59 protein-coding genes, 1 tRNA gene and 3 pseudogenes (2 of these 63 running past the window's edge) are annotated in these 55,521 nt (G+C 45.2%); 33 read left to right on the top strand and 30 right to left on the bottom strand.

Going from position 1 to position 55,521, the window contains the following annotated elements; translation table 11 throughout:
* Both QUB04_RS05860 and QUB04_RS05855 read right to left on the bottom strand, forming a co-directional pair.
* Positions 1–1,712, bottom strand: the 5' portion of a protein-coding gene (locus QUB04_RS05860; RefSeq protein WP_333282111.1) for a cellulose-binding protein. The gene continues 76 nt to the left of window position 1, outside the view; only the first 1,712 of its 1,788 coding nucleotides appear in the window; its start codon is at positions 1,710–1,712; its stop codon lies beyond the left edge, outside the window.
* A 171-nt stretch (positions 1,713–1,883) separates the two neighbouring features.
* The gene (locus QUB04_RS05855) at positions 1,884–2,384 is read right to left on the bottom strand and encodes a DNA-binding response regulator (protein WP_333282108.1); all 501 of its coding nucleotides are present in this window, start codon (positions 2,382–2,384) and stop codon (positions 1,884–1,886) included.
* Positions 2,385–2,799: 415 nt separating this feature from the next.
* Between QUB04_RS05855 and QUB04_RS05850 the strand changes: the two genes are divergently transcribed.
* Positions 2,800–4,638: a hypothetical protein gene (locus QUB04_RS05850; protein ID WP_333282105.1), complete on the top strand. Its 1,839-nt coding sequence runs from the start codon at positions 2,800–2,802 to the stop codon at positions 4,636–4,638.
* Between the two features lie 245 nt (positions 4,639–4,883).
* Here the strand turns inward: QUB04_RS05850 and QUB04_RS05845 are convergent, their stop codons facing one another.
* Together QUB04_RS05845 and QUB04_RS32485 are read right to left on the bottom strand one after the other, a co-directional pair.
* Entirely contained in the window at positions 4,884–5,255 is a 372-nt protein-coding gene (locus tag QUB04_RS05845; RefSeq protein ID WP_333105893.1) for a XisI protein, read from the bottom strand.
* Positions 5,256–5,467: 212 nt separating this feature from the next.
* Positions 5,468–5,779: pseudogene (locus QUB04_RS32485) on the bottom strand (element excision factor XisH family protein).
* Between QUB04_RS32485 and QUB04_RS05840 the strand changes: the two are divergent.
* From QUB04_RS05840 to QUB04_RS05825, 4 genes are all read left to right on the top strand, one after another.
* Positions 5,767–6,033 (top strand): hypothetical protein, encoded by a 267-nt coding sequence (locus QUB04_RS05840; protein WP_333282102.1) that lies wholly within the window; start codon positions 5,767–5,769, stop codon positions 6,031–6,033. The pseudogene QUB04_RS32485 and the gene QUB04_RS05840 overlap by 13 nt on opposite strands.
* Before the next feature lie 36 nt (positions 6,034–6,069).
* The gene (locus QUB04_RS05835) at positions 6,070–6,408 is read left to right on the top strand and encodes a hypothetical protein (RefSeq protein ID WP_333282099.1); all 339 of its coding nucleotides are present in this window, start codon (positions 6,070–6,072) and stop codon (positions 6,406–6,408) included.
* Entirely contained in the window at positions 6,405–6,794 is a 390-nt protein-coding gene (locus QUB04_RS05830) for a type II toxin-antitoxin system VapC family toxin (protein WP_333282096.1), read from the top strand. The genes QUB04_RS05835 and QUB04_RS05830 overlap by 4 nt, the downstream gene beginning before the upstream one ends.
* 284 nt (positions 6,795–7,078) lie before the next feature.
* On the top strand, positions 7,079–7,354 hold the full coding sequence (locus tag QUB04_RS05825; protein WP_333282093.1) for a hypothetical protein: 276 nt from the start codon (positions 7,079–7,081) through the stop codon (positions 7,352–7,354).
* A gap of 219 nt (positions 7,355–7,573) precedes the next feature.
* On the opposite strand, the gene vapC is transcribed toward QUB04_RS05825, so the two are convergent.
* The 4 genes from vapC to QUB04_RS05805 form a co-directional block, all read right to left on the bottom strand.
* Positions 7,574–7,972 (bottom strand): type II toxin-antitoxin system VapC family toxin, encoded by a 399-nt coding sequence (gene vapC / locus QUB04_RS05820; protein WP_333282090.1) that lies wholly within the window; start codon positions 7,970–7,972, stop codon positions 7,574–7,576.
* Complete coding sequence (locus QUB04_RS05815) at positions 7,969–8,169, bottom strand: type II toxin-antitoxin system VapB family antitoxin (protein WP_333144406.1); 201 nt, start codon at positions 8,167–8,169, stop codon at positions 7,969–7,971. The genes vapC and QUB04_RS05815 overlap by 4 nt, the downstream gene beginning before the upstream one ends.
* Before the next feature lie 381 nt (positions 8,170–8,550).
* A complete protein-coding gene (locus QUB04_RS05810) occupies positions 8,551–8,886 on the bottom strand; it encodes a DUF5615 family PIN-like protein (protein ID WP_193971742.1) in 336 nt (111 codons plus the stop codon).
* On the bottom strand, positions 8,879–9,199 hold the full coding sequence (locus QUB04_RS05805) for a DUF433 domain-containing protein (protein WP_333106278.1): 321 nt from the start codon (positions 9,197–9,199) through the stop codon (positions 8,879–8,881). The genes QUB04_RS05810 and QUB04_RS05805 overlap by 8 nt, the downstream gene beginning before the upstream one ends.
* A 189-nt stretch (positions 9,200–9,388) precedes the next feature.
* On the opposite strand from QUB04_RS05805, the gene QUB04_RS05800 reads away from it, so the two are divergent.
* The 3 genes and pseudogenes from QUB04_RS05800 to QUB04_RS05790 all read left to right on the top strand — a co-directional run bounded on the left by QUB04_RS05800 (position 9,389) and on the right by QUB04_RS05790 (position 10,220).
* On the top strand, positions 9,389–9,628 hold the full coding sequence (locus QUB04_RS05800) for a DUF433 domain-containing protein (RefSeq protein WP_333282087.1): 240 nt from the start codon (positions 9,389–9,391) through the stop codon (positions 9,626–9,628).
* Positions 9,629–9,694: 66 nt separating this feature from the next.
* Positions 9,695–9,937 (top strand): annotated as a pseudogene (locus QUB04_RS05795) (BrnT family toxin); the annotation flags it as partial.
* The gene (locus QUB04_RS05790) at positions 9,924–10,220 is read left to right on the top strand and encodes a hypothetical protein (RefSeq protein ID WP_333144403.1); all 297 of its coding nucleotides are present in this window, start codon (positions 9,924–9,926) and stop codon (positions 10,218–10,220) included. The pseudogene QUB04_RS05795 and the gene QUB04_RS05790, both read left to right, overlap by 14 nt.
* Positions 10,221–10,315: 95 nt before the next feature.
* On the opposite strand, the gene QUB04_RS05785 is transcribed toward QUB04_RS05790, so the two are convergent.
* Positions 10,316–10,579, bottom strand: a complete 264-nt coding sequence (locus tag QUB04_RS05785; protein ID WP_333158127.1) for a DUF4926 domain-containing protein — start codon at positions 10,577–10,579, stop codon at positions 10,316–10,318.
* 159 nt (positions 10,580–10,738) lie between these two features.
* The gene (gene argB / locus QUB04_RS05780; RefSeq protein ID WP_333282084.1) at positions 10,739–11,650 is read right to left on the bottom strand and encodes an acetylglutamate kinase; all 912 of its coding nucleotides are present in this window, start codon (positions 11,648–11,650) and stop codon (positions 10,739–10,741) included.
* Between the two features lie 246 nt (positions 11,651–11,896).
* On the opposite strand from argB, the gene QUB04_RS05775 reads away from it, so the two are divergent.
* Positions 11,897–12,688, top strand: a complete 792-nt coding sequence (locus tag QUB04_RS05775) for an HAD family hydrolase (RefSeq protein ID WP_333282081.1) — start codon at positions 11,897–11,899, stop codon at positions 12,686–12,688.
* Positions 12,689–12,873: 185 nt separating this feature from the next.
* On the opposite strand, the gene mreD is transcribed toward QUB04_RS05775, so the two are convergent.
* From mreD to QUB04_RS05760, 3 genes are all read right to left on the bottom strand, one after another.
* Positions 12,874–13,440, bottom strand: coding sequence for a rod shape-determining protein MreD (mreD, locus tag QUB04_RS05770; RefSeq protein WP_333144396.1), 567 nt, complete (start codon positions 13,438–13,440; stop codon positions 12,874–12,876).
* A complete protein-coding gene (mreC, locus tag QUB04_RS05765; RefSeq protein WP_333282078.1) occupies positions 13,437–14,243 on the bottom strand; it encodes a rod shape-determining protein MreC in 807 nt (268 codons plus the stop codon). Before mreC ends, mreD begins: the two co-directional genes overlap by 4 nt.
* An 87-nt stretch (positions 14,244–14,330) precedes the next feature.
* Positions 14,331–15,338, bottom strand: a complete 1,008-nt coding sequence (locus QUB04_RS05760; RefSeq protein ID WP_006632285.1) for a rod shape-determining protein — start codon at positions 15,336–15,338, stop codon at positions 14,331–14,333.
* A 330-nt stretch (positions 15,339–15,668) separates the two neighbouring features.
* Here QUB04_RS05760 and QUB04_RS05755 point away from each other — a divergent pair, with 330 nt between their 5' ends.
* From QUB04_RS05755 to QUB04_RS05745, 3 genes are all read left to right on the top strand, one after another.
* Positions 15,669–16,028 carry a single-stranded DNA-binding protein gene (locus tag QUB04_RS05755; RefSeq protein WP_333282074.1) on the top strand — a complete coding sequence of 120 codons (360 nt, stop codon included), beginning with the start codon at positions 15,669–15,671 and terminating at the stop codon, positions 16,026–16,028.
* A gap of 47 nt (positions 16,029–16,075) precedes the next feature.
* Positions 16,076–16,597 (top strand): tetratricopeptide repeat protein, encoded by a 522-nt coding sequence (locus tag QUB04_RS05750; protein ID WP_333059932.1) that lies wholly within the window; start codon positions 16,076–16,078, stop codon positions 16,595–16,597.
* A 77-nt stretch (positions 16,598–16,674) separates the two neighbouring features.
* On the top strand, positions 16,675–17,280 hold the full coding sequence (locus tag QUB04_RS05745) for a hypothetical protein (protein WP_333282071.1): 606 nt from the start codon (positions 16,675–16,677) through the stop codon (positions 17,278–17,280).
* Between the two features lie 20 nt (positions 17,281–17,300).
* On the opposite strand, the gene QUB04_RS05740 is transcribed toward QUB04_RS05745, so the two are convergent.
* Entirely contained in the window at positions 17,301–18,593 is a 1,293-nt protein-coding gene (locus QUB04_RS05740; RefSeq protein WP_333282068.1) for a transposase, read from the bottom strand.
* A 287-nt stretch (positions 18,594–18,880) separates the two neighbouring features.
* On the opposite strand from QUB04_RS05740, the gene QUB04_RS05735 reads away from it, so the two are divergent.
* The 5 genes from QUB04_RS05735 to QUB04_RS05715 all read left to right on the top strand — a co-directional run bounded on the left by QUB04_RS05735 (position 18,881) and on the right by QUB04_RS05715 (position 24,971).
* Positions 18,881–20,185, top strand: coding sequence for a metallopeptidase TldD-related protein (locus QUB04_RS05735; protein WP_333282064.1), 1,305 nt, complete (start codon positions 18,881–18,883; stop codon positions 20,183–20,185).
* Positions 20,186–20,573: 388 nt separating this feature from the next.
* Positions 20,574–21,398 carry a DUF3153 domain-containing protein gene (locus tag QUB04_RS05730; RefSeq protein WP_333282061.1) on the top strand — a complete coding sequence of 275 codons (825 nt, stop codon included), beginning with the start codon at positions 20,574–20,576 and terminating at the stop codon, positions 21,396–21,398.
* Between the two features lie 372 nt (positions 21,399–21,770).
* Positions 21,771–22,160 (top strand): LapA family protein, encoded by a 390-nt coding sequence (locus QUB04_RS05725; RefSeq protein ID WP_333282058.1) that lies wholly within the window; start codon positions 21,771–21,773, stop codon positions 22,158–22,160.
* Positions 22,161–22,240: 80 nt separating this feature from the next.
* The gene (locus QUB04_RS05720; protein WP_333282056.1) at positions 22,241–23,056 is read left to right on the top strand and encodes a ScpA family protein; all 816 of its coding nucleotides are present in this window, start codon (positions 22,241–22,243) and stop codon (positions 23,054–23,056) included.
* A 751-nt stretch (positions 23,057–23,807) separates the two neighbouring features.
* On the top strand, positions 23,808–24,971 hold the full coding sequence (locus QUB04_RS05715; protein ID WP_333282053.1) for an NDP-sugar synthase: 1,164 nt from the start codon (positions 23,808–23,810) through the stop codon (positions 24,969–24,971).
* 253 nt (positions 24,972–25,224) lie between these two features.
* On the opposite strand, the gene speA is transcribed toward QUB04_RS05715, so the two are convergent.
* Complete coding sequence (gene speA, locus QUB04_RS05710; RefSeq protein WP_333282050.1) at positions 25,225–27,234, bottom strand: biosynthetic arginine decarboxylase; 2,010 nt, start codon at positions 27,232–27,234, stop codon at positions 25,225–25,227.
* A 324-nt stretch (positions 27,235–27,558) separates the two neighbouring features.
* Entirely contained in the window at positions 27,559–28,713 is a 1,155-nt protein-coding gene (locus QUB04_RS05705) for a helix-turn-helix domain-containing protein (RefSeq protein WP_333282047.1), read from the bottom strand.
* A gap of 82 nt (positions 28,714–28,795) precedes the next feature.
* Here QUB04_RS05705 and QUB04_RS05700 point away from each other — a divergent pair, with 82 nt between their 5' ends.
* A complete protein-coding gene (locus QUB04_RS05700) occupies positions 28,796–28,918 on the top strand; it encodes a hypothetical protein (RefSeq protein ID WP_333282044.1) in 123 nt (40 codons plus the stop codon).
* A gap of 193 nt (positions 28,919–29,111) precedes the next feature.
* Here the strand turns inward: QUB04_RS05700 and QUB04_RS05695 are convergent, their stop codons facing one another.
* Positions 29,112–29,702 carry a DUF3611 family protein gene (locus QUB04_RS05695; protein WP_333282041.1) on the bottom strand — a complete coding sequence of 197 codons (591 nt, stop codon included), beginning with the start codon at positions 29,700–29,702 and terminating at the stop codon, positions 29,112–29,114.
* A gap of 167 nt (positions 29,703–29,869) precedes the next feature.
* Between QUB04_RS05695 and QUB04_RS05690 the strand changes: the two genes are divergently transcribed.
* Positions 29,870–30,040: a hypothetical protein gene (locus tag QUB04_RS05690; RefSeq protein ID WP_172186391.1), complete on the top strand. Its 171-nt coding sequence runs from the start codon at positions 29,870–29,872 to the stop codon at positions 30,038–30,040.
* Positions 30,041–30,803: 763 nt separating this feature from the next.
* A complete protein-coding gene (locus QUB04_RS05685) occupies positions 30,804–31,097 on the top strand; it encodes a hypothetical protein (protein WP_006632298.1) in 294 nt (97 codons plus the stop codon).
* A gap of 49 nt (positions 31,098–31,146) precedes the next feature.
* Here QUB04_RS05685 and tnpA read toward each other — a convergent pair whose 3' ends face one another.
* Complete coding sequence (gene tnpA / locus QUB04_RS05680; protein ID WP_445301035.1) at positions 31,147–31,491, bottom strand: IS200/IS605 family transposase; 345 nt, start codon at positions 31,489–31,491, stop codon at positions 31,147–31,149.
* 110 nt (positions 31,492–31,601) lie between these two features.
* Here tnpA and QUB04_RS05675 point away from each other — a divergent pair, with 110 nt between their 5' ends.
* From QUB04_RS05675 to QUB04_RS05665, 3 genes are all read left to right on the top strand, one after another.
* Positions 31,602–32,789, top strand: coding sequence for a transposase (locus tag QUB04_RS05675; RefSeq protein WP_333282038.1), 1,188 nt, complete (start codon positions 31,602–31,604; stop codon positions 32,787–32,789).
* A gap of 92 nt (positions 32,790–32,881) precedes the next feature.
* Positions 32,882–33,310: a heavy metal-responsive transcriptional regulator gene (locus QUB04_RS05670; RefSeq protein WP_333282035.1), complete on the top strand. Its 429-nt coding sequence runs from the start codon at positions 32,882–32,884 to the stop codon at positions 33,308–33,310.
* Entirely contained in the window at positions 33,307–33,471 is a 165-nt protein-coding gene (locus QUB04_RS05665; RefSeq protein WP_333282032.1) for a hypothetical protein, read from the top strand. Before QUB04_RS05670 ends, QUB04_RS05665 begins: the two co-directional genes overlap by 4 nt.
* A 408-nt stretch (positions 33,472–33,879) precedes the next feature.
* Here the strand turns inward: QUB04_RS05665 and QUB04_RS05660 are convergent, their stop codons facing one another.
* Positions 33,880–34,803 (bottom strand): fused MFS/spermidine synthase, encoded by a 924-nt coding sequence (locus QUB04_RS05660; RefSeq protein WP_333282029.1) that lies wholly within the window; start codon positions 34,801–34,803, stop codon positions 33,880–33,882.
* Between the two features lie 184 nt (positions 34,804–34,987).
* Between QUB04_RS05660 and QUB04_RS32480 the strand changes: the two genes are divergently transcribed.
* Positions 34,988–35,209 (top strand): transposase family protein, encoded by a 222-nt coding sequence (locus tag QUB04_RS32480; RefSeq protein WP_445301034.1) that lies wholly within the window; start codon positions 34,988–34,990, stop codon positions 35,207–35,209.
* A complete protein-coding gene (locus tag QUB04_RS05655) occupies positions 35,161–35,406 on the top strand; it encodes a hypothetical protein (protein WP_333282026.1) in 246 nt (81 codons plus the stop codon). Before QUB04_RS32480 ends, QUB04_RS05655 begins: the two co-directional genes overlap by 49 nt.
* 244 nt (positions 35,407–35,650) lie before the next feature.
* On the opposite strand, the gene QUB04_RS05650 is transcribed toward QUB04_RS05655, so the two are convergent.
* From QUB04_RS05650 to QUB04_RS05635, 4 genes are all read right to left on the bottom strand, one after another.
* Positions 35,651–37,285: a hypothetical protein gene (locus tag QUB04_RS05650; RefSeq protein WP_333282023.1), complete on the bottom strand. Its 1,635-nt coding sequence runs from the start codon at positions 37,283–37,285 to the stop codon at positions 35,651–35,653.
* A gap of 69 nt (positions 37,286–37,354) precedes the next feature.
* A complete protein-coding gene (locus tag QUB04_RS05645) occupies positions 37,355–37,741 on the bottom strand; it encodes a hypothetical protein (RefSeq protein ID WP_228049967.1) in 387 nt (128 codons plus the stop codon).
* 11 nt (positions 37,742–37,752) lie between these two features.
* On the bottom strand, positions 37,753–38,715 hold the full coding sequence (locus QUB04_RS05640; RefSeq protein ID WP_333282018.1) for a hypothetical protein: 963 nt from the start codon (positions 38,713–38,715) through the stop codon (positions 37,753–37,755).
* 26 nt (positions 38,716–38,741) lie between these two features.
* Entirely contained in the window at positions 38,742–39,941 is a 1,200-nt protein-coding gene (locus QUB04_RS05635) for a hypothetical protein (RefSeq protein ID WP_333282016.1), read from the bottom strand.
* 217 nt (positions 39,942–40,158) lie between these two features.
* Here QUB04_RS05635 and QUB04_RS05630 point away from each other — a divergent pair, with 217 nt between their 5' ends.
* The 3 genes from QUB04_RS05630 to QUB04_RS05620 all read left to right on the top strand — a co-directional run bounded on the left by QUB04_RS05630 (position 40,159) and on the right by QUB04_RS05620 (position 43,406).
* Positions 40,159–41,577, top strand: coding sequence for an ATP-binding protein (locus QUB04_RS05630; RefSeq protein ID WP_333282013.1), 1,419 nt, complete (start codon positions 40,159–40,161; stop codon positions 41,575–41,577).
* Positions 41,574–42,359, top strand: a complete 786-nt coding sequence (xth, locus tag QUB04_RS05625) for an exodeoxyribonuclease III (RefSeq protein ID WP_333282009.1) — start codon at positions 41,574–41,576, stop codon at positions 42,357–42,359. The genes QUB04_RS05630 and xth overlap by 4 nt, the downstream gene beginning before the upstream one ends.
* Positions 42,360–42,530: 171 nt before the next feature.
* Positions 42,531–43,406, top strand: a complete 876-nt coding sequence (locus tag QUB04_RS05620) for an SDR family oxidoreductase (protein ID WP_333282006.1) — start codon at positions 42,531–42,533, stop codon at positions 43,404–43,406.
* A gap of 318 nt (positions 43,407–43,724) precedes the next feature.
* On the opposite strand, the gene QUB04_RS05615 is transcribed toward QUB04_RS05620, so the two are convergent.
* Entirely contained in the window at positions 43,725–44,846 is a 1,122-nt protein-coding gene (locus tag QUB04_RS05615) for an EAL domain-containing protein (RefSeq protein WP_333282003.1), read from the bottom strand.
* Between the two features lie 621 nt (positions 44,847–45,467).
* A tRNA-Pro gene (locus QUB04_RS05610) sits at positions 45,468–45,541 on the bottom strand.
* Positions 45,542–45,632: 91 nt separating this feature from the next.
* On the opposite strand from QUB04_RS05610, the pseudogene lipA reads away from it, so the two are divergent.
* From lipA to sigC, 3 genes and pseudogenes are all read left to right on the top strand, one after another.
* A pseudogene (gene lipA, locus QUB04_RS05605) lies at positions 45,633–46,508 on the top strand (lipoyl synthase); the annotation flags it as partial.
* A 331-nt stretch (positions 46,509–46,839) separates the two neighbouring features.
* The gene (locus tag QUB04_RS05600) at positions 46,840–47,028 is read left to right on the top strand and encodes a hypothetical protein (protein WP_333281999.1); all 189 of its coding nucleotides are present in this window, start codon (positions 46,840–46,842) and stop codon (positions 47,026–47,028) included.
* A gap of 507 nt (positions 47,029–47,535) precedes the next feature.
* Positions 47,536–48,801 carry an RNA polymerase sigma factor SigC gene (gene sigC / locus QUB04_RS05595; RefSeq protein ID WP_333281996.1) on the top strand — a complete coding sequence of 422 codons (1,266 nt, stop codon included), beginning with the start codon at positions 47,536–47,538 and terminating at the stop codon, positions 48,799–48,801.
* 332 nt (positions 48,802–49,133) lie between these two features.
* Here the strand turns inward: sigC and QUB04_RS05590 are convergent, their stop codons facing one another.
* Entirely contained in the window at positions 49,134–50,348 is a 1,215-nt protein-coding gene (locus QUB04_RS05590) for a transposase (RefSeq protein WP_333281993.1), read from the bottom strand.
* A gap of 282 nt (positions 50,349–50,630) precedes the next feature.
* On the opposite strand from QUB04_RS05590, the gene QUB04_RS05585 reads away from it, so the two are divergent.
* Positions 50,631–51,158: a transcriptional repressor gene (locus tag QUB04_RS05585; RefSeq protein ID WP_333144703.1), complete on the top strand. Its 528-nt coding sequence runs from the start codon at positions 50,631–50,633 to the stop codon at positions 51,156–51,158.
* A 177-nt stretch (positions 51,159–51,335) separates the two neighbouring features.
* Here the strand turns inward: QUB04_RS05585 and QUB04_RS05580 are convergent, their stop codons facing one another.
* The 3 genes from QUB04_RS05580 to QUB04_RS05570 form a co-directional block, all read right to left on the bottom strand.
* Entirely contained in the window at positions 51,336–52,916 is a 1,581-nt protein-coding gene (locus QUB04_RS05580; protein ID WP_333281990.1) for a peptidoglycan-binding protein, read from the bottom strand.
* A gap of 530 nt (positions 52,917–53,446) precedes the next feature.
* A complete protein-coding gene (locus tag QUB04_RS05575) occupies positions 53,447–53,623 on the bottom strand; it encodes a hypothetical protein (protein ID WP_293253839.1) in 177 nt (58 codons plus the stop codon).
* A 458-nt stretch (positions 53,624–54,081) separates the two neighbouring features.
* Entirely contained in the window at positions 54,082–54,543 is a 462-nt protein-coding gene (locus QUB04_RS05570; RefSeq protein WP_333134138.1) for an SH3 domain-containing protein, read from the bottom strand.
* Here QUB04_RS05570 and QUB04_RS05565 point away from each other — a divergent pair.
* Complete coding sequence (locus tag QUB04_RS05565) at positions 54,536–54,676, top strand: hypothetical protein (protein WP_333281986.1); 141 nt, start codon at positions 54,536–54,538, stop codon at positions 54,674–54,676. The two genes, QUB04_RS05570 and QUB04_RS05565, sit on opposite strands and share 8 nt — an antisense overlap.
* A gap of 98 nt (positions 54,677–54,774) precedes the next feature.
* Here the strand turns inward: QUB04_RS05565 and QUB04_RS05560 are convergent, their stop codons facing one another.
* A protein-coding gene (locus QUB04_RS05560) for an AAA family ATPase (RefSeq protein ID WP_333281983.1) crosses the window boundary here: on the bottom strand, positions 54,775–55,521 show its 3' end. Its footprint extends 762 nt past the window's final position; 747 of the gene's 1,509 nt are visible here — the last part of the coding sequence; its start codon lies off the right edge, out of view; its stop codon occupies positions 54,775–54,777.

Below are 55,521 nucleotides of genomic sequence, written 5' to 3'. Positions count from 1 at the left end.
GAACCCTTTTGTTCCACATACTCCAAAGCCCCCCAACTTCCCCACTTACTAAATGAACCCACATCCACAAAGTGCATGAAAAGACTGCCTCCAACTTGTTTCCAACTATTCAGTAATTGGGTGTAGAGCTCATACATTTCTGGCCGCCTATTTAATTCCATAAAAAACTTAGTCAGCTTTTCGTTATTCTCAACTCCTTCAATACCTACAATATGTTGGCCGCCCTCGTAAACAAATAACTTGAGACCTTTTTTTTGAGCCACATCTAAGAAATACTTAAAGTCATTCTCAACATCGGGCAAACTATCTTTGAAGCCCGGAAGTAACCCGCCCTCTTTTAATTGCTTAAAAGCTTTGCCAAACCCGCCATCTGCGTCATTCAACCAAGACTCTACTGTGCTGACATTTTCTTTCCCGCCCAAGTTTCCGCTAAAATATCCAGCTATGGCTACGGCATCAAGGCCGTGTTGATAACAAGGTTTATTGCCCTCAGCTACCCAATAGGAACACTCTAAAGAATAAGTTTCTAACTCTCTCCAGGCTCTTTGAGTTCCTAACACGCAGACAACTCGATTCTTTTGATCCCCAAAAACGCCTTTCCAGATATCGCACATTTGAGCAGTACGCATTCCGTGCCATTGCATAAAAGCATCGCCTTTATCCCCCCACTTCGCTTTACCTTGTTTCAAAGCATAAGTCGCTTGTGGAAATGACCAATTCCAAACCTCATTAGAATACTCTACATTAACTTTCAGCTTGGGATCTAAACTATCTTTGGCCATTTTAGCAAAGTTAGTCATATATTCATCCGTAGCCTGATGTGGCATATTAAACCAGGGTTCTGCTTGGAGTTTGTTAGCTAAATTCACCATAACTTCTATGGGAACATTTCCTCTGTAAGCATAGGATACGCTCTGTGGTTTAGGTCGGTTTGACCATTCTTTTTGTTCAGAACCATTTGTTCCCATCCAGTCCATAAAACGCAAGACTCTAAATTTTTTAATCTTGTCTATAAACAGCGGATTAAATATTTCACCACTTTGAAAAAGCTGTTCATCTTGGGAGCGAACCACTTTAATATTGCGGATATAGTTCCCTGTTTTCTTGGGATCGGTAGCAGTAATTATAATCATTATGCCTCCCCCTTGTGTGGCATCCACATTAATGATATCCCTCCCGGGTTTCGACGCAGCCTCATCTTTTTTGGCATCAAAGCTATATTCGATCGCACCTTCACCCTCATAAGTAACAATATATTGCCCTGAAGGATAGCGATTGGGGATTTCCCTAAGTAATAGCGTACTTACCCTAGTATATTTAGGAGAATCTTCGGGAGATGGCAGAGACTTCACCCACCCATTTTCATCAAGATTTAAAAGATTATACTCCTCTGTATCCCATTCACCTTTACAGTTTGGTTGTCCGCTGACGCATTGAGTTATCCATTGTCTAGAAGATTTGAAAGCATCTAAAAAGGGTAATTGTGTGGAGTAGTCAGCAATACCACTAAGCCCAACTCCTAAAGAAGAGCGAGAATTTGACGTATTTTGTACATCTGCACGCACCGCTACTGTGTTATCTACTTGCCGTACTGGTGTGGGAGCAATATTAGTTGTTAAAGCCCAACATCCGGGAATGAAAATGACAAAAATTAATAAACCAAGGACAAAACCCAGAGCTTTATTTTTCGATCGAATACTTAATCGAGACATAAATTTGATTAATTTGATTGTTTTAGGTAAAATCGGAGCGGGTTAGGGCGTTTTTATTTTGATATTTTATCAAAAATTTCCTTCTAAAACTATCAGCTATAAGATTATTAACATTTTTGCCTCTCTGTGGAGGGGCGAGATCCCTTTCTGTCCCCAAGTGCGATCGCACATCTAATCTTTTTTATCCAAGTCTTCTTTTTTTGCAGTTTCTGAAGTTGAGGGGATTGAAACCCGGATGTTAATATCAATTGTGCCTGTATTAGAATCAAAACCTATATTAACTATTTTTACTAATGCTTCTGTAGGTACAGAATTATTTATTTTAAATTCAGGAGAGGACTGAGTTTTATATCCGGCTTCCTGTAGCCGATCGCAAATATTGCGCCAATTTCCTACAGGTTCGTTAGGTACATCTGCGAGTTTTTTAACATATTGGTATAAAGTTTTACATAAATAAACCTCTGCACTTTTGGAACTCTGAAACAGTTGGCGGGCGATTTCGGCGGGACTGCAACCGGAAAGCAATCCTCGCAGGTAAAGTTTTTCTGTTTCTGTTAGTCCCCTGCGCGATCGAGGAGAGATTTGCCGTTTAGCTTCTGCAAAAGCTTGGTACAGTCTTTCTAAGTCCCAGTGTTTGGCGGCTTCGGCAAATAAGTCTTCCTTTGAGGCCATTTTCGGGTGTGGTGAGATGTGGCTAACGATAGCATAACGGAAATTGCTAGCGTTTGTTAGTTGCTTGGTAGCGGTAGCTAGTGTAGTATTATACTAAGACTAAAGAGATAAGTGTAAATACTTAGATGGACGGGGAGGCGCGATCGCTTCAACTAACGTCAAAGCTAGTATTTGCAAAAGTCAGAGGGCGCTAAGTAAAGTTTTGTAACAAAAAAGCAGTATTTTGCATAAAACTTGCGGACTCAGCCTGATAGATAAATAGAGCTTGAGAAGTACCGCTACTGTTGCGGTTCATCGGGGCTAAGGATTCATTAGGGCGATCGGCCGATCGGCTTTTACAACAAACAGTTTATTTAATCCAAGCAAACACAGGGCAAGTCTATGTACTTGTCTCTAATCAACACGGGAGAATAACGTGTCTAATTTTTTCACGCCTGAATTTAATAACGAAAGTGCGATCGCTCCTTGGAATGCCAGCCTAGAACCGACTAAGGCAATTATCCCGCAGCTAGATGCTAACCGCGTCCTAACCGGGGGTGTTGGTGAGGAAGTTAATCTCCCGACTTTAATGCCTGAAGCCTATGACAATATCATTTTGCCTGACGATTTGCTAACCCGGATAGCTAGTGCAGTGAGCACGGACTCCAACAGCAGTTTACCGGATAGCTCTGTCGATTTGGTAACAGGTCAGGCGATGTCAGAGGTTTATGGGGATTTGAGTAAGTTTGCGGCCGATCCAGATTTCGCAGCTAAGCTGAATGTGGCTTTTGGGGAAAACTGGGATGCTGCGGCTGCGAAAGCCTTAGCTGAAGGATGGTTTCAGGGAGATTTTAGTGATATCCCGCCGGTGAAGGTTGTCTCGTCTGCTGAGATTGGCGGGGCGAATGGGGCTTTTGCTGCGACGACGGATACGATTTATTTATCGAAGGAATTTTTGGCGGGGAATGCGGGGAATCCGGCGGCGGTTGCGGATGTGTTGTTGGAAGAAATCGGGCATTCTGTTGATTCGCGGTTGAATGTTACGGATTCACCGGGAGATGAGGGCGCGATTTTTGCGGCGGTTGTTCAGGGGAAGGAGTTGAGTGAGGGTGAGCTTCAGGGGTTGAAGAGTGAGGACGATAGTGGGACTGTTGCGATCGACGGATATCAATATCTAGTAGAGAAGCAGTTGAGTTCATTTCCTGTCCAAGGTAGTATTGGCTATTTTTACAACAGAAATCCAGCTATAGCTAGTCAGTTGGGTAGAGCTACGGGTAATGAATTCCAATTTTCTTCTGGTAAATGGCGACAAAACTTCCAAGGCGGTGCAATATTTCACTCAGCAAATGGTACTTTCTCAGTTCGCGGTAGCCTGGGCAATTATTACCTGAATACTTTAGGAGGTCAAAATAGTCAGTTAGGCTTGCCTACCAGTGAAGAATTTCAAGTTCCTAATGGATGGCGACAAAACTTTCAAGGTGGGGCAATTTTCCACTCAGGTGCCGGTAGCTATATGGCTCGTGGCAGCCTGGGAAATTATTACTTGAATAATTTGGGAGGTCAAAATAGTCAGCTAGGTTTACCTACCAGCAATGAATTTCAAGTTCCTAATGGATGGCGACAAAACTTTGAGCGGGGTTATGTTAACTGGTGGAATACTGGTAATGGGACGTTTACACTGAATAATTCACCATCATTGGTAAGCAGCACACAACAAGCAAACTCATTTTTTAAACTTCAATACTGGAACCCAACCTATAACTCTTCTGGACCGTATAGCAGTACAAACTGTGGCCCGGCTAGTTTAGCGATGATTCGTCAAATGTTTGGCAGGGAGCAGGCGAATATCAGTGACGAAACTAGCATTGACTACGCACGTTATCTGATGTTTGGTTATTCTAATGGGACTCGTCAAGGAGTCCCTGTTCTCAATCAAGACACAGTGTGGACATCGTTTGACAATGTGAAAAACGGCATCAGAAACTCTGGTGGTACACCAGAAGAGTTAACCGGATGGGATAATTTAGATCGGTCTCTAGCTGCTGGAAAGCCGGTCATTAATTATGGTACTTTAACTTCTGCTTGGCGTGGGCAGTTTCCCTCAAGAGTCGGAAGTGGTTGGGGGGGTCATTGGAATGCTATTCTCGGCAAAACTTCCGATGGAAAATACATCGTTGCCGATCCGATGCACGAGGGAGGTACAGTTGCAATGACAAAAACTCAATTAAGTGTTTTTAATGCCAACCCGCAATTCATTGCTTTTGCTCGGAGGTAGAAAAAAATCACTCAATTTGCTATAGCTTAACAACGACGGGCAACTGGCAGAGTGCAGCCGATCGTTCTTTATTTGGAATTAAAGAGCGCTCGCCCTTATTTTCCCAAAGCGCGCTCGCCCTTTTCCCCAAATAACTAAAAGGGCGCTCGCCCTTTTTTCCCAAAGTGCGATCGCCCTTTTTTCCCAAAGTGCGATCGGCCTTTTCCCCAAATAACTAAAAGGGCGATCGCTCTTCCCCTGCAAATTTAACCCACTTGCAATAATTCTTGAGACTGTATGGAATTTGGTACGCCATAAGCTGTATAAGCTCTTACTTCTGGCGGTTGAAGTCCTAAAACAATTAACTTAGGGGGAATGCCCGCTGCTACTAATTCTTCAGCGATCGAGCGATCGGTATTATTGGCTTGAATCCAAACTTGACCGTCGATAATATCCATGTGTATAACACAATCGTGAATTCTTCTCCCCTGAAACCATCCCATTGATAGTAACATATACCGATCGTTTTCTAAATCGAAAATTACTTGACTTTGTACCTCAATTTCAGAACCAAAAAACCCTGAGTATTCATTGAGAATCCCTTTAACAATCTGGCGGCAATCTACTAGGGTATCCATTTAACAATCTCCTCTATTTGTGGATTAAAAACAATCAACTTCAAATGATTATCGACCAATAAAAGATCGGCAAACTTATCTTCAATAAAAAGCAATACGGTTCCGTTAAGCTCGATCCCCCCTAGCCCCCCTTAAAAAGGGGGGGACAAGAAATTACTCAAAGTCCCCCTTCTTAAGGGGGATTTAGAAGGATCTCCGAGGAATAAATAGTTTTAACTGAACCGTATTGCAATAAAAAGCTCCTCAAAAGACATCGCAGGTATGGCAAGATAGAGCGTTCTTTCCGGTTCAGTTTGTTCTAAAATTTTCTGATAAAGAATGTATTGTCCCAAAGCCTTCTCTAAATCTAAAATTTTAGAGTCACTGATAAAACTTTTAACTTCAACAGCTATCTTAGACTGATTATTTTCAGCGCCAATCAGTTTTTATGCTCCGATATCTACAAATAGTTTTCGCTTAGCCCATTTCAATAACAACGGGTCATGAGTAACTTTCCAGCCAGCTTTAACAAGTGCCTGTTTCACAACTGGATGATAGTAATCTTTGGCTGACACTCTTGCTCCTTTTTAACGCTTTCGGACGATGCTTTAAGTATAGCAAAGAAATTACCGACATTACTACCAATGACCCGAAAGATGAATCTTTAGCTTGCGTAAGCCAGTTTGTCGGCATCTATGAGGACTTTTCAATGCTCGATCGCCCTTTTTTCCCAAAGTGCGATCGCCATATAATTTCAGCATGGCAACAACTGTCAAATTCAACAGAGCGATCGGTATAATTAAAAAATCAACATCAAATACAGTCAATTAATGCCATGATTGCTAATTTGCCCATCAAGCTGCCTCACTTACCCAACAGCTTGCCCAGCGAAGGTTCTGTCCGCATTGAGTTGGTCAACGGACTCTTAATATTTAGCGCTTCTATTCAAACCCAGGAACGAATTCAAACTTTAACAGCTCAACAACAAGCATCAAATCTCACTCCCGAAGAACAAACAGAATTGGATGGATATCGAGAATTCATTAGCTATCTAAATTTGGTAAATGAAACCATGAAAAATACTTTTCTATATCCTTTGCGAGGCACTGTCAGTGGCTATAATGAGCCGTTTGAACCTGCGGTTTCATTGGAAGATTGGGAAGTGTTACAATGATTGTACTAGATACTCATATATGGGTTTGGTGGGTTGACGATAACACACGACTGACTCAGAAAGATCGGGACTGGATACAACAATATCAATCTCAAGGTTTAGGAATCAGCATCATTTCTTGTTGGGAGGTTGCTAAATTAGTAGAAATGGGAAGACTTACTTTGTCCGTTACAGTTGATGAGTGGTTAAAACAAGCTTTGGCTTATCCCGGAGTGCAGCTACTCGAACTCACCATTCCCATCATTGTCGAGTCAACTAAACTCACAGGTTTTCACCGCGATCCAGCAGATCAAATCATTGTGGCAACTGCGAGGATTTGCGGGTGTCCCTTACTAACTGCTGATGCAAAAATTCTGGCATATCCTGATGTACAGACTCTTCAGTGACCGGTAAAAAATGCCTTCGCCCCGGCCGCAAACCCTGGTTTCGCTGCTACTTTCAGTGAGGGAAAATACATGAAAATTCGAGAATCTCAAGGTAATAACGTCTGGAACCATTCTGAGGGTTGGTGCTGCGAGCCTCTTGACCCCATACCGCCCCAGGGCTGTTTCATTCTCAGAAAAACCAGGGTTTTGTAGGGGCGGTGCCCCCGTGCCCGCCCAGCCGATAGACGAGCGGGTAGGGGTTTCAGATATCGGGGCAACCACGGGGGGATTGCCCCTACAAGAGAATGAAACAGCCCCCCATACCGCCCGGTCATATTGCCCTAGCCGTTGAAGCGATAAATATTAATCTTGTAGACTGGGATATCGAAGAAATTGGCGAAAAAGCAGGTTTTGATATTCAGTACAAATACACGGGAGTGAATGACCCGAAAGATTCATCTTTAGCTTGCGTAAGTCAGTTTGTGGGTATCTATGAAGACTTCTCAAAGCTCGATCGGCCTCTCGAAGCTTTGATTGTGGCCGGCATCCCTTGTCATCTATTTAATAGGACTTACCCATGAGGCCCAGAAACCGGGTTTTTTATCAAAATACTTCGTTGTAGGCTGCAGATTCGGTAAAAAACCCGGTTTCTTTAGTCGGAGTGCATCAGTCCTGTCTGATAATGTTTTGGGCGTAGCGCAATTGTTTCTTTTTCCGAAAGTGCGATCGCCCCTCGGACATCTCAAATCCCAAAGTGCGATCGGCATCTCTAAGTTAAGATATAAACTGAGAAATTACCCTCATAGCAATACAACAGGAATGTGCGATCGGAAATTCTCAAAATCTTTATCAGTAGTGAAAATGCTGTAGCCCCGACGATGAGCAACGGCACATAACAGAAAATCAGTATTTGAACCCTGAACGCCATTACTGCGACAGGTATTGAAAAACTCTGCGGCTAACTCATAATCTTCAGTTGTTAGCTCTAAATCAGGAAAAGCACGAAGATACTCTCGCAATCGAGCAAACTGTTCCTTGTAGCGTACCCCAGAAAGCACCTCCTGACGAATGGCCCCCAGTAAAACCACTCGTCCATCTGCAATCAAATCACGCAGTACATTAACAATAGCGATCGCATCATTTGTTGTGTTACGCCGCAAAGCCAGCGACCAAACCGAACTATCAACAAGAACATTCATGTTGTTTGTCGCTGTTGCTTGTAGTTATAATCTTCCTCGTATTCAATAGTACCAAACAATTCTAATATTTTTAATTGTTTGCGACGTTGGATGTACTCGCGTAAAGCTGCTTCGATTAATGTAGTAGGTGTTTGATGGTTACTCAAATCAAGGGCTTCTTGAAGAAGAGTTTTGTCAATTTCGAGCGTAGTTACCATGTATTTTCCTCGTGCAAGTAGGGTATCACGTAATTGCCACCGAACAAGGCTGTAATTTTAGTGTAGCACTGAAACTCTATCAATGGGCGATCGCTTTCTGCATTGAGTTCAGGCGAGAATGAAAAGCCTGTTTAGCTTGCGTAAGTCAGGCAAGTCTTTATGAGGACTCGTCAAAGCTCGATCGCGATTTGGAAGTTTTGATTGCAGCCGGCATCCCGCCTCATTTATTTAAAATACTGACTGACAACCATGACATCGATTTGAAGCCTGTAACGCAATACCTCAAAGCAGTCTCATAATGTCTTGGGCGTAGCGCAATTGTTGCTTTTTCAAAGGGCGATCGCCCTTATTGTCCGAAAGTGCGATCGCCTTACAATGATGTCAAATATATTCAATCCTCCCGATCATTTCTTCAGGCGCATACACTTCATAAATTAAAATCAAACTACGGATAATCTCGCCCACAGAACGAGAATTAGGAGGACAATAGACAATCCCCGGATAATCTGTGGTATCGCTTGCCATAATTAAAAAATCGTCATCGTGAGTTACTATCACGCGCTGCTGTTCCCGAATAAATGCCAGGTGTGACTCATCGCTTTTAGTACGCAATCCTGCATCAACTGTTGTTGTAACATCTATCCCGTAACGACGCAAACCGCGCGCAATGTTAGAGTCAATATGTTCGTCTAAATGAAAACGAATTTGCTCACTCACCTCTAATTGCCCTCAATTTTTCTTGTAACGGAGATGGTGGACTATTGCGCTTTAATTCTTCCACAATAGCTCGACTTTCAGCCGTGCGACGATCAATTTCTTCTCGATGATCGTAATAGTAGGTCATTGCAGCATGAACTGAGGCAAGTGGTAAGTCATACTTGCCGGCGATTTCTTCTACAGAAATTCCCATTTTCAGATACATTTCGGCGATGTGTGCTACAGCAATTCGATGGCCCGCAATGCGTGGCTTACCACCAAGTACGCCAGGTGTAATTTCGATATGTTCTGTGATGACTGATTCCTTAGACATCTTAGTTAAAGGCTCTTAATCAGTAATGTTTAACCTCTTTCATATTAACACCAACAAATTCAGCGCGCTCGCCTTTTCCTCTTTCTCATCAATCGGTTCTGCGCTCGCCCCTCTCTTATCCCCAATCTCCAAGGGCGATCGCCATCCCTAAGTTAAAATATAACTTATCAGATTCAGAAAGGACAAGTTATGCCCGTAAACTGGAGAGAACATATCGTTAGTACCCCCGACGTACTGCGAGGTAAACCAAGAATCAAAGCCACTAGAATTCCCGTTAGTCTGATTTTAGGTTATTTAGCATCAAATAATACTGTCGAACAAATTATCGACGAGTTTCCCGATCTACTCAAAGAACAGATAGATGCTTGTCTTGATTATGCTCGCGATTTGTCAGATTTTGAAAAAGTGCGATCGCTCTTATTTAAATAATGTTAATATCAAAGCATGGATAGTGTGTACAGACTGTAAGGCGTTGAGTTTGAATGGGACACAAACAAATTCCAGATTAACCTAGAAAAGCATGGCGTTAGCTTTGAAGAAGCCGCAGAAGTTTTCTTCGATCCATTCTATCAGGAGGGAGATGCAACGGCTAATGACGAACAGCGTAACTTTATCCTGGGTTACTCCCGCACTCAACGCCTATTACTGGTTGTTTATGTAGAACGCAGCTTGCGAATACGCATCATTTCTTCCCGTCCTGCTACCCGCACTGAAAGGAAATTATATGAACAATTCTGAAGAAGAAATAAAATTGCAATTGCGACCTCGTACAGCGGAAAGAGTCTCGCTAAACATTCCAATAGATACTTTAGCATCACTTCAGAAAATAGCGGCAAATCGAGATATGTCTGTAGAAGCATTGCTTAAGTTTTATATAGGGCAAGGTTTACGGGAAGACTTAGCTAAAGTCTTTTCAGAACGCTTGCTGGACAAAACAGCTCAGGTTTTGGCTAGACACCTTGAGTCAGCCGAAGAAATATCAACTATTATTCGAGAAATTCAAGCTGAAACTGCACGTTAAATGATGGCGCGATTTAAGTACCAAACTAAAAGGCGATCGCCCTTTCCTTCCCAAAGTGCGATCGCCCTTATCTAACTTCTATTCTCCTCACATTACTAAGCAACTGCAAGTTCATATTGCAGAACTAAAATTTCATCAGCTTTCAACATAGCCATAGCATATTCACTTCCTTGACTATCAGCAAACTCCACTAAATACTGACATTCCTTTTCCGTATCATACACTTCAATAATAGTTCCCACAAGTCCAACTGGCAAACTAGAAATAGATGCGTATTCGGGTTCCACTAGCGCTAATCGCGTATTTGAAATCGGCTTGAGAATCGCAACAGAATCCAAAACTCTAAAGTGTTTGATCATAGTTTAACAAAAGCTGAAATCCAACAACGGTTAGAATTAGTTGAAATCATTCCCCAGAAGTACCTTCTCAAGGTTTTTAGGGGCAGGTTTAGTTAGGATATACGCAATCGCAGCGAGTTTACCCATTTCACGCACCCGCCCCACGCTAGGATATAGGCCTTACTTAGGCCTTAAGTTCGCGCTGCTAAACTCAGAAGCCACAATCATCGACCCAATCCCCGCATCCGTAAATATTTCTTGCAGCAAAGCGTGAGGAATTCGACCGTCAATAATGTGAGCACCCTTCACACCCTGAGCCAAACTCCGCACACAACAATTAACTTTCGGAATCATCCCCCCAGACACGACTCCCGACTCAACCAACTGTCTCGCTTCTTGAATATCTAACTTAGCAATCAGACTATCCGGCTTGTGATAATCCTCCAAAATTCCCGCCGTATCAGTCATCAAAATCAACTTTTCTGCTCCCAAACCAGCCGCAATTTCCCCAGCCACTGTGTCAGCATTAATGTTGTAAGATTGACCGTTTTCATCGGCTGCCACGCTCGACACCACCGGAATATAACCGCTGTTCACCAAAGACTCCAAAATCTGGATTTTCACGCCGCTGACTTCACCCACAAACCCAATTCCTTCCCGGCCATCTGGACGAGCTTGAATCAGATTGGCATCTTTGCCACACAATCCCACTGCTTTGCCGCCAGCTTGGTTGATTAACGAAACAATTTCCTTATTTACTTTACCCACCAAAACCATTTCTACAACTTCCATTGTCGCCGCATCAGTCACCCGCAAACCATCCTTAAATTGCGGCTCAATTCCCAATTTTTCGAGCCAAATATTAATTTCCGGGCCGCCGCCGTGAACCACAACCGGACGCATCCCCACGCAAGCTAGCAGCACAATATCCCGAACCACCTTGTCTTTGAGAGTGCTATCTTTCATCGCCGCACCGCCATATTTGACCACAATGGTGCGACCGGCAAAGTGTTGAATGTAAGGCAGTGCTTCGGACAGCACCTCTACTCGATTAGTGTCCGAATTCCTAACAAAATCGCTTTGTTTGAGCATGGGTAAATTACAAAAGACTAAAAACTTAATTCTAAACTTTAATGGCTAAAGCATATATCAACAGCCACAAAAATCACTTTTTCCCTTGAATTTATCCACGCGCAGGCCCGATCGCCTTTATCGAACCCCATCCTCAAAAAAATCATAGGTTTTTTTAATAAAAGCATTATAATTTATGTATTATAACTTATACATTTTTTGCTAGAGTCAAGAAATGTATAACTCCCTAGATTTACTTAACGTTTTATGTTAACTGCTGTCGCGCAAGACTCCGAAAACCTTCAGTACAAGCTACCATCAGAGGCTGAGTCGTCCCCCCGGATGACGGTATTTTGCGATTTAGACGGGCCCATAGTCGATGTGTCCGATCGCTACTATGCCACCTATCAACAGGGATTGGCCGATACTCAAGCAGCTTATCTGGATCGGGGAATCAACCTCAACCTTCAAATACTCAGCAAACAGCAATTTTGGCAGATGAAGCAAAACCGCGTGCCCGATGCTGAAATAGCCAAAAGTTCCGGCTTGTCGGGAGAAGAAATTAACGCTTTTCTAGGATGCGTGAGTCGGATTGTCAATCAGCCAGACTTGTTGCACTTAGATCGCATCCAGCCGGGAGTGCAATGGGCGATCGGACTTCTGCACTCCCGCGGCGTGCGGCTGATTTTAGTCACCCTGCGGCCGAGAAATCAAGCCGTTCAACTGTTACAAAATTACGGTTTAGCCAGACTGTTTACCAGCATTCGCGGCAGTCAGATGGCGGATGCCGCCTATCACAACTATACAGCCTTAAAAACTGAATTGTTGGCTGAAGTTGCAGAAGAATTTGAGTCATCGCTGGGTTCGGCTTGGATGATCGGAGATACAGAAGCAGACATCCTCGCGGGCAAAGCATTGGGAATACCTACAATTGCCGTTACCTGCGGAATTCGCAGCCGCTATCAACTGCAAAAGCACCAGCCTAATTTCATTCTCAGCGATTTGATTATTGCCGTTCATCACTTATTAGGTTCCGGACAACAAGTAATAGTAGAATGACTACAGTTAACTGTTGACTGTTGACTGTTGACTGTTGACTGTTAACTGTTGACTGTTAACGAATGACTGTTGACTGTTAACTGTTGACTGTTGACTGTTGACTGTTAACTGTTAACGAATGACTGATGACTAATGACTAATGACTAATGACTAATGACTAATGACTAATGACTAATGACTAATGACTAAGATTTTTCTAAATTCCTGGTCATTTCCCACAAGCGATTGAGCGGAAAATAAATCACCGGAGCCCAAAGACTGCTAAGAATAGCAGAACACAAAGCCACTCGCTGGTGATAGCTCCAAATTTCCAGTAAAGCCCGATCGCCCATAGCAAAAAATTGCAGCCCCATCACCGTTTCCGCTACCACCGCCATCCCAAACACAATTAACGCGATCGGAATCGGATCTCTCTCAACAATATCTACCGGAATCGACCAGGTTTTCTGCAAAACAACTGTTAAGACTCCTACAACTACTAGACTCACAGCGTGGCTGGGATGAGGAGCCGTCATCGCATCTTGAAGAAACCCCAAAACCAAGCCCATGCTAGCAGCTCCCCAAACTGTACGTTTCCGCTTAATACTCCAAGCTACCAACCAAATTAACAGCCAGTTTGGTCCAATTCCCAGCAATTCCATTCCCGGCATCCGAGTGGGCAATATCAGTATGCACAGCATCACGGATAGAAATGTAACTGCGAAGTTGAGAAATTGGCGCGATCGCGAAGACATCCGAGATAAAGCTTTCATTGTTGCTGTGCTCCCTCAGATGCTGCTGAAGATTGACTCGGCGAATCCTTCGATTCGGCTTGCTTAGAGTGCGGGTAAACCACCGCCCACTCCAGAGCATTCATCGGTGCAGAGAACTCAACCACAGCTTCGGGAGCCGGAGTTTTATTCATATCCACCGAAACCACTTTTCCCACAGGCAAACCAGGAGGGAACAACTGACTGTAAGAAGAAGTTGAAACCATATCCCCAGGCTTGACATTGGGAACATTATCAAAAAACTCCATCACAGCCTGATTTCCGCCTTTCCCGCGCATAAAACCCATCTGGCGACTGCGGGTAATTCCCACACCCAATTGACTCGTAGCGTCGCTGACTAACAGCACCAAGCTAGTATTAGGAGTAACGCTGACAACTCTGCCTACCAAACCGCCGGGGCCCATCACAGTAAAATCTGTTTTGATGCCATCGTTACTGCCGCGCCCCAAGGTTACTTGCTGCCACCAGTGGCCCGCACTGCGGCCGACAATAGGAGCCACAATCCCTGCTGGTTTCTTAGCCGAAACGTAACCTAAAAGCTCTTTTAGCTTCTGATTTTGAGTTTCTAATTCTAATAGTTGCGCTTGCAATTCTTGAGTGCGCGCCGAGATGAGTTCCTCTTGCCCAGAGCCGTTGGCGTGAAACGGACGAGTCACCCAATTGTAAACTTCAAATACTGCCCCACCTTGTGTTTGCCGAACTCCCCAAGCGGCAGTTACAGCTAAACCTAAAAGAGCTATTGGCAGTCGCAGATCCCACCACTTTCGGAATGTATTTTTTAGCATAATTTCACTAATCTAAGATTGTTAAGTCAGGATTTTAGATTTGAGATTGCAGCCGTATTTCTAAATCCACAATCCCAAATTTGTTAACTACATATTACGCGACGACTGCCCGCTGAAAACCCGTTCCAACTGTTTGTTTTCCAATACCCTACCAGTTCCCAAAACCACGCAGCAGAGCGGATCGGCTGCCACGTGAGTGACAATTCCTGTTTCGTGACTGATCAGAGTATCTAAACCTTTCATCAGCGCGCCACCACCAGCCAGCATAATTCCCCTGTCAATAATATCTGCTGCTAATTCCGGCGGGGTGCGTTCCAAAGTACGCTTGACAGCTTCCACAATTACTGAAAGCGGTTCCGACATACTTTCGCGAATTTCTGGGCCTTTGATAGTAACAGTTCGCGGCAAACCCGACAGTAAGTGCAAGCCCCGCACTTCCATCATTACATCGTCATCCTCTGGAGTTGGATATGCAGAACCCACCTGAATCTTAATTTCTTCAGCAGTGCGTTCGCCGATGACCAAATTGTGAACTTTTTTCATGTATTGGACGATCGCCTCATTGAGCTCGTCGCCGGCTACCCGCACAGACTCACTGATCACCGTACCTTGCAAACTCAAAACCGCAACTTCCGTCGTACCTCCGCCTATATCTATAATCATATTGCCAGTCGCCTCAGCAACAGGCAGTCCAGCCCCGATCGCCGCAGCGATGGGTTCATCAATTAACCGTACTTCTCTAGCACCGGCCTGAGTCGCCGCCTCAATGACAGCACGCCTCTCGACTCCGGTGACACCGCTGGGGATGCCAATAATGATCCGTGGCGAAACTAAGCTTCGGCCTTCGTGAACCCTGCGGATAAAAGTCTTCAGCATCAGTTCCGCCGTATCGAAGTCTGCAATTACCCCGTCGCGAAGCGGGCGCAGTGCTATGACGTTCCCTGGCGTGCGGCCGAGCATTTTTTTGGCTTCTTCTCCAACAGCCAGCGGTATTTTTAAGTCTTGGTCGATCGCCACTACAGAAGGTTCCTGCAGAACAATACCTTTGCCCGATACATAAACGAGCGTGTTAGCAGTACCGAGGTCGATACCCATATCTCTAGATAACGAAAATCGATTGAGAAGACCCACTGATTCGTACCCCCCCCAAAAACTAAAATACTATTGTGTGCAATAATGTTGTTACAAAAGTGTAACCGAGGTGGATTCTATTACGTTTTTCATCCTGAGTCTAGTCAGAAATGTACATTGTCGAGCTCAGGTTGAGCGCAGACTCGCCAATCATCCACTATCAATATGTTCTGCTAACTGGGTGTACAATCAGGATGAAGCCTCACAAGCGCTGTTCCAAGTTCAGTTTGGAGGCTAATGCCCGTGTGGACTGTTTAACTACATCACCGATCGACCACATTCCCAAAAAAGTTTATGAGTCTTAATGTTGTGACTTTAGTAGGCCGCGTCGGCGGCGACCCGGACGTGAAGTATTTTGAGTCGGGTACAGTTAAGTGTAATTTGACGCTGGCAGTGAACCGCAGAAGTAAGAACAACGATCAACCAGACTGGTTCAATCTGGAAATCTGGGGCAAAACAGCGCAGATTGCTGCTGACTACGTTCGCAAAGGCTCTCTAATTGGCGTAACAGGCTCTTTGAAGTTCGATCGCTGGCAAGACCGCAATACCGGTTCAAATCGCTCGAAGCCGGTAATTAAGGTAGACCAGTTAGACTTGCTGGGTTCCAAACGCGACAACGAGTCGGGTATGTCGCAACACAACAGCGAATTCTAGCGTTTGGGGAATTTGGGAAGTAATATTTGTGAATTGGGTGGGTGCTCGTGACTTCAGAAAAGTTAGAAATTGTTCAAACTGAGTACCAAGCTGGGCAAGTAGCTTTTGAGAGTGGCCGGTATGCTCAAGCTGTGCAGAGTTTAGAAACAGCTACCGGTTTAGTCGATCGAAATTCCCGGTTGGGCGGTGAGGTGCAGATGTGGTTAGTGACAGCCTACGAAGCCTCTGGCAACACAGAAAGGGCGATCGAGCTTTGCCGCAAGCTCACCCGCCATCCCCGCCAAGAAACCCGCCAGCAAGCAAAGCGCTTGCTGTTCATTCTCGAAGCTCCCAAACTCACTATCCCTCCTGAATGGATGGTGAAAATCCCTGATTTGGCAGCTTTAGATGAAAATCAATCAATCAGTTTTCAAGCTAATCCCAACGCTGATATCAAGTACGCTAAACCCAAGCCAGTCGTACCAGAGCCTGTAGATTTGAGTCAGGTTAATACGAAAGATAATAGGTTTATCTGGGTGGCGTTAATTGCGATCGGGCTAATTTTAGGCGGATTATTTATTAGTTATTAATCATTTTTTCATTCGCACAAACTCTATCTCTAGGGTGCGCCGAGGCGCACCTTACCCCTACTGAGAGAAGTTAAGCAATGCCTTTTAGCAATTATAAAAGTATCAGCGCGGTCGCGAAAGAATTCCAAATTAATTACCTACGGGATAATTTCATTGTCGAAACAGAATTTGCAGTCAGCGACGTTTTTCGGAATGAATTAGAATTGATTTTCAATGAGGGAGTATTTGACAACTCGGAAATCGCCATTTGTGAAAATATCATTTATCCTGTATTAAAAGAAGTTTGGAAAATTTATCGCAGTAATTTTCTCCTCTGGAGTCACCAAACCTTAGTCTATAATGAGAATCTGTCAGGAATTCCCGATTATATATTGGCCAAGCGCTCCCCCCTTGGCACAGTAGTTTTTGACAAGCCCTATTTCATATTAGTTGAACCCAAGAAAGAGAGCGCCTTTGATGAAGGATGGGGGCAGTGTTTGGCAGAAATGATCGCCGTGCAGCGACTTAACAATGAACCAGAACAAACTATATTTGGGATTGTTTCTAATGGGGCAATGTGGCAGTTTGGCAAGCTGAAATTAGAAATGTTTACTCAAAATAAATTTTTCTATACAATTCAGGACTTAGAGCGACTGTTTGCAGCCGTTAACTATGTTTTTAAACAGTGTGAATTACAATTATAGGAGAAGGACTGATACACGGATTAATTATCGAGCATGAGGCAGGAGTCAGAAGTTGAATAGCGATAATTGGTGACAACTCCTACACCAACACAAGCTGTCACCATTGGTGTAGGCATCTGGGCGACTCCTGCTATGGCATAGGACATTAACTGAGCGTTAAGAACGGGTTGCCCCACCGCTCTATTTTTGATATTAACTGCGGCATTATGGTCACGGTCTAGACTGCACCCACAGTGAGGACAGTCATGCCAACGAATATGCAGCTTTTTTGGTACTTTCTCGCCGCAATTAGAACAATCTTGTGAAGTATTATGGGCACTTACTGGGACAACCAACAAACCCGCGTTTTCGGCTTTGTTTGTCAGTATCGACAGAAAACTTGACCACCCAGCGTCCAACACAGATTTAGCCAACCTTGTACGAGCTAGACCTTTGATGTTTAAATCCTCGTGTGCGATTACGTCATATTTTGACAGCAAATAATTAGCTGTCTTGAAGTGGAAATCTTTTCTTTTATCTGTAACCTTCTTGTGTTGTCTGCCCAGTTGCTTAATAGCTTTAAGCCTGTTATTGCTCCCCTTTTTGCGACGTGACACTCGCTTTTGAATAGTTCGTAAGCGTTTTTGCTCTTTACGATAATACTGGGGAATAGCAACTGTTTCGCCTTCAGATGTTGTCAAAAACTCCTTCAGTCCTACGTCAATACCTGTTATTGAACGAGGATTAAAGTCTGGCTTTATCTCTGGAACCGTCTTGTCTTCTAGGGAGAGCGTAAGGTAATAACCATCAGCTTTCTTGGTGACAGATGCGGTTTTGATTTTGAACCCATCAGGGATAGGGCGGTGCAAGACAACTTTAACTTTCCCAAACATCGGCAAGTTAATCAAGTTGCCATGCAAGCATCCCTCTTTCATTTGCGGATAAGTAAAGGTGCGATAGCGACTGCGAGCTTTGAATCGAGGTTTTCCGCTGCGTTTTCCGCTGCTATCACCTTTTAGGAAACGGTCAAATGTTGTCTTAACTCGCTTAACTACATCCTGAAGGACTTGCGAATATATTTCGCTATACCAAGGATGTGTTTTCTTGAGTTGAGGTAACGTTTTCTTTTGCGAGTAATAATCGGGATTTTCTCGCAGTTCAGGTAGGTAACACACGAGATGGCAGGCGTTAACAGGAGAGCGATTTTGTTCGTACCAATTAAATCTATCAGCCAACAGGTAATTGTACTGGGCGCATAGCATGGATAGCCATCTGTCTAGTTCAATGACTTGCGGTTTTGTTGGACGTAGTTTGTACTGGTAAGCCGTTCTCATTGAGTGACAAATATTGGATAGCAGTCGGTACGCATCAATTAGTATTAATGTACCAGAATGCGTTATTTACTGTCCAGTACAAAGGACAAAATAGACCCATTGAATAAAGAGTTTGTTTGTCTCGTCATCCACCCGCCCACTGTTCAAAACTATGTTTTGAACAGTGGGCGGTGGAATCCACAGCGAAACGCGACTTTCATCCCACACTAATCGAAGCGACAAGCGTGTGGGGATTCCCGTCTGGCTAGCTAAAATAAAAAAAAGACCAAACCAGAAAGGCTATTATTGTGAGCGATTCAACCGTAGACCAGATTTTGAAATTGGCCTCTCAGCGCGCCGATGCCGCTGAAGTATACTACCTGTCGAGTCAAGACACCCCCATCGAATTTGAAAACAATCGCCTCAAATCCCTGCAAACCAAAGCACTGCAAGGCGTAGCACTCCGGCTGATTTACCAAGGCAAAATCGGTTTTGCTAGTTCCACAGATTTAACGCGGATAGACGATTTAGTAGATGCAGCGATTCAAACAGCCGAAATCGGCGACCCCGCAGAATTTGAACTCGCCTCCAACTTCCACCTAAAAGGCCCGGAAACCACCTACACTCCGCCCACAACTCAAGAATTAGTCGAAAACGGCAAAAACCTCATCGAGCAAGTTCACGCCTACAATCCCGATATTATGGTAGATGTCGGCTTCCACGTCCGCAGCGGCAGAGTGAAAATTGCCACGACGCAAGATTTGTATGCCGAAAGAAGCAGCCAAATAGTCAGCGGCACTATTGCCGGAAATTTGGTAAAGGGAGAAGATTTTATGCAAGCATACAGTTACGACGTTGCGCGCGATCGCTCCCTGGATACCAACAGCATCCTCCAATCACTCCTCGAAAAATACCGCCTCGCAGAACATTCAGCCACCATCAGCAGCGGTTCCTACCCAGTATTATTTACCCCCAATGCCGCCGCTAGCACCCTCGGCGGCTTGTTTGATACCATCCTTTCAGGTCAAGCAGTAGTTCAAAAAGCCTCTCCCCTAGCCGACAAAATCGGCGAAACCTTATTTGACGAACGCTTTACCTTTTTTGAAGACCCCACTTTAGGCCCTTCGGCTTGTCCCTTTGACGACGAAGGTACGCCCACCACCCGCAAAGTCTTGATAGACAAAGGTACTGTCACCGGATTTTATTGGGATCGCAGGTGGGCCGCTCGCGCCGGTGTACAATCAACCGGCAACGGTTTTCGTGGCGGATTGTCTCGCCCCGGCCCTGATTTGACTAACTTTTGCATTTCCCCAGGAAATACCGCCACTCAAGACTTGATTGCTAGCATGGACGAAGGTCTAATAGTAGAGCAGGTTTTAGGTGCCGGTCAGTCCAATCAGTTAGCTGGCGAATTTTCTGTCAATTTGGACTTAGGCTATAAAGTAGAAAAAGGCAAAATTGTGGGTCGCGTCAAGAATACAATGGTGGCAGGCAGCATTTTTGAAGCGTTTAAAAATTTGGCAGATTTGAGTAGCGAAGCCGAATGGGTAGGCGGTGCGGCATATTTGCCGAGTATGCTGTTTCAACATTTGGGTGTAGCTTCGAGGCAATAAGTTCAGTGCGTTTTTACTCGTTACCAGGCTCTGCCTGGTAATACATATCGTGAGGCTCTGCCTCGAATTTGGATGAAAGCTTGCGAGGCAAAGCCTCTGGACATGCGTTCCCAGGCAGATCCTAGGAACCAGTTAAAACCACTTAAACAAACATAGAAACAGTGTCGGCAATTCAACGCTTTACTCGTTACCAGGCTCTGCCTGGTAATACATATCATGAGGCTCTGCCTCGAATTTGGATGAAAGCTTGCGAGGCAAAGCCTCTGGACATGGGTTCCCAGGCAGAGCCTAGGAACCAGTTAACGTGCGAAACAAACATAGAAACAGTGTCGGCAATTCAACGCTTTGCTAATTCATGCAACTAGGTAAAAATAGGGAAAAATATATAATGAAAGAGCAAAATGTCAAGGATGGAACTCGGAAGAAGAAAAAGCACTTTTTCTTTCTTTTACCTTTGGTTTTTTGCCTTTTAACTCTAGTGACTGGATGCGTTCAGTACGATGTCGGGGTCAACTTTGAGAGTCAAACTCGTGGCGAAATCGTGCAGCACATTAAACTGGGGGAAAGGTTGACGAGCTTCAGCGGCGAAACAGTTGCAGAATGGTTGAAAAGCGTAGAACGCCGGGTGAGGTTGCTGGACGGAAAAACTAAACGGCTTTCCCCCACAGAAGTTCTAGTGAGGATTCCTTTCAATAATGGAGCCGAGTTGCAAGACAAGTTCAACCAATTTTACAATCCGATCGCACCAAGCACAAAATATCGGGTCGCAAGTCCGCTAGAAACAGATTTGCCGAAGTTTGAATCTCACCTTAGTGTCAAGCAGAATAATTTATTATTGGTGCTGCGAAATCGGTTGAGTTTGGAATTGGATTTGCGCTCTCTTTCACTGCTTTCTTCTAATGGTAGTCTGCTGCTGAGTCCGGGGGGACTTTTGGAGCTAGACTTTAGCTTGAACACGCCTTGGGGCGCCGAAAGTATTGAAACTGTCGCCGGTGCGCTGGTTCCCGAAAGCTCTCAGCAAGGAAAACAGTTAGTTTGGAAGCTAAAACCCGGAGAAGTTAACTATTTGGAGGCGATATTCTGGATTCCCAGTCCCGTAGGAATTGGGGCGCTGATTATTGCCTTATTTGTGGCGGCGGGCATTGCTTTGAAATATCAAATATTGCCAGCGCTGGGAATCGGCAAGAAACCGCAAAACATCGGTCAAACCTAAAGAGGATATGGGGAGCATCTCATATTTGTAAAAATACTTCTTCTGGCTCCTTCCTTCTTCTGGCTCCTTCCTTCTTCCTCTTTCCTTCTTCCTCTTTCCTTCTGCCTCCTGCCTCCTGCCTCCTGCCTCAAAACTCCAATTTCTAGCGGAGGGCTGCAAAGGTGAGATGCTCCCAGGATATGTCCTAGAGGGGCGGCTTAATCAATCTCTTAAATGAACTCTCAGAGCTGCAATAAACCCGCCCCTCCCCGGATATTATGGTTAATTGACCCGATTTGATTTTATCAAAAAAACTGAGAATATCTGTCAAAAAACAGTTGACAAATGGTAAATAATTTGCTTAACCTGAATTGAGAATTAGGAACAGAGAAAATGCGATCGCTAAATTTCTTCTTCATCTTTCTGATTTGCTTGGCTCTAGTATTATTCAGCATCGAAAATACACAGCCAGTCGCGATTCAAGTTATCGAAGGCGTCCAAGTTAAAGCTCCGCTGTGCGTAGAACTAATTGTAGCGACTGGATTAGGGGCAACACTAGCGTGGCTGTTCAGTCTGTGGTCGAGAATGCAGCGAACCCTCGCCTCGCGCCAACAACTCCGCCAAGTTCGCGAAAAAGAGCAGCGGATTCAGGAATTAGAACAAAATCTTGAACGCTATAAAGCCGAAGTAGAAGGCCAACAACCTTTGTTAGAAAGTGCAGAACCGATAAGTTTAGAAATAGCAGCCATTGAGGGCACAACTGCTGAAATAACCGCCAATTAACTTGATATGCTCTCTCGTTTTCCCAGAGGCAAAATCTAAAATCTAAAATCTAAAATCTAAAATCTAAAATCTAAAATCGAATGGCCGTTTCCCGAGACCAAGATGGCTTACAAACGATTTCCGAGGGGATCGCAATTTTAATTGACCTAGCCGAACGGGGAGAAATCGATCCTTGGGACGTTAAGGTAATTGAAGTGTTCGATCGATGTCTGAGCAAGCTTACGAACGCCTGCGATGCAGATCAGAGTAAGGATTTCTCCGATTTGTCCCACTCCGGCCAAGCGTTTTTGTACGCTTCAATGCTGGTTTTGCTCAAAGCAGAAAGTATCGTCCTCTCCGAACCCCCCGCGAATCCCGACGCCGACGAGCCGGCAGTAGAAGACGCAGAGCACTCAGGCGGGCGACACTTGCCGCAGCATTTAGAGCGGCAATTGCGCCGTCGCGGTGTAGCTCAACTACCGCAAAAACGCCCGGTGACACTCCCAGAACTGATTGAGCAGTTGCAGCTAATGAAAGCAGCAATGGAGCAGCAGACAGTTACCCCCAGGCGCCGCCCTACCTCAAAAATGCGATCGCAAGCGGCCCAGGCTATCTTTGAGCTAGCTCACCAAGAAAATCTCGTAGAAACTGCTAGTGAACTCGAACAGTTTCTGGCTCAGCGGGGCGCGGAAATTGACGAGGGTTGGCTGGACTTGGACAAATTGCTAGAGCTCTGGCATCATAACGATTTGCACTCTCCTGTCAATCCAGAACACCCGGTATCGACTGGGGAAGTTCACTTGCCAAATCATGACCGCGTGGGTATTTTTTGGGCGTTGTTGCTGCTATCGGCTCAGTCTAAAGTAGAGTTGCTTCAAGAGGAGTTTTACCAAGACCTCAAAATCCGCGCGCTTTGAGCTTGCAGGGTATTAGGTTCTGGGGGGAAACTAATAACTATGCCACTGCGTCGGTTAATATTCCAGGCAGAATCTCGCTCTATGGCATTCTATTGCTGAGTCCCGAATGCGGAGAGCGGCAGTGCGAATTTCTTGGTGATTCCCTATTCCTGGTTTCTTAAATCTAGGTAAATTGGGGATAAATGATTGATAGCCTGGTACGATGTCGCCTATAAAGAGGTCAGGATTTTGCTGTGATCGATCGATTAGACGATCGCAACCGCTAGCATCTAATTGTTCAGTTGATATCAGTTAACAGATGGTTGAGGAAGTTAAGAGTCAGGAACTCAGGGCTAAAGCCACTGAGCTTGTAAGAAATTGCAAGCTGTTCTGACCAGACCCCTCGAAAGAGGAGACGTTATTTAGGTCACGACACCGGAGAATGCGACGCTAGTTTTGGGCTCTGTCATCTGCAATTAAACAGTTTTAAAGTCACTGAAACAGTGTTGCAGGTCTAACAAGCTTTTATAACCAGGTCGAAGCGAACATTACCCCGAAAGGGAGGCTCCATAAGAGCAAACATTATGCGTACAGAGTTGCAAGGTTTGAGGCGGTAACTGTCCTGCCGAAAGTGCATTACAAAAGTACACTCCTGTCGAGCAACTCCAAGGCGGTAATGGATACAGAAAGATTAAAGGCGGTTGAAACCGCCCGTGTCGTTTCCCTCTCAGGGTCTTTAGACCCTGAGTTTCCCACTTACCGAGTTTTTCTTATGAAAGCGATGATTCTGGCGGCCGGTAAAGGCACTCGCGTCCGTCCTATTACTCAGACAATACCCAAACCGATGATTCCGATCCTGCAAAAGCCAGTGATGGAGTTTTTGGTTGAATTGCTCCGCCAGCACGGATTTGACGAAATTATGGTCAATGTTTCCCACCTGGCAGACGTGATTGAAAACTACTTCCGCGACGGTCAAAAGTTTGGGGTACAAATTGCCTATTCTTTTGAAGGGCGAATTGAGGATGGAGAACTGATTGGAGAGGCTCTCGGTTCGGCTGGTGGCATGAAACGAATTCAGGACTTCTCGCCGTTTTTTGACGATACTTTTGTGGTACTGTGCGGCGACGCTTTGATTGACTTGGACTTGACTGCGGCTGTGAAGTGGCACCGGGAAAAAGGGGCGATCGCTACTATTGTGATGAAATCGGTTCCCCGCGAGGAGGTTCCCAGTTACGGAGTGGTGGTAACAGACGAGTCTGGCAAAATTAAAGATTTCCAAGAAAAACCTTCTGTCGAGGAAGCTCTGAGTACCGATATTAACACTGGTATTTATATTTTTGAACCGGAAATATTCGATTACATCCCTTCGGGCCAGGAATACGATATCGGTTCGCAGTTATTCCCCGCGCTAGTAGCAGCCGGCGCCCCTTTTTACGGGATTAGCATGGACTTTGAGTGGGTGGATATCGGCAAAGTTCCTGACTATTGGCGGGCAATTCAGAGCGTGCTCCTGGGACAAGTTAAAAATGTTTCTATTCCGGGGATTGAAGTACGCCCCGGCATTTACGCTGGTTTGAATGTAGCTGTTAACTGGGATAAGGTTGATATTACGGGGCCTGTTTACATCGGCGGGATGACGATCATTGAGGATGGAGCAAAAATTGTCGGCCCGACAATGATTGGCCCAAATTGTTGGCTTTGCAGTGGCGCCACTGTGGAAAACAGCGTGATTTTTGAGTATTCCCGTTTGGGCCCGGAGGTGCGGTTGGTTGACAAACTGGTGTTCGGGCGCTACTGCGTTGATAAAACCGGGGCTGCGATCGATTTGCAAGCGGCGGCTCTCGATTGGCTGATTACTGACGCTCGCCAAGTTTTACCGACTCAACACGGAGAAGAGCGGCGGGCGATATCTGAAATTCTCGGTAATGGTGGATAATTGCTAATTGCTAATTGCTAATTGCTAATTGCTCAAGGTAAGGTGCGCCTAGCGCACCCTACTTTTACATTTACGATCTCAGCTTTTAATTCTGGTAATGTGCTTAGGTTGCACCTCACATCTTCCACCATTCTCAAGAACAGGCTTTCCGGCCTGTTCCACAAGAAAATCTACTCTTTGTGGAACAGGCCGGAAAGCCTGTTCATAAAAGGCTTATTGACAGTGGTGCAACATCTCAGTTGCACCCTACATTTCACGACTGAAGATAAGTATATTGGCTGAGACTCCGCTCGTAATTTTGCAGCAAAAGTTGGGCCTCGGAAAGAGTAATCTTATTTTGCTGCAAAGCTGCTTCTGTCTGACGGCGGATGCTTTCAACCAAACTTTCTGCATCGTACTGTACGTAGCTGAGGACTTCTTTCATAGTGTCTCCTTTCACAACGTGTTCGATATGATAGCCAGAAGGTGTTAGCTGAATGTGAACTGCATTAGCATCGCCGAATAAGTTGTGAAGGTTGCCCATAATTTCTTGATAAGCACCTCCCAAAAATAGCGCCAAATAGTAAGGTTCTCCTGGTTTGAGAGTATGCAGTTCCAAAACCGACTTCACATCTCGCAAATCGATGAATTGGTCGATTTTGCCGTCGCTGTCGCAGGTAATATCAGCTAAAACACCGCGTTGAGTTGGTTCTTCGTCGAGTCGGTTAATTGGCATAATAGGGAACAATTGGTTAATTGCCCAACTGTCCGGTACTGACTGGAAAACAGATAAGTTGATGTAATAAATGGACGCCATCACCTTTTCTAAGTCTTCCAAATCGTCAGATACGTATTCATTTTGCCGCGCGATCGCCTGTATTTTATCGCAGCAAGCCCAGTACAACTGTTCCGTTTTCGCCCGTTCCGCAATTCCCAAATAGCCTAAGTTAAATAAACTGACTGCTTCTTCCTTGAATTGGATAGCATCGTGATAAACTTCTTGGTAATTTTCGGGACTGATAGATTGGTAAATTTCGTAAAGATTGCGCGGAATTTGGTGCGCGTTTTCATCTACTGGTTCTGGTACTTCTCTGGGGACATCGCTAGTACCGAGTACGTCAAAAACTAACACTGATTGGTGAGAAGCGATCGCCCGCCCGCTTTCGCTAATGATAATTGGAACCGGGATTTTGCGCTCGTCGCAGGCATCTTTCACTCCCGCTACTACGTCGTTAGCGTAGTTTTGCATATTGTAGTTTTTGGAAGCGTGGAAGTTTGTTTTAGACCCGTCGTAGTCAACGCCGAGTCCGCCGCCTACGTCCAAGTAGTTCATATTAGCTCCCAATTTAGCTAATTCTACATAAATGTGGCTGGCTTCTCGAATGGCGTCTTTGATGACGCTAATTGAGGAAATTTGAGAGCCGATGTGGAAGTGCAGTAACTGCAAACAATCGAGCATTCCAGCTTTTTCTAGTTCGCCGACTGCACGGATAATTTCAGGAATTGTCAAGCCAAATTTTGCCCGATCGCCCGTGGAACCTCCCCAGCGGCCAACGCCTTTGGTAGTGAGTTTTGATCGCACTCCCAAAATTGGTTTAATTCCTAATGCTTTGCTCGCGGCGATTGCGAGTTCTACTTCCTCTATTTGCTCCAGCACAATTACGGAAGTTTGCCCTAGCCGCTGCGCCAAAATAGCAGTTTCGATGTATTCGCGGTCTTTGTAACCGTTGCAAATTAACAAAGCGCCTGGGTTTTTTAATGTCGCCAAAGCTATCATTAATTCCGGTTTCGAGCCGGCTTCCAGTCCGAAGTGATGGGGTTCACCAAAACGCACCAAATCTTCTATTAATTGTCGGTGCTGGTTGCATTTTACTGGAAAGACACCGCGATAGACATTTTTGTAATTGTACCGAGCGATCGCTCTGGCAAAACACGAATTTAAGCGCTCGATCCGGTCTTCCAAAATATCAGAAAATCGAATCAACAGTGGCAAAGCCAAATTTCGCTGTTTCAGGGATTCTACCAGTTCGCACAAGTCGAGGGAACCGCCGCGATCGCCCTTGGGGGATACTGTAACGTGACCGGCTGCATTGATCGAAAAATACGGTTCGCCCCAACCTTGAATTCGGTAGAGTTTCTCACTCTCTTCTATTGTCCAAGATTTTTGTGGCAGTGGAGCCACCCTTACCAAAGCACTGTCTGGTGCCGCCAAACTCGTGACTGTTGGGGACTGAGTAGATAGCGGATCGAGATCGGAGAAAGCAGCGGGGGCTGGGGAACTCATCTTATCGAAAACCTCTTTGAGGAGTGGTCAAATAGATAGTTTATCGCAGATATCGGGTTTCCTGATGCAGTTGAAAAATCACTTTGGGTACAGGGGCTGGCGATTTTAGATTTTAGATTTTAGATTTTAGATTTTAGATTTTAGATTTTAGAATTGAGTCTACAGATAGATGAAAAGCGGGGATTGAACTACAATCTCAACCGTATTTGCTTTGCGGGACTTATTTCTTCAAGCAAGTGTCCCTATGCAGGTGAACTCTGAAACTCGGTTTCAGAGTTCACCTGCGCCAAGAGAGTTGTCGGACGATCGCTCGCCCGACACACACTAACCAAAAATCACCTCCGGCGGCGCCATGTCAGCCCCCATCCTCAATCCCCCGTTATTAGACTTCTTCAAGCCCGGTTGAGGTGCTTTTTCTGGGGTCTTCTGAGCCGGTGCAACTGAGGCTGGCGGTGCCACCTGCGGTTGAGGTACTGCCTGTGCTCCGGGGATCACGGGTTGCTGCGACAGCCAACCCAAACCCCCTACAGCCCCAGCCATCAAAGCGGTGTAGCCGATGTACAAATGCACCGGACGCATTTGAAAGCCTTCGCCTGAGTCGGAATCGGAAACAGACACATACATACTGGGAATTGGGCTCGGAGCGGGTTTGGGCAAAGCATTCGCCATAGCGCTGCCGTCTAGTCCCAAGGCGTCGCCCAGTCTGCGGATAAAACCTCTAACGTAAATATCTTGGGGCAGTTTGTCGATTTCCCCATTTTCGATCGATTCGATGTGGTGCAGCGGCACGAGAGTTTGACTGTGGAGTTGCTGCAGGGATAGGGAGCGAACTTGCCGTCCCTTACGCAATTCTCTACCCAACTCCTGCAGGCACTCTTCTCGCTCTTGAACTGCTTTTGCTGCTTCTTCTTCCTTGGTGAGTTTTTTCGGCTTTTTGGGAAAACCGAACCCTGGGAAGGATTTTCCGGGGACGGTGACAGTTGCAGGTGGAGCCGACTCGAATTTAAGTTCGTCTTGGGGCGCTTGTTTGCTGTCTTCAGTGTTACTGTCTCGATCGGAAGTTTCAGTTTCAGACTCGGTTTGGGGCGGCGCTTCCACAGTAGCGCTGCGCCAATAGAAGACAGGAGCAGCTACTGGTGGCTCCAATTCTTGAATTTCTGTCACCGTCTCAAAGGCGGGACTTACAGCAGTAAAACTCTCTTGGGCTACTTGCGGTTCAATTTTGTTTTGTTTGGGAAAGCGATCGAATGCGAGCTTGACGGCTTCTCTGCTAACTGCTCTAATTAAAATTTCGGCAGCGGAGGCTGCTTCGCCCAACATTGTTTGCAAGCTAGCTAGAGCTTGGCTATAGGTGTCGCTACATAGGAGTTCAGCTTCTATTTGACCTAGGACAGAACGAAAACTTTCTTGAGAAATTTCAATAGTTGGGTGATCTGTCACCCCAAAATAAGTCTCGGGTTTCAGTGCCATGATATTCATGTTGTCTTCGTAGAAGGTATCTGAGTACGTTCTTCGACAGGTTGGCAGTGATTCCGGATTTGGGTTGGGGGAGAGTGGGAGAGTGGGGCATAGGGCATTGGGCATCGGGCATCGGGCATCGGGCATCGGGCATCGGGCATCGGGCATCGGGCATGGGGCATCGGGCATCGGCCTTCCCAGGGCATTAGTAGGCCCTCACAAATAACCAATAACGCATAACCAATAACTAATAACCAATAACTTATAACCAATTCCCACTCATGCCCATGCCCAGCGCGGGCCAATTCCCTGGGAAGGCTCATGCCCCATGCCCCATGCCCCATGCCCCATGCCCAATTCCCTGGGAAGGCTCATGCCCCATGCCCCATGCCCCATGCCCCATGCCCAATTCCCCAGGACTATTGTTTGTGGATGCGATCGAGCAACCAAAGAGCCCCGAAAATCCCGACAAAATGGGCAACAGTGGCGTGAGTATTGGCGAGTACGACAAATATATCTAGGGGCTGAATAAATCGACCAACATCAACTGCGGCACCGAACAAGGCTTGCGGCTGAGCTAGAGATTTGGCTAAAAGTGTGCCGCTGATGGCTTCTGCGCCGATCAGCGTCAGGATCATTCCTGACAAGTTGCTCATCAGTGCCAGCCGCACCTCTTTGATGGTGTCTGCTTTTTTGGGGCGGACTGCGTTACCGGGCGATCGCAGTTGTCTCGACAACCGAGTGAAGCGAAAAGAGCGATATACGCTGTAAGCGAGTACGGCCAGCCCGCAAATGGCAAAAAATACACCGCCGCCGGTGCCGGCACTGTTTGAACCCGCACCGGCGGTAGCCCTGGGGAGGGCGAAGGGGATGGCAAAGAGCAAAATGATCGCCGCTACCACCCCTAGCACTAACTGTACCCAGAAGCAAACCCAGCCTGTTGTACGAAGGGCAAAGGCTACTCGCTGTACGGCGACAGGAAGCTTATCGTTATCTAACTGATTAGTCATATTTTGAGTGGGTATAATTAATTGGCATTAGTTGGCAGCAGTTTTTTCTCTTCCGGGACGGTTGACGGCGGTTAACCCTCTTTATAATAGAAGTAGCAATGTTTAAGATTTGTAACTAACATTGGATTTCACATTTGAATAGCGTCGATCGCCAGGTACCCAAAGCAATGACACAACTACAACCCACCGTCACCCCCAAACTGGAACAGCCAAAGTTTGGTTTCAACAGCTACGCGGAACGCCTTAACGGTCGAGCCGCGATGATCGGTTTTTCTCTAACTTTAATTATCGAGTATGTCACAGGCCAGGGCTTGCTGTCCTGGTTAGGTCTCAACTAATTTTAGCAATGGCGCGGTCAGCCTTACACTTTGTCTTGACTCTTCCGGCAGCGGGTGTGGCTTCTGCTGACCGCGACAAATTCGGGAATTGATTAAAATATTAATTAGAAAGAAGCCCAGCGACTTCTCTGCCGAGAGAGATCTGTTCCCGAATGCAATAGCTGGCTTTTGGAGGTATATATGGGGTGGAATTTTGATTTGACAAGCTTGGCAATTTTGCCTCGCTCCCGTACAATTCCCCACAGGCGAGAAGATGAATTTAGGTGAAGCTAGTCTTTGAGCTAGAAATCCCGATCGTTCCGCCAACTCTAAGTTTTAGAGATGGATCTAATCGCTTAATGCTTTATTAAACTTGCCCTCAAGCGAATTATGGCGACCATATTGACAGGCGCTCCGTTTTATGTAACATTCTCAGGATAATGCCGAAAACCAAGGCAAAAATTTTCTGGTTTGTAAACCACGGTCGATTTAAGACTGACCAGCCTATAACAAGGTCGAACGGGATACCACGATTCGTTAAATGGGTTGAAAATAATGGTTCAACAATGGCTAAAAGCTTCAAAAAGAATAGTTGTACTGACTAAAAAAATAGGGTGGGCTACACCCGAATTTACGCCTGTGGACAAGTAGGAGCCGACTCCCTTGGCAGAAGCAGGAATCAGACCCTCTAGAAAATACTTCTAGTTGAATGGTGAAACTGAGATAAGTTTAGCCAAGTTTTGTATAGCAGATTGTAAATAAATATAGAACAGAGTAAAACCAAATGAATGCTTCGTGGACGCGACTTTTGAGGTCAGCTTACCGTAAAGAGCCAATTACCAGCTTTGTTGTGACAGTGGGCGTTGTCGATGCAGCCATCGGCAGCATGGGTGCGAGTGGCTCTTTATTGGCTTTTGGGCTTGGCACGGCTGGGGTGGCGATGGCTCTCCGCTGGTGGCAATTTTACCGCTCTGGAGCCGAACAACCCGCACCTGCTCCCGAATACTATCTTCCTCCTCAGTCTTCTAGACCTCAGTTACCGGTGCTTAATGTGTCTAAAAAAAATCCTCCTTATTAAGATTACCGGGCAATGGTGACCAAAAAAATGGGATACAAGCCCCGTCCTTCTAGGACGGCTTTTTTTGATTTCTAATATAATCTTTCAAAATCTCTAAAGGCGCACCGCCAGCAGAAACAGCAAAATAGCTAGGACTCCACAATGCTTCTTTGTGGGGTTTTTCGTGTCCAGCTTGTCCGTAACGACGACTAGACACGCCTTTGAGTGCGTTAACGATTTGAGATATCGACAATTTAGGCGGATACTCAATCAGCGCATGAACGTGATCATCTTCGCCATTGAACTCTAGCACTTGAAAATTCATTTTTTGAGCTACCTCTCGAAACGACTTTTCAATCAAGCCAAGACTTTCGCTCGTGAACACAGACCGACGATATTTTGCTATACAGACCAAATGTACTTTAAGTTCTTTCTATAACAGAATGGCGTTCCCTGCGGTAAATAGTTGTCATTGTTTATCAACCAATATATAATCAAACCTACAGACCAATATTTAGTATAACCATGAAGGCGAGATTCAAGTACAGATTTTATCCGACAACCGAACAAAAGCAGAGCTTGGCTCGGCTGTTTGGCTGCGTTCGGGTCGTCTGGAACGACAGTCTAGCCCTCTGTAAGCAGTCTAAAAAAAAGCCAAGTTCAGCAGATTTGCAAAAAATAGTAATAACTCAAGCGAAAAATACCGAAGAAAGAGTTTGGTTGAGCGAAGTTTCTAATATCCCACTACAGCAGTCTGTAGCGGACTTAGAAACAGCTTTCAAGAACTTCTTCGATTCCTGTAAAGGAAAACGGAAAGGTCGTAAGGTGGGTTATCCTAAGTTCAAAAAAAGGACAAATAGCCAGTGTGCCAGATTTCGGATTGGAGGTTTTTCCTTTAAGAATGGTGGTATCTATTTAGCCAAGATTGGGATTGTCAAGCCAATATGGTCAAGAGAACTCCCGTCTGAACCTAGCTCGATCACGGTAATCAAAGATTGTGCAAATCGTTATTTCCTAAGTTTTGTAGTAGAAGTTCAGCCCGTGCATTCTGAGGCTAAAAATCAAAGCCTCGGAATCGACTTGGGAATAAAAACCTTTGCAGTGATGAGCAATGGCGAAAAATCTGAAAGTCCTAATTACAAGAAGTTAGACCGAAAAATCCGAAAACTCCAACGCAAATTAGCTCGCCAACCGAAAGACTCCAAAAGGAGAAACGTAACACGAATTAAGATCGCTAAGTTGCACAACCGCATTGCTGATGCCCGGAAAGATTTCCTGCACAAATTGTCAACCAAAGTAGTCAACGAAAACCAAGTGATTGTTTTGGAAGATTTAAATGTGTCAGGAATGGTGAAAAATCGAAAACTCTCACGAGCAATTAGCCAGCAGGGGTGGAGAGAATTTAGGACTCTCTGTGAAGCCAAATCCGAAAAGTTTGGCAGAGAGTTTCAAGTGATTAGTAGGTGGGAACCTACTAGCCAAGTTTGTGCAGACTGTGGTTTCAAGTGGGGTAAGATTGATTTGTCAATCCGCTCAGTGCTTTGTGTTAGTTGCGGTACTGAGCAGGATCGAGATCAAAATGCTTCGAGAAACATACAAAAAGTCGGGATGGGGAATCGCCACGACTCAAAACGGGCGCAGAGGGATTGTCAGACTACTTCGGTAGCAGATCCCCGTGAAGCGTCAAGAATCACCGCTCCTTCAGGACGGTGAGTATTTCAATGGGCGATGTGCCGATCGACTCCCTGGATCTAAGGCACTAAAAGATAGGGCAAGAAAGTCTTTCGATCTTGGATGCTTGGTTTATGAATATTTCTGTTGCCGAGAAACTGTACAAAATTGGCTCTGTAGCTGCCTGTAGTGGTTTGTCGGTGAAAACTGTTCGTTACTATGAGGAGATGGGCTTGCTGTCTCCTGCGGTGGAGCGATCGCCCGCTGGTTATCGCTTGTTTGGCGAAACCGTATTCAACAGGTTGGCGTTTATTAAACGATCTCAGACTCTGGGTTTGAGCCTGCAGGAAATTAAGGATATTTTAGAGGTTCGCGATCGGGGAGAGTTGCCTTGCTCTGAAGCGAAGCAGCATCTAACGGCTAAGGTAGAGGAAATTTCCGTGCAAATTGCAGCCTTAGAAACTTTGAAGGGGGAGTTGCTAGGCATTCTCAACTGCTGGCAAGAGCAACCCTCGCAGGCGAGCATTACTAGCACGATTTGTCCGAACATTCAGCGGGATTGAGCAGCGGAAAGATACAAAAAAAGGGAAGGAATTATGGGTTTCCTTCCCTTGATGGTTTTGTTGGTGGTTTGGTTGGTGGTTTTGTCGATCGTTTGGTCGATCGTTTGATCGATCGTGTTGAGCTTTTAACTGTTTTCGCAGAGTTTGCTGTTGCTTTTTGAGTTGCCGAGCCCTGGCTGAGCCGCCTTTACCTTTGGAGTTTCTACCCTCGCTGCGAGGAGACTCCCAACTTTTTAGTCTCATATTTTTAATTGTTTGCACTACTTCTATAATACACCGCCAGATTTTCACTGTCAAGTATTTTTTAGAGCGGTGTTTCGTAGTATCAACTGTTGAGTGATGGGGATTTGCTAAAGGCATAGCGATGGTGCGCCCCTAAACACCCTACAGCCCGATGGTGCCCCCATAAGCACCCTACAATTAGAGTTTTTTGTCGGATTCCCTTAACAGCCCTAATTGTGTATATAGCGGTTCTCAAGCGTGGTGAGGTATGCCCTATGCCCTATGCCCTATGCCCTATGCCCTATGCCCATGAGTACCTCATATGAGAGATCGAAAGGCTATATTTCTCAGTCCAAATATCCGGCGGGTATTTCAGCATCTGTAAAAATTGGCAGCGTTTCCCAAATTTTCACCCATTCGGGCAATTGGGCTACTTTTTTTAGCTGGAGCGACATTTCTATTAAGGAAAATCCTAAATTGTGGAAATCTTGAATAAGTTCGGCTTTCAAGAAAATTTCATTTTTAGCTAAATCGGGAGCATTAGTCGCAATGACAACGCTGTTGCCGGTTTCTAAATTGCATATATAAATTTGTGCGAACACAGTTTGAATTGTTTTCACCGCTGCCGCATTAAACTCTTGTTTGTGGAACAGGTGGACAACTAGAACACCTGCGCTTGACAAGCGAGTTTTGCACAGTTGGTAAAATTCTTGTGTCACCAATTTATAGGGCATATAGCCGCTGCCAAAACCAGCATCCACGATAATTATATCGTTTTTTACTGGGGAATCTTGTTGGGCTAGATATTCGCGCCCGTCTTGAATGGCTACTTTGAGTCTGTCGTCGAATTGAATGCCAAAAAATTTTTGAGCTACTTCGACTACTTTTTGGTCAATATCTGTACATTCGACTATCGCGTTAGGGAAATAGTGGTGGAAAATTCTGGGGAGGGTGCCGCCACCAAATCCAATTACATAGATTTTTTTTGGGTGAGTTTTCCAGACTAATGCTAGCAGCACGGCTCTGGAATAGGGAAAGATTAAATTTAGTGGATTGTTGAGGTCTAGGATTGATTGAGCTACATTTGTGATTAAGGTTTCTCTGTCTGCTAAAAGCAGTAGTAGCACTGAGTTTATTTTTTTTACGGCGATGCAGTTGTCGCCGGAGTTTTGTTGAAACAGGATGCCGTCTGGCTGTTGCTGAAGCCAATTGATTTGTTGGTGAATAGCTGCTAAATTGCTAGTTTGTCGATCGCCTTTATAATCAGTCATACGATTTTAGATTTAATATTTTAGATTCAGGGTAAACGCATCTTAACTTTATCCCAAAATATGCTACAGTTATATCCGACTAATTTTTATGTATTTTATTCTAGTTCATGAGTGTGATCTATGGCAAGAGGTTTTAGTAAAGCTGTAAGTTCCCAACAAAAACAAACAGATTCATTGCAAAAGAGTGAATATTTTAAATGCCAGTTGTTTAAAACATTTGGCCACATTGAACGACTCCAGAATACAAAGAAGTAAAGAACATTTGCTCAAAGATATTAGATATATTGCGATTCTAGCTATCATCAGCGGTGCCGAGGGATGGGTGGCAATAGAAGCCTATGGTAACGCCAAATATGAATGGTTAAAAAGCTTTCTAAAATTACCGAATTATTATACTATCTCGTGACAGGTTTAGTCTCCTTATTTGCCCGAATTGAACCGCAGCAGTTTCAAGAATGTTTTTTGAGTTGGGTAAATGCGATAGTCGGGGAATTGGAACTAAACGTGATTGCCATTGATGGCACAACAATGAAACAATCTTATGACCGGAATGAGCAGCAAAAAGCGCTACATATAGTCACTGCATGGTCTTCATCTCATTAATTAGTTTTAGGGAAAAAAAAGAGATAAAAAATTTAATGATCTAGATGAGTATGAACCCGTAGAAGGGCGGCTGAGTGTGTCGGAGTTAGTTTGAATAATTTATGTAGGGGCGATCGCGCTTTGTGACAAGTTGGGACGTAAGGGCGATCGCGCTTTTTAGTAACTAGGATATCAGCAGCTAGGATTTGGCTTAATCTCTGGTAATTTAAAACTTAATTGGTAATATGGATAAATATCGATAAAATCAAGGAGTTTCAGTTTTAATTCGGTTGCTTATTAGCGTGTAGTTGTTCTGATAATCAGCAAGCTTTTCTTTAGCTTGAGCTTCCACAAATGTACCTTGAGGAATAGAACTTAACAAGTTGATCGCCTGCTGCAATTTTGATTGAGCATTCTGCCAGACTTCTTTAGGATGAGGTGGATTATTAACCATGACGGCAGCTTCCCATGCTAGTTTTTGGGCGGCTTCTAAATTAGTGGCTGCTTTCTGTTCAGTGACAATTCTATTAGTAATCGCCTGATAGTTAGTTCGATAAACACTTAGCTTTTCTTGAGCTTGAGTTGCAACAGGCGAACTGTCTGGAATTGCCTCTAACAATTTGATTGATTCCTGCCACTTCCCTTGTACTTGCTGCCAATTTTCTAGTGGATGAGGTGGATTTTGAGTCATAACGGCAGCTTCCATTGCTAGTTTTTGAGCGGCTGCTAAATTTGTTGCAGTTGGGTCTGGCTGAGGAGTCGGTGTTAAGGTGGGTGAAGCTTCAGAATTTGGTTTTTGCTCTCCAACATTTAGAGGAATTTCCGAATTTGGTATTGTCTGCTGACTCGGTGAAATTTGAAAGGTAGTTTTCCAGCCGATAAAACCCAAAACTCCTAGAGTCAGTGTGGATAGTATCAGTATCCAGCCACTTCTACCCCCGCGTCTTTGCTCTGAAGACATGGTACGGTCAATAGGATTTAGAGATTCTCCTGTCTGTGTGGATCTTTCGCTTTGCTTACGACTAGGTTTTTTTTGTTCCTGGTGACGGCGTTCTTTTTCTAGGTGTTTAAGAGATTGTTCAGCCTGTCCTCTTAACCTATTAGCCCGGTCAATTAAAGCATTAGCTTTTTCTTTTAAAGATGCACATTCATTCAAGATAATTCCTAATGTTGTAGTTTGATCCTCATAAGATATAATAAGCCCATGCTCTTCATCAAACCATTCTATCGCAAACACTGATTCCCCAAAGTAAGATATAAAAGCTTTTATGCGCTCAATTGGCTCGACATTACGTTCAAGATTTTGTACGATAGTATCCAGTTTTGGCTGCACCTGTTTTAGCTTTTCTTGAGCTACCTTTATTTGCTGAACTTGTTCCCTTAAAGTTTGCTCTTCATCAAAGTCTATGTGAATTCTTAAATTTTCATCAATTTGCCTTACTTCTTCTGGGATACTTAGAGATTTCCTTTCCCATTCTAGCTTGATCAATAATTGTGAATCAGTTAAAATATTTTCTGCTATATTCTTTAAACCATCGCCCCACTCAATTAAGTTTTCAACATTTTCTATTAAGTCAGCAAGAGACGTTTCCTTATCTGGATCGCCCAGTTTTTCAAAAAGTAAGCCACTCCCTGCCGATACAAGTGCATCTACTAAAAATCCACCAGGTAGGAACAAGCCGGCAACTGCCCCTAACAAAGGTATCGCTCCCAAAAATCCTTTATTAAATCTCTCATTATTTAATACTTCTTCAAGTTCCTTGCCAATAGTATTTAGTCGCTTTATAAGATTATCTATCTTCCCAATTTCACGTCTGATTTCGCTAGGATTGCCAATAGTAAGTTTCATTGCCTCGGCAATTTCGGGCAGTTGGTTTAGAAGGTTTTCAAGGTCAGCCATGATTTACTCTCCTTTAGAGTGGGGGAATCCCCACTCTAGTTTATCACTAATGGTTTAACAGCTAGCTAATTAAAACTTCCACTCGTGGTTTGGATCGGCGAGAGCAGCCTGCACAGAAGATAAATTAGCCAGTTCTTTAAACGGGCTAGACTTAGCAAGCTCTGTAATCGAATCTAATGCTAATCCCAGTTGCTCATTATTACCAGATGCTATTGCTCGATCGACCACATCGAAAAGTTGCTGAAAATTTTTCGATCGTTCATCAAAGGAGCGATCGAGGTACTCCATTAACAAGTCACGTTGAGCTTTAATCTTGGCGAGGCTTTCCTTTTCCCAGGCTTTGATTTCACGCCGCTTTGTCCGCTCTTGTTCAGCGATTTGCTTGTACTCAAAGTAATGTGCAGTAAGTTGCTGCAAGGCATCAGCACCGCTAACAAACGCTGCCATTTTGCTCATTGTTAATTTCCTCACATATTCCGGTATTTTGCTTGAATATTCGCCACTGTCGAATTCAGATTTCCTTGGCTGTCTAACACAGGGGTTTTCATAATTTCTACAAGGGCTTTCACTAGCATTAGTGCCTGTTGAAACTTAGCAGCATCTTGAACTATATCAAAGGGTTTTGATTCAAGTTCGTTGAGAAGTAGAGCAACGCGGCTATCTAAATCAGACACCAATTTGCCTAATTCTTTGACTCGCCGTTCGACTTGTCGGATGAAATCTCTAGCCTCTTCAATTTTGGCAACTTCAACGTTAACCTGAGCTTCGTATTCACGTGCTTTCGTTAAAGCTTCCTCACCTTTACCTGCAATTTGGAAACCGCCAACAGCTAAAGCAGGGCCAAGTGCAATACCTCCGAGTACAGCGCCACCTAGTGCCATGCTGCCACCGCCTAACCACGCCGCCACACCAGACATACCGAGTTGAGAAACAGCTACATTGGTACTAAACAAGCCAAAAAATTGAGGAACTGCGACTGTCCCAAAAGTTTGCGCCACGCCTACTGCTGTAGCACCAGCAGCCGCGCCTGCCCCTGCGGATGAAGTCACACCTTGGAATACTTCCTGACCTTCCAGCGCGACAGTTTTGTATTCTTTTAGCTGCTGAATTGATATGCCTTCTAGTCCAGCTAAAAATTTCATATCACTTTGGGAAGCTTTCTGGCCAATGCGTTCGATGAAAGCCACAAACCGCCCAATAGTACGATGCCTTACACGAATTTGCAGTTGACCGTAAACTTCTGCTAATCTGTTGGCTGCTTCCCAGTCTACTTTTAGATCGCTGACTGCTTTCTCGTGTCGATGTTGGGCTCGTTCTCCTATTTCCTTGGCTTCATTCATTTTTCCCATGCCTTCAGAGCCTTTAACCGATCCATACGCAGCCCCAGCCGCAGCTAAAGCGCCCATAATAAACGGAATTACAAAAATCATAAACCACTCCTTTTATTCCTAGTAAATCAATCACCCAAAGACACATTCAGCTCCCAGTTTTTATCCTTCATCTCTTGATATGAATATGTCAAATCGCCTCGCCTACCGATCTGAATTGTGTAAAACTCTGCTTTTCTTATACCATTCACTTCGATAGAAAATTGGCAGTGGTTATCAGATATTATTTTACCTATGCCTAACTCTCCAGTCGCAATAGTTTCTCCTTTATGATCTTTTACTAGCACCTGCCTACCACTTTTAATATCCCCGTAACCTCCTTTTCCATTACAAAACTGACCCACTCCACCGAAGAAGTCATCCTTGAGTGTTAGTGAGCCTTGAATATTGTGATTGAAACCTAAAAAAGGTATTCCTTTAAAGGTTAGAGTTGCTAAGACAATAACTCCTACTACAATCAAACGTTTTTGACGATCGGGATTTTCATTAAGATAATTTTGGCCGATGTCTAACAATTCTTTAAATTTTCGTTCTCTAAGCAAATCAATAATCGGAGTCAATAGATCAGTCAAATTTGCAAATTTATCTGTTGATAATTTTTTTGAATCTGAACTAACCTCTGCCTTTAGCTCAAACTCTCGATTCCAAGCCGGGAAATCTTCACCCACCTGCTGCCCGTAAACCTTCACAGAAGCGATCGCCCCCGCCTTCAAATTCGTCAACTCCCTGCGGACAATCCTGATAGAAACCTCCTCATCAGGAACCCGATCGCCCTCCAGCATCACTTGCAAACAACCATCTTGCAAACTCGCAGTCGCCGTAATTCCCTTATTTTGTAACGGAAGATTTAACAGACTGGCGATCGCATCCACATCCCCAAGCTTAGCCCGTTCCTTCAAACTAAGCTGATTTGACTCCGTATTATCACTAGAACTTGCCCGCCCCTCTGTGACATTTGCAACAGGCAACTTTGGCCCCGCCACTTCAAACTCTTGAGTCCACGCCGGCACCTTCGCGCCCGTCTGTCGCCCGTAAACCTTGACTTTCTCAATCGATGTCGCCCCCAAACCAGCGATCGACTTACTCACCCACGGGGCCAAGACTTGCTGACTAGGCGCTTCTGCCGATTCCAGCATCACCTGTAAACAACCATCCTTAAGGGAAGCTGCGGCGGTGATGCCCTTGGCTTGTAGCTGGCGGTTGAGCAGAAGCGCGATCGCCTTTGCATCTCCCTGTTTCGCGAGTTCCAAAATATTCGGTTGTGTCATAACAGGTAGATACAACTAGCGCTTAGCATAACCTTTTGTTGTCTTAAGTATAAATTATTTCCTAAATACCAAAGCTTGTCAAGCCATATCAAGTCATATTTAGTAGTTTTTTTCCATCCCAACTAGGTCATAAAAAGTCACATTTAGTTGGTTGCTAGTGAAAAAGTCATATTTAGTTGGGTTACAATCAGGTCAACCCCTTGCATCTACGTGACCGATGGACGTTGAAGAAGCTTTAGAATTTGTAGACCATCTAGCTTTGACTACTACGGGAAAACACTTAGATAGTCTGCAAAAAGCTATATTGCGTGGCACTTGGAACAATCAGAAATATAAAGAAATTGCACAGCATCACAACCGTTCAGAGAAATACGTTAAAGAGGTTGGCTTTAAATTATGGAAACTTTTATCAGTTGCATTAGGCAAGGAACAAGTATCTAAAGCAAATTTTAGAGCAAAGCTGGAAAATTTACAAGTTTCCAATGTCTCACTCGTCGGGAATGGCTGTATTCATATTCGTAACATCTCCGCAGATACTTTTTACTCTCCCAAAGTCTCACAACCTGAACCGCAAGACAAGGATAACTTTCACGAAAAAACTAGCAATTCCGAACCTAAAATACATTTAGATTTAGCTGATGCACCAGAACCCAACCTATTCTATAACCGCACATCTGAACTCACCACCCTCGAAAACTGGATTTTAGGCCGCACCCGCCTCATCACCATCTTAGGCTTATCCGGTATTGGCAAAACCGCCCTTACTCTCCAACTAATCTCACAAATTCAACACGAATTCGATTACATCATCTGGCGAAGTCTCCGCAACTCTCCACCCCTAGCATCACTGCAAACCGACTTAATTAAATCCTGTAGGGGCGGTGCCCCCGTGCCCGCCCCCTCCGTGCCCGCCGCCTATCCCCAAGAAAGGGCAACCACGGGGGGATTGCCCCTACTAGAATATTTACGATCGCACCGCTGTCTCATCATCCTCGATGATATCCAAACCATCTTCAGCAGCGGACAACTCGCAGGAAATTACCAACCTGGATATGAAAATTACGGCGCATTCTTCAAACAAATAACAGAATCATCCCACAACAGTTGCTTAATCCTCCTGAGTTGGGAAAAACCCAGAGAAATAGCCGCCTTAGAAGGCGAAAACCGCCCCTGCAAATCTCTGCAACTCAACGGTTTAGGCCCCGAAGCACAAGAAATATTCAGAGAAAAAGGTTTAGCAGAACCGGAGAAATGGTCAGAACTGATCGACCTTTACCGAGGCAATCCCTTATGGTTAAATATAGTTGCCACATTCATTCAAGACTTATTCGGCGGTAGCGTTTCCGAATTCCTCTCCTATGATACCCTATTCTTAGGAGACTTAGAATCACTCCTGCACCAGCATTTCGATCGCCTAACCGCATCCGAACAACAGGCGATCGCATGGCTAGCAACTACCCCCGAACCAGCCGACATCTCAAAAATACCAGAAAACCTGCAACTATCACCGCCAGAACTCTTGAAAGTCATGCAATCTTTAGGACGACGGTCATTAGTTGAAACAGTAAAACATAACGGGCGATCGCACTTTACGATCGGGCCAGTAATCAGAGAGTATATAACAAACAAAAAATGAAAATCGCCACCTGGAACGTCAACTCAATTCGCACCCGCCTAGAACACGTTACTAGCTGGCTGCAAACCAACTCCCCAGACGTTCTCTGCCTGCAAGAAACCAAAGTTCCCGATAAAGACTTCCCCCTAGAACCCTTCACCAACCTCGGCTACAACTGCTACATTTCCGGTCAAAAATCCTACAACGGCGTCGCCATTTTTAGCCGATCGCCCATGTCGGAAATCAGCACCGGATTTGCCCCCATTCTCGGCGACGAAACCGCAGGTATTTTTGACGAACAAAAACGCCTAATAGCCGGGGTTATAGACGATATTTGGATTATTTGCGTATACGTTCCCAACGGTTCCGAAGTCGGCAGCGAGAAATATGAGTACAAACTAAAGTGGCTCAAACTGCTGCAAGAATACCTCAAAATAGCACTAGATAAATCCCCCAAATTGTGTATTTGCGGCGACTTCAACATCGTCCCGGACGATCGAGATATCCACAATCCGAAAGCCAATGCTAACTCGGTCGGCTTGTCTGTTGCCGAGCGCCTAGCACTAACAGAAATCATAGAATTAGGATTAAACGACCCCTTTCGCAAATTCACCACAGAAGGCGGTCATTATAGCTGGTGGGACTACCGCGCCGCCGCATTTCCCCGCAACAACGGCTGGAGAATCGACCACCATTATCTCAGCCCTCCCCTGTACGAACAAGCAAAAAACTGTACAATAGACATTGCTCCCAGAAAATTAATCAAACCCAGCGACCACGCCCCCGTAATTGTCGAAATTTGATTTATAAGTTATAAGGTTAATAACAATTGACATCTTGCCCCATTCTCAATAAGCCTTGGATGGGCGGGCAGGATGCCCATCCCACAAGAAAATTCAATCGTTGTGGAACAGGCATCTGGCCTACTATTGAGAAAAGTGCAATATGTAAGTAACAACCAACAACTAAAAATCATGTTCTTAGTAACCGGAGCAACAGGCGCACTAGGCCGCCGAATTGTACGAGAAATCAGACAGCAAGAAAAGCCTGTCCGCGCATTCGTTCGCCTCGCATCTCGCTACTCTGAACTAGAAAACCGAGGCGCCGAGATTTTTATCGGCGACTTAAAACAAGACAAAGATATTAAAAAAGCCTGCCAAGGAGTGCAGTACATCATCAGCACCCACGGCACCGGCGGCGACGTTCAAGCAGTACACTACCGCGCTAACATAGAATTGATCGACTGCGCCAAAGAAGCGGGAGTGCAGCACTTCGTCTTTGTTTCGGTACTGGGAGTCGATCGAGGATACGAAGATTCCGCAGTATTCAAAGCCAAGCGAGAAGTTGAAAAATACCTGCAAAACAGCGGATTGAATTATACAATCTTGCGGCCTGCCGGTTTTGCTTCCAGCTTGTTACCGCTAGCAGAAAGATTTCGAGAAACCGGACTTTACCTGCTGATTGGCGACGGCAAAAACCGCACCTCTGTTGTCAGTACCGACGACTTAGCAAAGATTGCAGCAGACTCGCCAACCGTCGAAGGCGCCCGCAACCAAATTCTGCGAGTCGGTGGCCCGGATGTGCTGACAAGAGACGACATTCCCCGCATTTTTGCACGCTTATTCAAGCGCGAACCGATGGTAATCAACCCGCCACTGATGGTGTTTGACGGTTTGAGAAATGCGTTGGGTTTATTGAATCCTCAAGCTCAAAAAGACTTAGGAACTTTGCGGGTATTGCTGGGTAACGAGTATTTCTGCACTCCCGAAGAAGTGCAAAACTTGGAATCAATCTACGGCATGAGAATGGAATCCTTAGAAATGTTTCTGCGGCGCAATTTGAGCGTTTAAAATGCTAGTAATTCTCGTTACCAGCCTCTGCCTGGTAATGAAGATTCGGAGGCTCTGCCTCCAAATTGTTGTCTCACTTGAATGGAGGCAGAGCCTCCCGATATGCGTTCCCAGGCAGAGCCTGGGGACGAGCAAATCGCCACTGAAAACCATTTCTTCTCGTTACCAGGCTCTGCCTGGTAATGAAGATTCGGAGGCTCTGCCTCCAAATTGTTGTCTCATTTTAATGGAGGCAGAGCCTCCTGATATGCGTTCCCAGGCAGAGCCGGGGAACGAGCAAACGAGCAAATGTAGCCCCAAATCGCAACTGAAAACCATTTACGCAGAAATAGGTAGTGCTTTAGCACCAATATAACTCGTAACTGCGATCGGCGGAGAAGTCGGCTTAGCAATCAAATAACCTTGAACAAAAGTTGCTCCCCGTTCCCGCACCCACTCAAACTCCTCCAAAGTTTCCACACCTTCAGCAACAGTTTTAATTTCTAATTGAGCGGCAATTTCTAACATCTTTTCAGTAATTAGGGCCTTATAATAATCTTGATCGACGTTGCGAATCAATTGCATATCCAACTTAATAAAATCTGGACGCAGTTGGTGCATCAAATTTAAATTAGAAGAACCGCTGCCAAAATCGTCCAGGGCAATTAAAAATCCCGCCTCTCGGTAAAACCTCAGAATATTAATCAAGTGATCGATATCAGGAGGGTGCTGAGATTCCGCTACTTCAAAAACAATATTGCTGTGAGAAATTCCTGCTTCATCAATAGCCTGTACTGTTCTTCGCAGGCACGTAGCAGGATCGTAAACTGAAGTCGGAGAAAAATTAATAAAAAGTAGTTCTTTGATATTGTAAACATGGGCTTCGCGGATAGCGCGAGTCCGGGCTAAAACATCTAGTTGAAAAATTAGACCTGCTGATTCAGCTTGGGCAAAAATCCGACCCGGATAAATTAAGTTTCCTTGCTCGTCAATTCCTCGGAGGAGCGCTTCGTGGGCAAAAATTTTAGAAGTATCTGAGGTATAAACAATGGGCTGAAAATGTGTAGTAATGCGTTCTTCGGACAATAAATCTAACAGCCAATCAGAGTTACTCAAATTAATAAAACTGTCTAAGGAAGTGCTGCGATAAAAATCGCTAAGTTGTGGCTGTTCAACTTCGGGCATCCACAAAACTTTTGTCTCTTTCAACTCTTGAGTTGTCAGCAGCGATGATGCTAGGGCGTTAAACTTTTCTTTGGCTATTCCCTCAAGCATAACGTACAAACACTTGCTCTCTTCTAAAAGCTTGAATTCAAGTTTAGCCTTAGCTAGTGCCGAAATAACCTTGGTCAGCGTGTGCGATACTGGAAACCACAGGTATAGACCTCCCCTGCCCTCTATTTTTTCGGGTACTGTTTCGCAGCGAGAGCAGGAGCCGAAGGCTTTGCCACTTATTTGCATTGGAATATCCTCCGGTTTTTGGGTTAATTTTAGACAAGGTAACAATTAACTTCTATTATAAGCTTATTCAGCTATTAATTCATCTATCTCAAGATGTAAATCTTAATGAACTTGTATTTAAGAATTATTCGGGCAGTATTTATACTTACATCGGGTTTCAAGCCTTGGTCAAAGTTCTCCGCATTGAGCAAGTACCTGTGATTAAACACAGTCCCCAATCATCACAGAGGGAGAAGGCAAAGGCTTGTTCTCTCCTCTCTAATGCTGCTCTGATTGTTTACGTTTTATTCTATAATTCCCTCTGCCAAAACAGTGGCTACAGTTGATTTTTTAGCAAAGGGGAATTAACACGCCCGTGAAGCGCAGCTACCCCGTAGGGAATGGCCCGATCGACTAATTTATGCGTACCACAAATCTACACACCCGGACGATCGCCCAAAACAAACTCACTTGCTGGGGCATATCCCATTTAATTTTATAATCGGGATGACAGGATTTGAAGCAGTTTTGGAGATACTCAGCTACTTAGAAGAGTCGGACTGAGCGAAAGATGAGCGGAAAGTCAAATGTCCTAGAGGGCAATAAATCTGAAACCCGTTACCCGTGAAGAGTTAAAAGCAATCGGGATGACAGGATTTGAACCTGCGACCCCCTCGTCCCGAACGAGGTGCGCTACCAAGCTGCGCTACATCCCGAAATTAGTCACTAGATTTTAAGCTTATCACATTCAAGTAAAAATTTAGCAACCTCGTATATAATTATTTGTAAAACACTACTCAGGCGGAGACAGACGTGACAGTTAAGCCCCAGTGGTTGCGAGTTAAAGCCCCCCAGTGGGAGCGCGTCGGCAACGTCAAAGAAATTTTGCGGGATTTATCCCTGAATACGGTTTGCGAGGAGGCGTCGTGTCCGAACATCGGCGAATGCTTCAACGCAGGTACTGCGACTTTTTTGATTATGGGCCCGGCTTGTACCCGCGCCTGTCCTTACTGCGACATCGATTTTGAGAAAAAGCCCCAACCTTTAGATCCCACAGAACCCCAAAGATTGGCCCAAGCAGTGCAGCGGCTCAAACTCAACCACGTCGTGATTACCTCTGTCAACCGGGACGATTTGCCGGATGGGGGCGCGTCTCAGTTTGTCGAGTGCATTCAAGCAGTGCGATCGGCGATGCCCGATACAACTATAGAAGTTTTGATTCCCGACTTGTGCGGCAACTGGCAAGCTTTAGAAATCATTCTCGCAGCCGGGCCAGAGGTACTCAACCATAATACCGAAACCGTAAAGCGACTTTACCGCAAGGTGCGGCCGCAAGGAAAGTACGATCGCACCTTGGAACTATTGCAGCGAAGTCGCGAACTCGCACCTGGGGTTTACACCAAATCCGGCATCATGGTGGGACTCGGAGAAACAGACGCCGAAATTCGGGAGGCGATGCAGGACTTACGGGCTGTCGGCTGCGATATTTTAACAGTTGGACAGTACCTGCAACCGACTCAAAAGCACTTGAACGTCGAAAACTTTGTGCCTCCAGAACAGTTTGATGCTTGGAGAAAGTTTGGCGAATCTTTGGGATTCTTGCAAGTTGTCGCTTCTCCCTTAACTCGCAGTTCCTATCACGCCGAACAGGTGAGGGAACTGATGAAACTTTACCCACGCTAGCAATTTTAATTTGAGTTGACTCGCGCCCATTGGTGACAAGTTAAGACTTAACTGCATTTGTCAATCAGTAATATTACTCAAAAAAAACTGCTTTTTTAGGAGTGGAAAATTTACGATTTGAGAGGGAGTAAATATAAATATCATGGGAGGCATGATTCCTCGATCGCCCATATCTCAGTTTTATGCCCAAAATCCGAGTAAATGTTGAGCATAATTGCTGATTGACAATGCTTTCTTAGCTTAACTTGTTACCAATGACTCGCGCCTGATCGCACCATTCTCACTAAAACCCGATCAACGGGGTAACAGCGAGGAAAAACTTGCGCTTTATATGCAGGCCTTGGGCAAAAAACCCCCGGTTTTAGATGCTGGTGTTCTGGGCGTGATGTTAAGCTGGAAGCAGCAGCCAACACCAAAACAATTATCGGTCGATCGCCGCCTCAAAGTCGCGACTTACCCAAAAGAGATCCAGAAACCGGGTTTCTTCCTCAAACTTCTAGGTTTTAATCCCGAAATTTGAGAAAGAAACCCGGTTTTTGCGTCAGCCAATAACTCGGTACTGCGGACTATAGCAACTCTGAAGCTCATATGCTGTAATGGATTAAAGTTCTGCGCTCACAACAGCGTATTTAATCAAGAGCGCCGAGTTATATAAAGTTTTATTAAAAAAATGGCTAATTTTCCGAAGTGATCGGGAACCAGGTTATTGGTGATGAAGATTAACTTAACTTCTGACTAACGTCACTTGTTTCTAGCCAGTAACTATCTATACTAGCTACATAAACAAAGAAGTAAAGCACACTTTTCCGGCCTTCAACCTGTTACATCAGAAAGTTCTTAGCGTTTTCCTGAATCTTGGTAAAACAAGTGGGGCAGCAAAAGTTCGATCGAACAACAGCAGAAAAGTCAGAAAAGTTACTAAAGAAACACAAAGCGGTGATGCTTCGTCTTAACCAAATGGGCATCTTAATTATAAATAACCGCTAAGCGTAGCATCTTTTCACCCGGAGCCACTGAGAAAATCACTATGCCAGCCACCTCTTTTTACGCTGAAGCTGAATTCGACGAACAACTGCAAGTCAATCCCTTGCAAGGTGATGTGTTGGATGAAGATGCTGAAGAAGCTGGAGACGAACTGCTCGACCAAGACCCAGCAGAGACAGAAGATGCAGACCCAGCAGCCAAATTGCAAAAAAATGCAAACCGTCGCACTACAGATTTAGTGCGCCTGTACCTCCAAGAAATAGGTCGGGTTCGTCTCTTGGGTAGAGACGAAGAAGTCTCGGAAGCTCAAAAAGTTCAGCGCTATATCAAATTGCTGGAATTACGTAACACCGTCGCCTCCCAGGAAGAAGGACTAATTGGACGCTTCGTGCATTTAATAGAAGTGCGCGATCGGTTATCCGCACAGTTGGGACATAAACCTTCCCTGGAACGCTGGGCATTAACCGCCGGTGTCGGTGACGTGCCAGAACTCAAGCGAATTATGTCCGAAGGCAAGCGCCAGTGGGCCGAGTTAGCCGAGATGACGGTGGAGACGATCGAAAGAATTCAAGCTGAAGGCATCGAAGCTAAAGACCACATGATTAAGGCGAACCTGCGCCTAGTGGTTTCGGTGGCGAAAAAATATCAAAATCGCGGTTTAGAATTGCTCGACTTAATACAAGAAGGTACTCTCGGACTGGAGCGAGCTGTAGAAAAGTTTGACCCGACGCGGGGCTATCGGTTTAGCACCTATGCCTACTGGTGGATTCGGCAGGGAATTACGCGGGCTATCGCCACTCAAAGCCGCACCATTCGCCTCCCCGTCCACATCACCGAAAAACTTAACAAAATCAAAAAAGCCCAGCGCAAAATTTCTCAAGAAAAAGGTCGGACAGCTACGATCGAAGACATCGCTGTCGAGTTGGACATGACAGCGCCCCAAGTCCGAGAAGTTTTGCTGCGAGTTCCCCGTTCTGTTTCTTTGGAAACTAAAGTGGGCAACGAAAAAGATACAGAGTTGGGCGACTTGCTCGAAACCGACAGCATCTCCCCAGAAGAAATGCTGATGCGAGAAGCTTTGCACCGCGACTTGCAGCAACTGCTGGCAGATTTGACCAGCCGCGAGCGAGATGTAATTTTGATGCGCTTTGGTTTGGGTGACGGACACCCCTATTCGCTGGCCGAAATCGGTCGCGCCCTCGACTTGTCCCGCGAGCGCGTCCGCCAAATTGAAGCCAAAGCTTTGCAAAAACTCCGCCAACCTAAGCGTCGCAACCGCGTCCGCGACTATCTGGAGTCTTTGACTTAAATTGAGCAGGTCAGTCAGCGCGATTAATCAGGGAGCAAGGCATTTGGCACTTGTGCAGAAGGCATGAGGCATTCGGCAGAAGTAAAAATATTTACTTCTCAACAACTTCTCTGTCCTCTGCAGCAAGTCAATCGATTTTAGATTTTAGATTTTAGATTTTAGATTTTAGATTTTAGATTTTAGATTTTAGATTTTAGAATTGACCCCACGCATAAATTCGGGGGGCAAGTTTCATCCGATACAGGTTTTTTATTTCTGGACGCATGAATCACGTGGCGGGTATCTTGGATGCTTTCAGTCATAAAGCTGGTTAAAATTGACACTCCCCACGGCTAGAAGCCGGGGGATTCTTGCTTCACAGGGATTCCAATGAATTTACCCTCAGCCAGCATCTTCACCGTATGCCCTACGGCTGCAAGTCCTCTCGTTAAAACTACTTGAGCGGAGGCTACATCTCTATCTGTTATATACCCGCAGCTTGAACAACTGTGAGTGCGTTCTGATAGGTCTTTTTTGCCTGTTTCTGTACCGCAATTTGGACAAATTTGACTTGTTTTTCTGGCATCTACTTTTTGAAAGTACACACCACGTTTAAAACAAGTTTGTTCGAGAATGTTGAAGAATTGACCAAAACCAGCATCTAAACAATGCTTGCCCAAGATTCCTCTCGATAACCCGACCAGATTCAAATTCTCGACAAAAACCATCCCTGCATCATTGCAGATTTTGTGTGATAGCTTGCGATGCCAGTCTTTTCGGCAGTTGGCTACGTACTCGTGCAGCAGTGCCACTTTTTTCTGAGCTTTCTTCCAATTATTTGAGCCTATGCGTTTTCTACTGACACTCTGTTGCAGTAATTTAAGCTTGCGTTCTGCATCAATAAAAAACTTTGGACGTTTAATTAGAAGCCCATCCGAAGTTGCAATAAAATTAGTCAAGCCAACATCAAGCCCCACTGGGTTTCCATGTGGAATAATATCGGGGATTGAAACGTCCCATTGCAAAGCTAGCATTGCATACCAGCCAGACACACGGTTAACTACGCGCACTTGTTTTAGTATTGCATCACTTGGTATTTCGCGACTTTGGCGAAACTGCACCCAGCCAATCTTAGGTAGTTTAACAGCACTATTTTTGATAGGTTCTACTCCCATCTGAGGAAATACAAAAGAGCGCATCTTTCCAAGTTTTTTGAAGCGAGGAAATCCGTGTTTTTGTTCCCACATATTTACAAATGCGCCTTCAAGCCGTTTAAGAGTTTGTTGCAGAACGTGCACTTGAACTGCTTTGAGTGCTGGTATAGTTGCTCTAGCTTGAGTTAAACCCTTACACTGACTGGCGTAGGTCGGTCTGGGTATGGAGGCGGGAATTATATATTCAGCGCGAATTGAGCAAGCGTTAATTTGACAACTACGAGATTTAAACCAATCTTTGCGCTCTGCCAGCGACCAGTTGTATACACGACGGCATGGTTCTACCCAATCTTCAAAGATTGTTACTTGTGCTACTGTGGGCTTAAGTTTGAATTCGTAGGTCAGATTGAACACTTACTTTACCTCCTTGACCTATTCTACTCTTTTCTTGAGTTATCGACTGAACGTTTTTTCAAGAAATACAAGAGAACAAGAGCAAAATATTCAAGGCGGTTGAAACCGCTACCGACTTATCCCCACGTAAGACAGCCGGGGGCTTGTGTCTCGCTTTTCGGTCAAAAAATATCAAAAACCAAATTTTTTCCTCAATCTTTTTTCAATAAGCTGCGATATTTGCAAAATATCTCGATCGTTGTGTATTATTGTCAATAGGCAGACTTTCTTGAGAGGGTCACTATGGCACTTTATACCGCGTCCTCATTCAAATCCGAACTCAATGACAAAGGCTGGCGGATGACTCCCCAACGGGAAACCATCTTGCACGTGTTTCAGAACCTCCCCAAAGGCAATCACCTGAGTGCGGAGGATTTGTACACTTTGTTAAAAAATCGCGGCGAAAACATTAGCTTGTCCACCATTTACCGAACTTTAAAGTTAATGGCAAGGATGAGCCTCCTCCGCGAACTCGAATTAGCAGAAGGTCACAAACACTATGAAATAAACCAGCCTTACCCGCATCACCACCACCACCTAGTCTGCGTTCAGTGCAACAGAACGATCGAATTTAACAACGATTCGATTTTGAAAATTGGCATGAAGCAAGCTGAAAAGTCTGGTTTGCACCTGCTAGACTGCCAGCTAACCATTCATACGGTGTGCCACGAAGCTTTGCGGATGGGATGGCCGTCTTTGGTTTCCAGCAATTGGTCTTGTCCGAGGTCGATCGCCCAGAACGGCAGCAGCGCCCCGGATTTAATCGAGTGACATTACACTATTTTCGCATTTCAAGTACGACTTGTTACAAGTTTTAACAAAAATCGGTAGCCCAAGTGCGATCAGAGTTACGCAGAAACCGGGTTTCTTAAGAAAAATACATCATTTCAGGAATGAGTCGGAAACAAGAAACCCGATTTCTTTGATGTAGCGTCCGCAAGCCTGGGGCTAAAAAGTTTGGCTCAACAAATCGTCGCTGCTGACCCCGTAACTGCGCTGAGCTCGATCGAGGGCATCTCTCGTCGAAGTATCCAAAACTCCGCTGATCGAGCCTGTGTAAAAGCCGAGGTCTTGCAGCCGCCTTTGTAATTGCTGAATGCTCGATCGAGAGTTGAAACTGCTGCTAATTGGAACAGCAGGAACAGCTAGCCGCCCAGCTAATCCGTTTTGGATCGCAGCCAAAGTCGCCGGAGTGGCAATACCCGTCGCCGGTGACAAATTGCGTTCCTGCTGAAACGACAGCACCGCAAACTCGGTCTCGGCTCCAAATACTCCGTTCACCGGGCCGGGGTTTTTGCCCAGACTTCTGAGCGCAGACTGAAGTTGTCGGACAGCAGGCCCAGTATCGCCCCGTCGCAGACCAGCGGCGATTTGCTGCGGCACAGGCGCTGCGGCCTGCCTGTTGCCTTGCCGCAAAGCCGATCGAGTGCTGCGATCGACCCTTCCAGTCCCGAACATCCCGCTATCTCTCTGAAAGCGGATCAAAGCTGCCTGAGTTGGTCGATCGAACCAACCGTGAATCTGGCTCCTGTAATAACCCAATTCTTGCAGCCGCCGCTGCACAAATTCTACTTGTCGGCCTCTGTCGCCCAACTCCAGAAAATCTCCGGCATTACTCTGTTGGTCATTTTCCTCAGTCAATGAGGTAATTTGAGCTGCTCTCATCTGGGCATCGATAGCAGTCAAAGTAGCAGTATCAGCGCAGCCGTCAGAAACGAGATTGTAATCTTGCTGAAAACGAGTCACAGCATACAGAGTGCGTTCGCGAAACTTGCCGTCAACGCCGCCTTCAAAATAGCCCAAAGCTTTTAATTGCCGCTGGATCAAGTCTACCGTCGCCCCTCTGTCCCCGAACCGCAGCCCCTTGCAACCGCCATTTCCCGAAATATCCCCTGGCAGCGTAACGGGGGGAACCGGTCGGGTGGAACCAAACAGCAAAGCTAAAGTTTGCCTATCGGCAATTCCAGTTACCCGCAGTCGATTTATTCGCTGGAAGTATCTAACCGCATTTTGAGTAACTTCGCGAAAACTCCCTGTGGGACGCGCGTTGAAGTAGCCTAGCTGCTGCAACCTGCGCTGGAGTGCGGAAACATCTGCACCCGCGTCTCCAAAACGCAGATCCCGATAATTTGTATATATAGTATTAAAAGGTCGATCGTCATCCCCGGCAAAACTGTTGAGTGCTATCACAGTAGCTCGATCGGGCCTACCAGTCAGCGACAGTTGATAGTCTCGCTGAAAGTTAGTCAGCGCTTGTTTTGTTACCGGGCCGAGTTGACCTGTCGATGATCTGGGAAAATAACCGAGTTCCCGCAACCTGTCTTGAACAGAGCGCACATTTGGATATCCCGGATCTATTTGAGCAAAAGCCGAACCGGCTGCACTCAAAACCGACAGCATCAAAGCCAGAGACAGCAAACGGACGTAAGTCTGACTCGATAGGTTTTGCCACTTGGGCTCATCAAAAATTTTCGACTCTGGGGGTGCTTCGCAAACAAGAGCAAGTTCGAGGTAAGCAAGAGATTCCATAATTTTTTAGTGTGAAATTGTGGGTGGATTGTGTGAGCAAACTGCCAAAAATCATTTTTAGCACGCTTGGCTTGGATTCTATCAACGCTAAGTTCTACTGGGAAAGCGCGAAGCACCCGTTTTTCTAAAAAATTTACCGTCAAAAATAATTACAGGTAACAACCAAGATAGCATCGCTGCTTCTAGAGACGCGAGACTCAACAAAAAAGTTTGCAGGCATAGTCTTAGCCTTTAAGCCCGAAAGAGAATAAGTTCTGGGGTAGTGGTGGCTAATATTTTATCTGGCGGCCACAGAAATTACCACAAGACTTGGGCGCAGGTTGTCCTCACCTTAATTTGTTGTCTGGTAAAGAGCCTGAAATCGCAGGTTTTTTGTTAAGAAACGCGGTTTCTTCATGTGGCGAGTGCGTCTAGGAAAGTACCGCTGATTAACCAAAAAACTAGCCACTAAAAATCCCCACTTTTGCTAGTTGCAAATAGGGCGGGGATTTTTTGATAAGTTGACTTTGTAGTGAAAAATCGACCCTCGCTTAAATTAAGCCGAACCGATCGCAAATTACAGCTACTCCCGCTGCAAAAACAGTAATTGCGAGGGCTACCAGCGGGTTTTGCCCTCTGCTAACCGCAAAAGAGGTAACGACCCCAGCTCCCAAAGCCGCAGTAACAGCAGCAGTCGCCAAATCTCGATCGGGACGTTTGTCGTACATATTTTTTATTGTTGGTAGCTGTTAAGCTGAAAACTTACATCTTGTAATCCAAGCTACCACTCTTGCCTGTTCGGCGGTGACAACAGCCGGCGTTTTGCAACTAACCTTAAAATTTTGCTAATTTTCTTAACATAGTCTCCTTCATAACATAAGTTAAGATTATGTGTTTTCGAGTTTTTCTTTTGAGTTCTCGCTCTTGAAACCTTTTGTCTGCTGGGCTTTTATGTCAAACTCAGGATTTTCCAGAGGCGATCGCACCCGCAGTCTGTGCGCCTCAAACTGCAATCTCAAATATCGTAAATAAATTTAACTTGACTTTGGGTGATAAATGTGTATTTCGCTATGGGCAACAATAGACAGGAAAAAACCCGGCGTTGGTGAACAATTTTCACACTGCGATTGCTTCGCTGCCCTCACCATGAGATGAGTATATTTGTTGTCTAATTACTATCTAAGTTTTATTCGCCCTCAATTCTTTCAGTATTGCCGCCTTTGACCCAACCTTCGCGATTGCCATCCTCAATGCGAATTCGCTGCCACTCTTTGTCGGGCGACTCTTCCAAAACTACGACTCTTTCCTTGTAACCAACACCGCCAATGCGGTTCGAGTCTCGGCTACCTGTATCCCGGAGAATTAAGCCGATCGGCTGAGTCACCATCGCGCGGTAAGCTCCCGGTTCCAGCGGTTTGGGAGACGGGGCATCGCTAGATGTAGAAACAGGGCTAGCCTGGGCTGTTGACTTCGGCGCAGCGCCCGCAACCTGAACTGCTGTTTTGTCGTTCGGAAAAACAGGTTTTTCGGGCACAGTAGTTAGCTTAGCGGCAAAGTAAAGTGCAGCCGCCACGCTAGCACCTGCCATCAGGACGATCGCGAGCAGAAAACCCACTAAAAATTTGAAAACGCTATATACAGTGTTCATAAAACCGCAAATGAAGGAAGAAGGAAGAAGGAAGAGGGAAGAAGGAAGAAGGAAGAGGGAAGAAGGAAGAAGGAAGAAGGAAGAAGGAAGAAGGAAGAGGGAAGAGGGAAGAGGGAAGAAGGTTGACTGTTGAGTGTTGACTGCTGAATTTTGAGTAAAATTTGGTAATTGCCAACTGACAACTGGCTACTGACAACTGGCTACTGACAACTGACTACTGACTTCAAAAGCTTAACCTTGAATCCGGCGGCTCAAACTGCCGTATCTAGAAGCAAGGCGAGCTTTCCCAGCAGCGGCCCAATCTTGGAGAAACTGGATTTGTTCTTGAGCCGTTCTGGCTAAGGGCACCATCTGACTAGCTGATTCTAAAATATCATCTGTCGTAAAGTCTCGATTTTGGCTAAACCCAATGTGCATTGCTTCAATCAAAGTTTGCTCGATTTCGGCCCCTGAAAAATCGGGAGTTTCGTAAGCCAAGCGCTCTAAATCGTAATTTTTGATGCTGTGCGATCGCAACCGCAACAAATGTACCTCAAAAATCGCCCGCCGTTCCTCCTGGCTGGGCAAACCCACAAAAAATATTTCGTCAAACCTGCCTTTTCTCAGCATTTCTGGCGGTAAAGACTGGATGTTGTTGGCTGTTGCGACTACAAACACCGGCGAAGTTTTTTCGGCCAACCAAGTAATAAATGTCCCGAACACCCGGCTGGTTGTCCCGGAATCCCCTTTACCGTCCAATCCCGCAAAAGCTTTGTCAATCTCGTCAATCCACAGCACGCAGGGGGCCAAAGCTTCGGCTAGCTGAATCATTTGCCTGGTGCGGGATTCCGATTCCCCGACTAATCCGGCAAACAAGCGCCCGACATCCAACCGCAGCAAAGGCAAATGCCAGTGGTGGGCGATCGCCTTTGCTGTTAAGGATTTTCCGGTTCCTTGAATTCCGACTAACAACAAACCTCTGGGATGTGGCAAACCGTA

Source organism: Microcoleus sp. D2_18a_B4 (assembly GCF_036702475.1).
In the GTDB taxonomy this organism is placed as follows: Bacteria; Cyanobacteriota; Cyanobacteriia; order Cyanobacteriales; family Microcoleaceae; genus Microcoleus.
Note: the sequence above shows the minus strand (reverse complement) of the source record. Positions and strands in the feature narration are given on the sequence as shown.

Bases quoted from the DNA above. Each gene is read 5' to 3' on its own strand.
- QUB04_RS05855 (WP_333282108.1), bottom strand. From the start codon at position 2,384: ATGGCCTCAAAGGAAGACTTATTTGCCGAAGCCGCCAAACACTGGGAC.
- QUB04_RS05845 (WP_333105893.1), bottom strand. From the start codon at position 5,255: ATGGATACCCTAGTAGATTGCCGCCAGATTGTTAAAGGGATTCTCAAT.
- QUB04_RS05835 (WP_333282099.1), top strand. From the start codon at position 6,070: ATGATTGCTAATTTGCCCATCAAGCTGCCTCACTTACCCAACAGCTTG.
- QUB04_RS05830 (WP_333282096.1), top strand. From the start codon at position 6,405: ATGATTGTACTAGATACTCATATATGGGTTTGGTGGGTTGACGATAAC.
- QUB04_RS05825 (WP_333282093.1), top strand. From the start codon at position 7,079: ATGAAACAGCCCCCCATACCGCCCGGTCATATTGCCCTAGCCGTTGAA.
- vapC (WP_333282090.1), bottom strand. From the start codon at position 7,972: ATGAATGTTCTTGTTGATAGTTCGGTTTGGTCGCTGGCTTTGCGGCGT.
- QUB04_RS05815 (WP_333144406.1), bottom strand. From the start codon at position 8,169: ATGGTAACTACGCTCGAAATTGACAAAACTCTTCTTCAAGAAGCCCTT.
- QUB04_RS05805 (WP_333106278.1), bottom strand. From the start codon at position 9,199: ATGTCTAAGGAATCAGTCATCACAGAACATATCGAAATTACACCTGGC.
- QUB04_RS05800 (WP_333282087.1), top strand. From the start codon at position 9,389: ATGCCCGTAAACTGGAGAGAACATATCGTTAGTACCCCCGACGTACTG.
- QUB04_RS05790 (WP_333144403.1), top strand. From the start codon at position 9,924: ATGAACAATTCTGAAGAAGAAATAAAATTGCAATTGCGACCTCGTACA.
- QUB04_RS05785 (WP_333158127.1), bottom strand. From the start codon at position 10,579: ATGATCAAACACTTTAGAGTTTTGGATTCTGTTGCGATTCTCAAGCCG.
- argB (WP_333282084.1), bottom strand. From the start codon at position 11,650: ATGCTCAAACAAAGCGATTTTGTTAGGAATTCGGACACTAATCGAGTA.
- QUB04_RS05775 (WP_333282081.1), top strand. From the start codon at position 11,897: ATGTTAACTGCTGTCGCGCAAGACTCCGAAAACCTTCAGTACAAGCTA.
- mreD (WP_333144396.1), bottom strand. From the start codon at position 13,440: ATGAAAGCTTTATCTCGGATGTCTTCGCGATCGCGCCAATTTCTCAAC.
- mreC (WP_333282078.1), bottom strand. From the start codon at position 14,243: ATGCTAAAAAATACATTCCGAAAGTGGTGGGATCTGCGACTGCCAATA.
- QUB04_RS05760 (WP_006632285.1), bottom strand. From the start codon at position 15,338: ATGGGTATCGACCTCGGTACTGCTAACACGCTCGTTTATGTATCGGGC.
- QUB04_RS05755 (WP_333282074.1), top strand. From the start codon at position 15,669: ATGAGTCTTAATGTTGTGACTTTAGTAGGCCGCGTCGGCGGCGACCCG.
- QUB04_RS05745 (WP_333282071.1), top strand. From the start codon at position 16,675: ATGCCTTTTAGCAATTATAAAAGTATCAGCGCGGTCGCGAAAGAATTC.
- QUB04_RS05740 (WP_333282068.1), bottom strand. From the start codon at position 18,593: ATGAGAACGGCTTACCAGTACAAACTACGTCCAACAAAACCGCAAGTC.
- QUB04_RS05730 (WP_333282061.1), top strand. From the start codon at position 20,574: ATGAAAGAGCAAAATGTCAAGGATGGAACTCGGAAGAAGAAAAAGCAC.
- QUB04_RS05725 (WP_333282058.1), top strand. From the start codon at position 21,771: ATGCGATCGCTAAATTTCTTCTTCATCTTTCTGATTTGCTTGGCTCTA.
- QUB04_RS05720 (WP_333282056.1), top strand. From the start codon at position 22,241: ATGGCCGTTTCCCGAGACCAAGATGGCTTACAAACGATTTCCGAGGGG.
- QUB04_RS05715 (WP_333282053.1), top strand. From the start codon at position 23,808: ATGAAAGCGATGATTCTGGCGGCCGGTAAAGGCACTCGCGTCCGTCCT.
- speA (WP_333282050.1), bottom strand. From the start codon at position 27,234: ATGAGTTCCCCAGCCCCCGCTGCTTTCTCCGATCTCGATCCGCTATCT.
- QUB04_RS05705 (WP_333282047.1), bottom strand. From the start codon at position 28,713: ATGAATATCATGGCACTGAAACCCGAGACTTATTTTGGGGTGACAGAT.
- QUB04_RS05695 (WP_333282041.1), bottom strand. From the start codon at position 29,702: ATGACTAATCAGTTAGATAACGATAAGCTTCCTGTCGCCGTACAGCGA.
- QUB04_RS05690 (WP_172186391.1), top strand. From the start codon at position 29,870: ATGACACAACTACAACCCACCGTCACCCCCAAACTGGAACAGCCAAAG.
- QUB04_RS05685 (WP_006632298.1), top strand. From the start codon at position 30,804: ATGAATGCTTCGTGGACGCGACTTTTGAGGTCAGCTTACCGTAAAGAG.
- QUB04_RS05675 (WP_333282038.1), top strand. From the start codon at position 31,602: ATGAAGGCGAGATTCAAGTACAGATTTTATCCGACAACCGAACAAAAG.
- QUB04_RS05670 (WP_333282035.1), top strand. From the start codon at position 32,882: ATGAATATTTCTGTTGCCGAGAAACTGTACAAAATTGGCTCTGTAGCT.
- QUB04_RS05660 (WP_333282029.1), bottom strand. From the start codon at position 34,803: ATGACTGATTATAAAGGCGATCGACAAACTAGCAATTTAGCAGCTATT.
- QUB04_RS05655 (WP_333282026.1), top strand. From the start codon at position 35,161: ATGGTTAAAAAGCTTTCTAAAATTACCGAATTATTATACTATCTCGTG.
- QUB04_RS05650 (WP_333282023.1), bottom strand. From the start codon at position 37,285: ATGGCTGACCTTGAAAACCTTCTAAACCAACTGCCCGAAATTGCCGAG.
- QUB04_RS05645 (WP_228049967.1), bottom strand. From the start codon at position 37,741: ATGAGCAAAATGGCAGCGTTTGTTAGCGGTGCTGATGCCTTGCAGCAA.
- QUB04_RS05640 (WP_333282018.1), bottom strand. From the start codon at position 38,715: ATGATTTTTGTAATTCCGTTTATTATGGGCGCTTTAGCTGCGGCTGGG.
- QUB04_RS05635 (WP_333282016.1), bottom strand. From the start codon at position 39,941: ATGACACAACCGAATATTTTGGAACTCGCGAAACAGGGAGATGCAAAG.
- QUB04_RS05630 (WP_333282013.1), top strand. From the start codon at position 40,159: ATGGACGTTGAAGAAGCTTTAGAATTTGTAGACCATCTAGCTTTGACT.
- xth (WP_333282009.1), top strand. From the start codon at position 41,574: ATGAAAATCGCCACCTGGAACGTCAACTCAATTCGCACCCGCCTAGAA.
- QUB04_RS05620 (WP_333282006.1), top strand. From the start codon at position 42,531: ATGTTCTTAGTAACCGGAGCAACAGGCGCACTAGGCCGCCGAATTGTA.
- QUB04_RS05615 (WP_333282003.1), bottom strand. From the start codon at position 44,846: ATGCAAATAAGTGGCAAAGCCTTCGGCTCCTGCTCTCGCTGCGAAACA.
- QUB04_RS05600 (WP_333281999.1), top strand. From the start codon at position 46,840: ATGCAGGCCTTGGGCAAAAAACCCCCGGTTTTAGATGCTGGTGTTCTG.
- sigC (WP_333281996.1), top strand. From the start codon at position 47,536: ATGCCAGCCACCTCTTTTTACGCTGAAGCTGAATTCGACGAACAACTG.
- QUB04_RS05585 (WP_333144703.1), top strand. From the start codon at position 50,631: ATGGCACTTTATACCGCGTCCTCATTCAAATCCGAACTCAATGACAAA.
- QUB04_RS05580 (WP_333281990.1), bottom strand. From the start codon at position 52,916: ATGGAATCTCTTGCTTACCTCGAACTTGCTCTTGTTTGCGAAGCACCC.
- QUB04_RS05575 (WP_293253839.1), bottom strand. From the start codon at position 53,623: ATGTACGACAAACGTCCCGATCGAGATTTGGCGACTGCTGCTGTTACT.
- QUB04_RS05570 (WP_333134138.1), bottom strand. From the start codon at position 54,543: ATGAACACTGTATATAGCGTTTTCAAATTTTTAGTGGGTTTTCTGCTC.